Origin of the sequence: Schleiferilactobacillus perolens DSM 12744 (assembly GCF_001435585.1) — a bacterium.
GTDB classification, from domain to species: Bacteria; Bacillota; Bacilli; order Lactobacillales; family Lactobacillaceae; genus Schleiferilactobacillus; species Schleiferilactobacillus perolens.
This window is the reverse complement of record NZ_AZEC01000007.1, coordinates 57,672-115,342: the sequence shown is the minus strand read 5'-3', so window position 1 is coordinate 115,342 and position 57,671 is coordinate 57,672. Positions and strand designations below refer to the sequence as shown.

At 47.1% G+C, this 57,671-nt stretch carries 44 protein-coding genes and 1 pseudogene (2 of these 45 cut by a window edge); 12 read left to right on the top strand and 33 right to left on the bottom strand.

Going from position 1 to position 57,671, the window contains the following annotated elements; genetic code table 11:
- The 13 genes from FD09_RS09325 to FD09_RS09265 form a co-directional block, all read right to left on the bottom strand.
- Window positions 1–1,477, bottom strand: the 5' portion of a protein-coding gene (locus FD09_RS09325) for a hypothetical protein (protein ID WP_057820688.1). It extends 20 nt beyond the left edge of the window; the window shows 1,477 of its 1,497 coding nt (coding positions 1–1,477); the start codon lies at window positions 1,475–1,477; the stop codon falls past the left edge of the window.
- A gap of 25 nt (window positions 1,478–1,502) precedes the next feature.
- On the bottom strand, window positions 1,503–4,529 hold the full coding sequence (locus FD09_RS09320) for a sulfatase-like hydrolase/transferase (RefSeq protein ID WP_057820686.1): 3,027 nt from the start codon (window positions 4,527–4,529) through the stop codon (window positions 1,503–1,505).
- A gap of 156 nt (window positions 4,530–4,685) precedes the next feature.
- A complete protein-coding gene (locus tag FD09_RS09315) occupies window positions 4,686–8,042 on the bottom strand; it encodes an MMPL family transporter (RefSeq protein ID WP_057820684.1) in 3,357 nt (1,118 codons plus the stop codon).
- Window positions 8,029–8,643 carry a TetR/AcrR family transcriptional regulator gene (locus FD09_RS09310; RefSeq protein WP_057820682.1) on the bottom strand — a complete coding sequence of 205 codons (615 nt, stop codon included), beginning with the start codon at window positions 8,641–8,643 and terminating at the stop codon, window positions 8,029–8,031. Before FD09_RS09310 ends, FD09_RS09315 begins: the two co-directional genes overlap by 14 nt.
- Before the next feature lie 240 nt (window positions 8,644–8,883).
- Entirely contained in the window at window positions 8,884–11,820 is a 2,937-nt protein-coding gene (locus FD09_RS09305; protein WP_162261502.1) for a MucBP domain-containing protein, read from the bottom strand.
- 151 nt (window positions 11,821–11,971) lie between these two features.
- Window positions 11,972–12,661: a 2,3-diphosphoglycerate-dependent phosphoglycerate mutase gene (locus FD09_RS09300; RefSeq protein ID WP_057820678.1), complete on the bottom strand. Its 690-nt coding sequence runs from the start codon at window positions 12,659–12,661 to the stop codon at window positions 11,972–11,974.
- A gap of 78 nt (window positions 12,662–12,739) precedes the next feature.
- Window positions 12,740–13,831, bottom strand: coding sequence for a serine hydrolase domain-containing protein (locus FD09_RS09295; RefSeq protein WP_057820676.1), 1,092 nt, complete (start codon window positions 13,829–13,831; stop codon window positions 12,740–12,742).
- An 11-nt stretch (window positions 13,832–13,842) separates the two neighbouring features.
- Entirely contained in the window at window positions 13,843–14,283 is a 441-nt protein-coding gene (locus FD09_RS09290) for a GNAT family N-acetyltransferase (RefSeq protein ID WP_057820674.1), read from the bottom strand.
- Window positions 14,252–15,325 (bottom strand): AI-2E family transporter, encoded by a 1,074-nt coding sequence (locus tag FD09_RS09285; RefSeq protein ID WP_338054173.1) that lies wholly within the window; start codon window positions 15,323–15,325, stop codon window positions 14,252–14,254. The genes FD09_RS09290 and FD09_RS09285 overlap by 32 nt, the downstream gene beginning before the upstream one ends.
- Window positions 15,326–15,441: 116 nt before the next feature.
- Window positions 15,442–16,227 carry an SLAP domain-containing protein gene (locus FD09_RS09280; protein ID WP_057820670.1) on the bottom strand — a complete coding sequence of 262 codons (786 nt, stop codon included), beginning with the start codon at window positions 16,225–16,227 and terminating at the stop codon, window positions 15,442–15,444.
- A gap of 105 nt (window positions 16,228–16,332) precedes the next feature.
- Window positions 16,333–17,772: a hypothetical protein gene (locus FD09_RS09275; RefSeq protein ID WP_057820668.1), complete on the bottom strand. Its 1,440-nt coding sequence runs from the start codon at window positions 17,770–17,772 to the stop codon at window positions 16,333–16,335.
- 106 nt (window positions 17,773–17,878) lie between these two features.
- Window positions 17,879–19,462, bottom strand: a complete 1,584-nt coding sequence (locus tag FD09_RS09270; RefSeq protein ID WP_057820666.1) for a DUF4097 family beta strand repeat-containing protein — start codon at window positions 19,460–19,462, stop codon at window positions 17,879–17,881.
- Entirely contained in the window at window positions 19,455–19,811 is a 357-nt protein-coding gene (locus tag FD09_RS09265; protein WP_057820664.1) for a PadR family transcriptional regulator, read from the bottom strand. Before FD09_RS09265 ends, FD09_RS09270 begins: the two co-directional genes overlap by 8 nt.
- A 208-nt stretch (window positions 19,812–20,019) precedes the next feature.
- Between FD09_RS09265 and FD09_RS09260 the strand changes: the two genes are divergently transcribed.
- Together FD09_RS09260 and FD09_RS16980 are read left to right on the top strand one after the other, a co-directional pair.
- Entirely contained in the window at window positions 20,020–21,387 is a 1,368-nt protein-coding gene (locus FD09_RS09260; protein ID WP_057820662.1) for an LPXTG cell wall anchor domain-containing protein, read from the top strand.
- A 229-nt stretch (window positions 21,388–21,616) separates the two neighbouring features.
- Entirely contained in the window at window positions 21,617–22,396 is a 780-nt protein-coding gene (locus FD09_RS16980; protein ID WP_057820660.1) for a C40 family peptidase, read from the top strand.
- A gap of 90 nt (window positions 22,397–22,486) precedes the next feature.
- Here FD09_RS16980 and FD09_RS09250 read toward each other — a convergent pair whose 3' ends face one another.
- The 4 genes from FD09_RS09250 to FD09_RS09235 form a co-directional block, all read right to left on the bottom strand.
- Window positions 22,487–23,629, bottom strand: a complete 1,143-nt coding sequence (locus tag FD09_RS09250; RefSeq protein WP_057820657.1) for a peptidoglycan recognition protein family protein — start codon at window positions 23,627–23,629, stop codon at window positions 22,487–22,489.
- Window positions 23,630–23,739: 110 nt separating this feature from the next.
- Complete coding sequence (locus FD09_RS09245; protein WP_083487731.1) at window positions 23,740–25,644, bottom strand: SLAP domain-containing protein; 1,905 nt, start codon at window positions 25,642–25,644, stop codon at window positions 23,740–23,742.
- 74 nt (window positions 25,645–25,718) lie between these two features.
- Window positions 25,719–26,255: a sigma-70 RNA polymerase sigma factor region 4 domain-containing protein gene (locus tag FD09_RS09240; protein ID WP_057820653.1), complete on the bottom strand. Its 537-nt coding sequence runs from the start codon at window positions 26,253–26,255 to the stop codon at window positions 25,719–25,721.
- 183 nt (window positions 26,256–26,438) lie between these two features.
- Window positions 26,439–26,708: a hypothetical protein gene (locus FD09_RS09235; protein WP_162261501.1), complete on the bottom strand. Its 270-nt coding sequence runs from the start codon at window positions 26,706–26,708 to the stop codon at window positions 26,439–26,441.
- A 153-nt stretch (window positions 26,709–26,861) separates the two neighbouring features.
- Between FD09_RS09235 and FD09_RS09230 the strand changes: the two genes are divergently transcribed.
- A complete protein-coding gene (locus FD09_RS09230) occupies window positions 26,862–28,358 on the top strand; it encodes a glycoside hydrolase family 73 protein (protein WP_057820651.1) in 1,497 nt (498 codons plus the stop codon).
- Between the two features lie 165 nt (window positions 28,359–28,523).
- Window positions 28,524–29,681 (top strand): glycerophosphodiester phosphodiesterase, encoded by a 1,158-nt coding sequence (locus tag FD09_RS09225; protein ID WP_057820649.1) that lies wholly within the window; start codon window positions 28,524–28,526, stop codon window positions 29,679–29,681.
- Window positions 29,682–30,279: 598 nt separating this feature from the next.
- On the opposite strand, the gene FD09_RS09215 is transcribed toward FD09_RS09225, so the two are convergent.
- Window positions 30,280–30,567, bottom strand: coding sequence for an AAA family ATPase (locus FD09_RS09215; protein ID WP_162261500.1), 288 nt, complete (start codon window positions 30,565–30,567; stop codon window positions 30,280–30,282).
- 152 nt (window positions 30,568–30,719) lie between these two features.
- Here FD09_RS09215 and FD09_RS09210 point away from each other — a divergent pair, with 152 nt between their 5' ends.
- Complete coding sequence (locus FD09_RS09210) at window positions 30,720–31,535, top strand: hypothetical protein (protein WP_057820644.1); 816 nt, start codon at window positions 30,720–30,722, stop codon at window positions 31,533–31,535.
- A gap of 351 nt (window positions 31,536–31,886) precedes the next feature.
- Here the strand turns inward: FD09_RS09210 and FD09_RS16920 are convergent, their stop codons facing one another.
- Entirely contained in the window at window positions 31,887–32,342 is a 456-nt protein-coding gene (locus FD09_RS16920; protein WP_057820642.1) for a transposase, read from the bottom strand.
- Window positions 32,299–33,012: pseudogene (locus FD09_RS16915) on the bottom strand (transposase). The gene FD09_RS16920 and the pseudogene FD09_RS16915 overlap by 44 nt, the downstream one beginning before the upstream one ends.
- 245 nt (window positions 33,013–33,257) lie before the next feature.
- Between FD09_RS16915 and FD09_RS16290 the strand changes: the two are divergent.
- The gene (locus FD09_RS16290; RefSeq protein WP_157053752.1) at window positions 33,258–33,434 is read left to right on the top strand and encodes a hypothetical protein; all 177 of its coding nucleotides are present in this window, start codon (window positions 33,258–33,260) and stop codon (window positions 33,432–33,434) included.
- Here the strand turns inward: FD09_RS16290 and FD09_RS09190 are convergent.
- The 5 genes from FD09_RS09190 to FD09_RS09170 all read right to left on the bottom strand — a co-directional run bounded on the left by FD09_RS09190 (window position 33,431) and on the right by FD09_RS09170 (window position 38,922).
- Window positions 33,431–34,159, bottom strand: coding sequence for a hypothetical protein (locus tag FD09_RS09190; RefSeq protein WP_057820636.1), 729 nt, complete (start codon window positions 34,157–34,159; stop codon window positions 33,431–33,433). The two genes, FD09_RS16290 and FD09_RS09190, sit on opposite strands and share 4 nt — an antisense overlap.
- Window positions 34,160–34,293: 134 nt before the next feature.
- Entirely contained in the window at window positions 34,294–34,758 is a 465-nt protein-coding gene (locus FD09_RS09185; protein WP_057820634.1) for a TIR domain-containing protein, read from the bottom strand.
- A complete protein-coding gene (locus FD09_RS09180; protein WP_157053751.1) occupies window positions 34,742–35,605 on the bottom strand; it encodes a macro domain-containing protein in 864 nt (287 codons plus the stop codon). Before FD09_RS09180 ends, FD09_RS09185 begins: the two co-directional genes overlap by 17 nt.
- A gap of 52 nt (window positions 35,606–35,657) precedes the next feature.
- Entirely contained in the window at window positions 35,658–37,880 is a 2,223-nt protein-coding gene (locus FD09_RS09175; protein ID WP_057820630.1) for a S8 family peptidase, read from the bottom strand.
- Window positions 37,873–38,922 (bottom strand): ATP-binding protein, encoded by a 1,050-nt coding sequence (locus FD09_RS09170; RefSeq protein ID WP_057820628.1) that lies wholly within the window; start codon window positions 38,920–38,922, stop codon window positions 37,873–37,875. Before FD09_RS09170 ends, FD09_RS09175 begins: the two co-directional genes overlap by 8 nt.
- Window positions 38,923–39,457: 535 nt before the next feature.
- On the opposite strand from FD09_RS09170, the gene FD09_RS09165 reads away from it, so the two are divergent.
- Window positions 39,458–39,991 (top strand): hypothetical protein, encoded by a 534-nt coding sequence (locus FD09_RS09165; protein ID WP_057820626.1) that lies wholly within the window; start codon window positions 39,458–39,460, stop codon window positions 39,989–39,991.
- Between the two features lie 3 nt (window positions 39,992–39,994).
- A complete protein-coding gene (locus tag FD09_RS09160; RefSeq protein ID WP_057820625.1) occupies window positions 39,995–40,882 on the top strand; it encodes a Kiwa anti-phage protein KwaB-like domain-containing protein in 888 nt (295 codons plus the stop codon).
- Between the two features lie 171 nt (window positions 40,883–41,053).
- On the opposite strand, the gene FD09_RS09155 is transcribed toward FD09_RS09160, so the two are convergent.
- On the bottom strand, window positions 41,054–42,049 hold the full coding sequence (locus tag FD09_RS09155) for a glucosaminidase domain-containing protein (protein ID WP_057820623.1): 996 nt from the start codon (window positions 42,047–42,049) through the stop codon (window positions 41,054–41,056).
- A gap of 426 nt (window positions 42,050–42,475) precedes the next feature.
- Between FD09_RS09155 and FD09_RS09150 the strand changes: the two genes are divergently transcribed.
- Together FD09_RS09150 and FD09_RS15935 are read left to right on the top strand one after the other, a co-directional pair.
- The gene (locus tag FD09_RS09150; protein WP_057820621.1) at window positions 42,476–42,910 is read left to right on the top strand and encodes a helix-turn-helix domain-containing protein; all 435 of its coding nucleotides are present in this window, start codon (window positions 42,476–42,478) and stop codon (window positions 42,908–42,910) included.
- A gap of 18 nt (window positions 42,911–42,928) precedes the next feature.
- Window positions 42,929–43,378 (top strand): ImmA/IrrE family metallo-endopeptidase, encoded by a 450-nt coding sequence (locus FD09_RS15935; RefSeq protein ID WP_157053750.1) that lies wholly within the window; start codon window positions 42,929–42,931, stop codon window positions 43,376–43,378.
- 148 nt (window positions 43,379–43,526) lie between these two features.
- On the opposite strand, the gene FD09_RS09140 is transcribed toward FD09_RS15935, so the two are convergent.
- The 4 genes from FD09_RS09140 to FD09_RS09125 form a co-directional block, all read right to left on the bottom strand.
- A complete protein-coding gene (locus FD09_RS09140; RefSeq protein WP_057820619.1) occupies window positions 43,527–45,074 on the bottom strand; it encodes a hypothetical protein in 1,548 nt (515 codons plus the stop codon).
- Between the two features lie 315 nt (window positions 45,075–45,389).
- Window positions 45,390–46,253, bottom strand: a complete 864-nt coding sequence (locus FD09_RS09135) for a KilA-N domain-containing protein (RefSeq protein WP_057820617.1) — start codon at window positions 46,251–46,253, stop codon at window positions 45,390–45,392.
- A 271-nt stretch (window positions 46,254–46,524) separates the two neighbouring features.
- On the bottom strand, window positions 46,525–47,205 hold the full coding sequence (locus FD09_RS09130) for a helix-turn-helix domain-containing protein (RefSeq protein WP_057820615.1): 681 nt from the start codon (window positions 47,203–47,205) through the stop codon (window positions 46,525–46,527).
- Between the two features lie 132 nt (window positions 47,206–47,337).
- On the bottom strand, window positions 47,338–49,368 hold the full coding sequence (locus tag FD09_RS09125; RefSeq protein WP_083487724.1) for a GW dipeptide domain-containing protein: 2,031 nt from the start codon (window positions 49,366–49,368) through the stop codon (window positions 47,338–47,340).
- Window positions 49,369–49,759: 391 nt separating this feature from the next.
- Between FD09_RS09125 and FD09_RS09120 the strand changes: the two genes are divergently transcribed.
- Window positions 49,760–50,539, top strand: coding sequence for a hypothetical protein (locus FD09_RS09120; RefSeq protein ID WP_057820612.1), 780 nt, complete (start codon window positions 49,760–49,762; stop codon window positions 50,537–50,539).
- A gap of 158 nt (window positions 50,540–50,697) precedes the next feature.
- Here FD09_RS09120 and FD09_RS09115 read toward each other — a convergent pair whose 3' ends face one another.
- A complete protein-coding gene (locus FD09_RS09115) occupies window positions 50,698–52,341 on the bottom strand; it encodes a glycosyltransferase family protein (RefSeq protein WP_157053749.1) in 1,644 nt (547 codons plus the stop codon).
- Between the two features lie 104 nt (window positions 52,342–52,445).
- The gene (locus tag FD09_RS09110; protein ID WP_057820608.1) at window positions 52,446–54,872 is read right to left on the bottom strand and encodes an SLAP domain-containing protein; all 2,427 of its coding nucleotides are present in this window, start codon (window positions 54,870–54,872) and stop codon (window positions 52,446–52,448) included.
- A gap of 457 nt (window positions 54,873–55,329) precedes the next feature.
- Here FD09_RS09110 and FD09_RS09105 point away from each other — a divergent pair, with 457 nt between their 5' ends.
- A complete protein-coding gene (locus FD09_RS09105; protein WP_057820606.1) occupies window positions 55,330–56,763 on the top strand; it encodes an ArnT family glycosyltransferase in 1,434 nt (477 codons plus the stop codon).
- A 64-nt stretch (window positions 56,764–56,827) separates the two neighbouring features.
- Here the strand turns inward: FD09_RS09105 and FD09_RS09100 are convergent, their stop codons facing one another.
- Window positions 56,828–57,671 carry the 3' portion of a serine hydrolase domain-containing protein gene (locus FD09_RS09100; protein WP_057820605.1) on the bottom strand. The gene runs 407 nt beyond the window's last position, so only the last 844 of its 1,251 coding nucleotides appear in the window; its start codon lies off the right edge, out of view — the gene reads right to left on this strand; its stop codon occupies window positions 56,828–56,830.

Genomic DNA, 57,671 nt, shown 5'->3' with positions numbered 1-57,671 from the left:
CCGCATGGGTCGTATCCCAATTGGCGGACCGAATGATATGGTAGCGCGGATTGATTTGCATCACCTCAGCCACGGCATTGAGATCTGTGATGACATATTTGTACTTGCCTGCCTTGATTGCCTTTTGCTGCGAATCTTCTACGGCTGGCATGGCTGCGTGGGTAATGTTGTACGCCGCAAAATATTTCTCCTGCGGGGCTTGTCCAGTCACCATGAAGTAGCCGGCGTCCATCATCTTATAGAGCATGAAATGGGCACCTTTGTCATACTTAATTGGGTTGGTGATTTGTGTAATCACTGGCTGCCCGCTGGTGAGCCGAGATTCACTGGCCACCCGCGGATTCTGCATCGTCCCTAGGAACAACACCAGTGTACTGAGCATGATCATCCCTAAAGCGGAGACTTGTAACCCTCCGAGCAGTCGATCACCCCAACGCGCTATCATAATCAACCCCGGCACAATCAGCGGCAGCAAAGCCAAATAGTAATGGTTAAACCGAATTGGCGTGATCACCGCGAAATAGTTGGCGACAATCACCAGTAAGAACCACCACCGATGGCTTTGGAGAGAGAAGAAATATCGGGATACCAAGACCACAATTACGCTGAACGCAATCGCGGCAAACAGCCAGGGAATTTGACTGAAATTTTGGGCGGGTAAAATCAGCCATTTACCAATGACACTCCCCAGCATGCCATTGCCATAATGGGCACTGTACAGGAAGAGATTGGTGTAAAAATACTCGTACCACAAAGCACCGAATGCGTGGGTCACAAGAAAATACAGCAACACCGGAATCCAGGCAACGAGAAAGCCGACCAAGGACCACAATATGTTAGCTTTCAGCTCATCATATTGGTGACGTTGGCGCATATACCCCCACCAAATCAGGTACGCTGCCGCGATCGGCACGAGCAGTGAAAATTTAACTAGCAGTACGAATCCGACGCCAAACGACATGATTAACGTTTCGATTCGGCTGGGGGCCTCTTCTCCAAACAGGAACTTAGTTAATAGGTAATAAGCCAACATCAGAAACGGTAAACAAAATTCCTCCGCACTATCCCCCCGTTGATAGTAGATGTAATTGAAGTACAATGCCAAAAATCCCATGGGTGCCAGCAGCGCCGGTTTATGGGATAAATACACCCGGGCCCAGCGATAAACAATCACCAAGTCGGCGAATAAGGCCAACATCTGAAACGGCAGAATGCCCCAATATCGATGGGGCGTCAAAATTAATGCCACCACGTGCAGAAAATATAAGTATGGCCCCTTCTGATCAAAAATCCCGGCATACAGGGTTTTACCGTTCAGCATTCCCCGCGCCACTGTGAAGTAGGCATTGCTGTCTACCCACTCATTGAAATAATACAAAGGCGAATTATGGGAGAAGAAAAGTGTCCCTGCCACTGCCAAGATGAATAAGAGGATAACGGTCCAGCGTTTATCCCGATCACGCCACACTTCACGCATGAATATTGCACAACCCTTCATTAAATCATTTACCGCCCGGGTTCTTCATGAAGGTGTTGCCCTTCAAAGAATATTGTTTGCCGGAGGTAATGTCATATTGAATCATTTGGTAATCCGCCAAGAGCTGTTTTTGTTTCTTGGTCAGCTTATCCACTGTGACTAGCTTACCTTTATTAGTCACCCCTTGCACGACATTTTCAGTATTGCCATCTGCATCGGTCTTGGTACCAGCCGGCATGGATAATGCGGGTAAATCGTGATCCACATCTGTCAGCAAGGCTTCATAAGGCGACACTTTGGCATTCAAATGTTCCAGGACCATGGGGATAAAATCATTGGTCCCGCTGTAATGCGTCTTCTTCAACTTCGTGTTGTGCGCGCGGCTGGCCTTATTAGAATAGATGAAGAAGTCTGTCGCATGCATCCGTACCGGGTCCTTCAAAACGTAGTCATTGTCGATAATTGCTGGATAATGATCGCCGTAGAAAACCAAGGTGATTGGTTTCTTTATTTTGTCGATCTCATCGATGAACTTTTTCACCGCTTTGTCTGTTTCATAGGTGCCATACGTATACGTGGCGTAGCTGGAAGTGATCGCATCGTTGCTCAACGCCGCCCCACTCACGGTATCTTGGAACGGGTTGTCTGGGTAGAAACTAGCATCATAGGGCATGTGATTTTGCATAGTGACCAGGTTCATGAATTGGCCGCCGCCCACCTGATTGATTTGTTGCAGGGCGTTGGCATAAGCGGTGTTGTCAGAAAGGTACGGACTGTTTTGAATTTTGCTTTGATCAATAATCTTATACTGACTGCCCAAATACTTGAACGTCTTGATGCCCATCTTGCGGTATGCTTGCGGTCGGTTATAAAACGACCCGGTGTAAGGGTGGATCGCCGTGCCTGAAGGAAAGTCATCAGCAAAGCCCGGTGCTCGGCCACTGCGCGTCACAACTTGGGTGAAAGGCACCAAATAATGGGTGAACCCGCTCATGATAAAGCCGGAGAACGACTCATATTCCATATTGGCAGTACCACCACCGTAACCCGCACTCATCATGTAACCGCTGGTAGTTTGTTTCATCAATTTCCGCACATTCGGAATCGGGTCCTGTCCATCGATGTGGGTATCTGGAAAACGTTTAGGGTCAACAAAACTTTCACTCAGATTGAAAATGACCGTTTGATCTTTAATATTAGCGGTTCGAGTCTTGTTGATTTGTTTCGCTTGGGCCGCATATTTTTGCACAATAGCCGCCACACGTTCTGCGCTGTAATCATCTGGCTCGTCCATGAGCTGAACATCCAGCGAGTTGGTGAATTGTAATAACGGGCCATGGGTTTGGACACCATTAATTGGCGTCACAAAGTCCGCCGCATTGCCAAAAGCGCGGTTGAAGGCGTTGGCGTACGAGCCTTTTTGGTTCACATGAATCGGACTCGCTAAAATTAAACCAGCCAAAACGATCAGACCGATCCGAGCAGGCCATTTTGCTTGCAATGGTCGGGGCAGGCGTATCTCTAAAAATACAATTGCACCGATCGCAAGCAGAATCGCCAGGATCATCAAAACGATTTTTGCAGTGCCAACCATGGCAAATAATTCCGGTAATGATTTTAATTCGTGCAAATCAGCCGGTAAGACCGACTCGTTACGCAACCCAATCTTCATCCGATTGGCGATTGTCCAAATGCTGTAGGATACTTCCACCAGTAAGAAGCTAACCCAAAAGCGCGTCGTGATGACATGCAGCACGACACACGCTGCAATCAGCATCAATGTGGTGAGGACAATCATCTTTTGGTCTTTAAGAAGTAAGTATGGCAACACCGGCTCACGTTTTGACAACAAACCATCGCCGACCAAGCCGTCCCGCGTCATGCTTAAGAAAGAAACGAATGCCGTCACGTAAAAGACCGCGACTGCCACCAACTGATGCCAATGTTGACTGAAGACCGCCCTGCCCCACGTGTTTAGCCGTGTCGGAATGCGCGCATATTCCGCAACAGTCGTCAAATGCCACTGTTGATCCAACCGACCAGCCACACGCGTCCAGACCGGTTGTGTTCCCCATATAAGTCCCAACAACGCCACTGCCAACACACCGGCAAAAATTGCCGATGTTAATAAGAAATGAAGAAAACCAGGCCACTTGTTTTGAATCGTATCCGAAATGAACGCACTCAAAGTAGGCGCTTGACTGACTAAATTGGCCATCGTCAACGCGACCACGAGCATGCGTCCCTCTGATTGCTGGATCAATCGACCCACAAAGACGGTGACTGCAATGGCGGCCACCACCATTAAGACACTGAATGGCTTGGTAAAAGTATCCATTACATCATAATTGCCATACAGGAAAAACGAAATTTTACCCATGACACCCAAGCTCGCCCACATGGTTAACAATGCTGCGCCGCCAATGGCAACCAATTGCCACAGCGATCGTTTTTGCCACCAGCCGCTGCGGCTCAACAACATTCCAATCATGAATAAGGCCACCATTAAGAGAATGTTGATTGGGTCATTGGCATCTTGACGGAAATGGTTCCAAAACAGACTGACCAACCAAAGACTTCCCAGCACCAGGGTCAGGAATCGGATATTGGTCCTCTGAATCCACCGAACCAATAATGGTTGGGTCACCAAGCACACAATCATGCCGCTGAAGACGGTGCTGACACCGCGGGTCAGGGGGAAAAGGCTCTCTAAAATGGCATTCATGCTTAATGTTTTGAAGCCCACAAATACAATGACGAGGCTCAGCAGCAATAATGACCATCCCCGCAGCCAACTCGCTGCGGCGGTGCCCACAGACACTCGTTTGTTGGCCCAAAAATATCCCGCCAACAAAAATGTGAGCGGAATAGTCATTTGACTGAGAACGCTGCCCATGTGCAGAGCCAGCCACCATTTCACACTATTCCCTGCCGAAAAAGTAAAGAAAGCGTATGAGCGGTTCAATATCAGCATATTTAAGAGAGCGGTTCCGGTCAAAATTAAAATAAATGTCCCACCAAGTACAGTGAGACGAGTTCGCTGTTTTTCCATTAATTATTGCACTCCATTAAAATTCATTCATGTGACCCATTGTACTACACCCTCTCTCGAGCTAAGAATACATTTTGACAACAACCGGTGTCACAGTATTGATCAAAAAAACGGCACTACCCGCAGTGGGTAATGCCGTTTAGAAGAATCTCAGGTTTACTTCTTATTTTTATCAGTGTGATCAGTTACGGTTGGTGTCGTTGGCTTAGCCACCACGGGTGTCGTGGCCTTGGGTGCAGCTGCCTGCACGACTGGCATTGCTTGACTCTTCGCTACCCATTGGACAGTCGCTGATAACATCAGCGGCAGCGTGATCACCAAGATGACCAGACCAATGATCACGGCTAGTGCCACTTGAATCAAAGTCGTGACACCGGACGGAATCAAGGCGGCGAAAGTACCGCTCAGGATGACGGCAGCCGAGATAACGACCGCGCCGATGACGGTCGCAGAATGCAGCATCCGTTTGTCCACGGCTGGCTCTTGCCCCCGCTGATCCCGGAACCGAATCATCAGGAAGATACTGTAATCCACCCCAAGGGCGATCAGCATGATGAAACTGAAGAACGGTGTATTCCAAGTCAGCAAAGGGACACCGAGTAATTTATCGGTAATCAGATGGGTCAAGCTTAATGACGTCACATACGCCATCAGCAAAGTCCCCAGAATCGCCAGGGGTTGAATAATGGACCGGGTGACGACCATCAACGCAATGGCGATCCCGACGACCATAATGACCGCTGTCCGCAGGAAGTCGCCGTTGGCCAGTTCTTCCAAATCGGCCGTTTGCGATGTTTGACCGCCAATAGCGACTTTAGCATCCTTCAACGGACCATGCTTTAACTTCGCCTTGATGTCACTTTGAATCGTACGCAACTTCTTGGCAGAAGCCAAGGTAGCTGGATCACCGTTAAAGACCATCGTCAGCGTCGTGATCTTGTTGCCGTCGGCCATGTAGTTATCCAAGGCCGGTTTGAATGTCTTGGAAGAAATGGTTTCCTTCGGGATATAGAACGCATCACCCATATAGGACTTTTGCAACTCATCCAGGTAGGACTTCATCGTCGCATTGCCCTTTTCCAAAGTCGTCAGACCATCATCGGCACTAGACAGACCCTTTTGCAGTTCGGTGACTTGAACAGCCAGGGCTTTCACCTTCGTATTCAGTTGCTGAACGCCGGCATTGACTTGTTGCGTCCCGGAAGAAACAGAGGTGGCACCGCTATTCAATGTGCCGCTATTGTTGGCCAATTGGTTGGTCCCTTGTGCCAGTTGGTTAACACCGCTGGTCAAGGCCGGAATCTGGCCATTCAATGTTTGCATACCGCTATTGACTTGGGTAGAGCCGCTGGCCAATGAATTGGCGCCGCTCGCCAGCGTACCGCTCTTACCGGCAAGCTGCTGGCTGCCCGCAGACAGTTGGCCGACACCGTTCGTCAATGTCGGTAGCTGACCGTTCAAGCTGCCAAGGCCGCCATTTAATTGACTGGCGCCGGTATTCAGTTGGCCGATGCCGCTGGTCAATTGGTTGAGACCAGCTTGAGCCGGCTCCGTCAGGGCGCCTGCGCCAGGAATCTGGTTAGCCAGTGCAATCAGCTGGTTGGCTAAGCTGGAGACTTGGGCCACCTGGGCGTTCAACTGCTTCATGCCCGTCGCGAGCTGACCGCTGGCACTGGTCAATTGGCTGACCCCATTCGTCAGTGCTGGCGTCTTGCCCTGCATGGAAGCAATACCGCTATTGACTTGGTTTACACCTGCTGTGTATTGGTTGATGCCTTGGGCCAAAGTGGATGCACCACTCTGGAGTTGCTGGGTGGCGCTCGTCAACTGACTCACACCGCTGGCTAAAGTAGGCGTCTTACCTTGCAGCGTATTGACGCCGTTGTTCACCTGGTTCACCCCGGCGGTATAAGTGGTGACACCGCTGGCCAGTTGTCCGGCACCACTTTGCAGTTGTTGACTCCCATTCGCCAATGTTTGCACCTGCTCTGTGGAACCCTTGATATCGGCCTTCGTGAGCTGATCATTGGCACTCTTCAGACCGCTTTGGATTTGTTTCAACCCCTTAGTGGACTGATCCAAACCATTGACCACGGTGCTCAGTTGGTTCTTCAAATACAATTGACCAATCTTTGTGCCACCGGGTTGGGTCACAGAAGCCACGGTTTTGACACCGGACTCTTTTTGTAAATATTGGGTCAAATCATCCACCGTACCCAGTGCTTCCTGGGTATTCAGCGGGGTCTTGCTCTCGATATAAATCGTCGAAGGCGCGGTCATCCCCTTGGAATAATGCTTTTGAATCAAGCGGTAGCCGACCTTAGAGGGGAGGGATTCGGGTAATTCATCCGCATTATTGAAGTTCAAGGTTTGATTCATGGTCAGCGCAAATGGTACCGCCGCAATGACGATGGCCGCGACGACCAGAATGGGTTGGGCCAATCCGGCCTTGCTCAAGGCATGCCATAATTTGCTTTCGGCTTCACCACTGGTGGTCTTGCTCGGCCAAAACAGCTTGTGACCCAATGTCGCCATGAAGAACATGTTCAAGGTCAACAAGACCGGTAAAAGTACTGCGACCCCGACGGCCACTCCGACAGCGGATTGGTAGAAGGAGAACTTCGCCAAGGCCAAAACAGAGAAGCCAATCAGGACGGATAAGCCGGAGTAAAGAATCGTCCGACCGCCGGTGCGCCGGGTTTCCCGTACCGCGTCGGCCACAGCCAGCCCTTCGCCTAGATGACCCTTGAACGTGTTATAGAGCAGAATGTTGTAATCTGTCCCAATCCCAAACAGGACTACCACCATGAAGACTTGGGTGAAGTTAGAAATCGGGAAGTTTTGATATTGGGCCAGGTTCATCACGATGCTCAGGCTGGTGATAAACGCCACCCCGACTGTCGCCAATGACGCCAGCGGGACGATTGGTGATCGGAAGACGATAATCAACACGATCAGGATAAAGACGATGGCAATGACTTCGGTCTTCTGAATCCCTTTTTCAGTAATCGTTGAAAAGTCGTCGTTCAAGACATCGGAACCCGTGATGTACGTCTTTAAACCGCTGCTCTTAATTTGTTTCCGCAGCGCCGCCGACTGATCTTGTACCTTGCCAGAGGCCTTGACCGTGATCATGGCCATCTGAGTCGTCTTGTCCTTGGCGATCAATTGTTTCTTAGTTTCCGCATTGTCATTGGGTGCCGTAATACTTTGCACGGTCATCCCTTTGACGCTGTGAATATTCTTGATGGCCTGATTAATGTCGGCGATCTTGTCGGCAGGCAGTTTTTCATTACCATTATTGAAAACGGCAATGTAAGTCCGTACCGTCTTGTTATTGTTGGCCCGTTTTTCGATTCTGGTCGCCATTTGGCTTTCCACATCGTTAGGCAGCTTGATGGCGCCCTTTTCCCGAGTCAATTGAGTCACGTTGGGCATCAGGAAGATGGCGATAGCCACCACGATAACCCAGAATATGAGGGCGAATGTGTGCTTCTCTCTAAACTTCTTCAACAAAAACCTTCCTCTCCACTGTCAACGCATTCCATAATAAGTTCTTCATTTGGTGGACCAAGCGCGTTTCCGCGGCCGGATCCGAGTACAATTCGTGCTTGATCCATAACTGGGAGGCCATCATCTCAACACTGCCGTACAACAGGACCAGCAGCGTGTCCGGATCGGCCTTCGTGAATACCTCTTGGCGCTGGCCGTTTTTGAGAAAATCGGTGAAGTATGTAATGACTTTCTCCCGAGCTTCCCGACTGGTACTATCCAGCACCTCGTTGAAGGCGTTAAGACTGACAAAATGCAGCTCGGCGGAATAATTGATCAATAGCGTCGCAGAAGCATCGAACAACTGACTGTATTGGTCCTGCACCGAATCGCTGGGCTGGACCCGGATTTCTAACTCATCCAGGAAGTGACGCAGCACCTGCTGGAAGAGGGTGTTGAAAATGCCCTCTTTATTCTTGAAATACCGATACAGCGTCCCAACACCGACGCCAGCCGCTTTGGCAATCGACGGTACATTGGTTTCCGCATACCCTCGGGCGGTGAATAACCGCAGCGCTGCCTGACAAATCTTTTCCGTCTTATCACTGGTTAAAGTCGCCACTGGACTGACCTCCCCCTTTTTGTATTTTCATTCGGAATGAATGTTCATTCCGTATTCTAAAACGATGTTTCCTCCGCGTCAACATGCAGTTATCAATTAATTCGTTTTCACGAATATAGTTTTACAATTGCGAATTCTTTCACAGCTCTGTTCACTTTTTCAGCACACAAAAAGATCCGGCCGACAGATGCATGAGCATGTCGGCCGGATCAATTCGTAGCGTGTGTCTAAATCAAATTGTTAATCGCGTAATTTACGGTAAGAAACAGCCGCAATCCCCAGTAATGTCACACCAAGAATGGTCAGCAGCATGGAAGTTAAACCAGTATCTTCATCGGTTTGCGGTAACCGGGCCTGCCCAGCAGTTTGACTGTCGCCAGTCGGTGTTTCTACCGGACTCGTCGCCGTACCGCCGCCCTGATCGGGTTGACTGGGTTTCGTCGGATTAGTTGGTGTCGTCGGCTGCTCGTCGCCGCCTTGACCGCCGGTACCGGGCGTCTTGCCGCCGTCATCACCGCCGCCAGTATCAATCTTGCTGTAAATATAAGTGACAACCTGGGTATCCTTTTGATACTGCCCAAAGATTGGTGCGCTGTCGCTGGCTAATTGCTTGAAGGTATAGCCCTTAATCGTCAATTGGCTCGTCGCATAGGGATCACCGACTTTACCAGTCGTCACGATTTCATCGTGGATCGGATTACCCTGCTCGTCCACATACCGGGCGATGACTTTACTGAGTTCGGGTACCGGTACCGAATTCTTTGTGTAGACATATGTGACAGTTAATGTGCCATTGACGTACAATCCTGTCACCGCTGCACTGCCCGCGGCCACCTGCTTGAACGTGTAGCCATCGACAGCCAATTGGCTCGTCGCATAGTTGGTTCCCACTGGTCCGCGGGTGGTGATCGTGTCATGAATAGTATGACCTTGATCATCCACATACTGGGCAATCACTGTCCCATATTCGGTGACCGGCGGTGTGTTCTTCTGGTAAATATACGTCACCGTCAAAGTACCGTTAATGTACAGACCAGTCTGAGCCGCACTGCCATCGGCCAGCCGCAGATACGTATAACCATCAATGGTAACCGGTGTGGTCGTATAATTCGTCCCGACCTTGCCGGAACTCACGACCTGATTGTGGATCTCGTTGCCCAGACTATCTTTGAACTGGGTGATCACTTGACCATATTGCTCCACCGGTGTGCTCGCCGCATAGACATATGTCACAGTTTGCGTGCCGTTGGTGTATTGGCCCTTAACAGGCGCACTATCGTCAGCTAATTTCTTGAATTCATACCCCGTGATACCGAGCTGAGTGGTGGTGTAATCTGTGCCCGCCGCACCCGTCGTGGTAATTGGTGCATGAATTTCTTTGCCGCTCTCATCCACATATTTTGCAATGACAGTGCCCTGAGTCACCGGCGGCGTGTTCTTTGTATAAATGTAGGTGACCGTGCCGCCATCCGCCGTCAGAGTACCGGTGGCCGGCAAACCGCCGTTGCTGGTATCCACCTTATCAAAGGTGTAACCGGCAATCGTCTTTTGCTCTGTGGTGTAAGGTTGACCGACAAACTGGCCGTCTGGATATGTGGCTTCCCCAGTGATGGGCTGGCCCGCCGCATCCTTGATGGCATCGCCGTTTTCGTCAACGTATTTCACATTGACGGCTTTGGCGGTTTGATTGTAAATCAGGTCTAAGCCCTTGGAGAGTTGGTCATACGTCAATGTCGTCGGATCAGCGACCGTTTGACCATCCACCTCAGCGTGGGAATATTCATATCCGGCAATTGTCCGTTGGGCGGACTTGAAATCGGCTGCTGATAACTTGTCGGTCGGTACACCGCTGAGTTCGCCGTCTGCTTGGCCAACGATGGGTTTCTTGTTTGCATCAAGATAATGAACAGGCACTTTAATCGCTGCTGGCGTCTTGGTGAATACGTATGTCACCGAGGCACCGTCGGCAGTGAAATTACCCTTCTCGGATCCATTCACTTTTTCAAGATAATAACCCTGGTTCTTAATGGACTGAATCGTATTTTGCACAGTACCATTAGTCGTCAGGTCATAAGGATCATTGAGCGTTCCCGTTAAAATTGTTTGTGGTTCGATATCTTGTCCGCCATCAGTTTGGTAGTTGACAAACAAATTTCCCACAGATTGATCAAACTCATATGGTGTGATGACCGCCCCAGCAAACGTATAATAAGGTGACCAAGTGAAATCGTCATCCCAAAAAGCGGTGAGAAATCCGATGCCGCTGGTTGATACATCTTTTTGTAAATTCGTCCACTTTAGCGTTGTGGGATCAACATTAACGCCATCTGCGGTAGATGTATAATTTCTATAATAGCCACGGTAATTAGCGTTTGTAATTGTCTGATCAGCCTTATAATAGGCCTTCACAGGGACAGACTCATTTTTTAAATTCTTAATAGAATACGAGGGTGTCGTAATTTCCTTAGTGTTTGGATTAAGTACAATTCCTTCACGAACACTCGTCTGAAATCCAATCTCTGTATATTTCGAAATTGGATCATTGGCTAATGGTGAAACATCTGTAATGGCATTGTATGACAAACTGAGGTCGGTTAACTGAGATTTGTTTGCCAATGCTGAAATGTCAGAAATTCGATTGAATTGCAAAGACACACTTTGCAGTTTTGACAAATTTTTCAATGCAGAAATGTCGGCAAGTTTGCCAATTATTATAAATCTCGTGTTGTTTGTCCAATATAAGTTCCAATTTGTATCTGTACAAATCGTCAACTGCGTCAAATTGGTTGCGTATTCCAACCCCTTCAACGTTTTGACATCCTGAATGGCTTGCCAATAAGTCTTATCTGTCCGTTGGGGCATAGCAGTATTAATTGAAGTCAACTGTTGCATGTCTGCTTGGGTGATTTCATTTGTTTCAGTGATGTTAACACCAGCATCTTGTAATGCGCCCAACACAATGTACTGTAAATTCTTATCCGGCATCCATTGATCAACCGATTCATTTGTTCCCATTGCATTTTTTACCGGTGTTGGTAATGTCTTGACCACCGGATTAAACGGATGAACATCACCCGTCGCCGCCTTCGCCGGTGTCGCAAAGGCGACCATCATCAATATCCCAAATAAAGCTGCCGTGCCAGCCACCCACTGGCGCAGTCCTCTCTTATGTCGCATAAGATAACCCCCAATTGGCATTAGCTTCACCTTCACAATATCATTGCCAACACAAATTTTGGATTCAATTTTGCCAAATATAACTTACTGAAAGTGGGATAGAAGGCATGAAAAAAGACGCCCATCAGGACGTCTCTGCAAAACGTGAATATTAGTCGAGCTTGGTCTTGGATTGTACTTCCAAGTGCTTGTTGAAGTCATAAACCACGGGTTCGCCAGTGGCCATTTCCAAGTTCATGATGTCTGCATCAGAGATGTTTTCGATGTACTTGGTCAAGGCCCGCAGGGAATTACCATGCGCAGCAATGATGACGTTCTTGCCAGCAATCAAGTCAGGTGCAATGTGGTCTTCCCAGAAAGGAATAACCCGTTCCAAAGTGACCTTCAAGTTCTCGCCGCCAGGAATGATGCGAGGATCCAAATCAGCATAACGACGGTCCTTAGCTGCAGAACCTTCATCAGTAGCCTTCAACAAAGGAGGCAGGACATCGTAAGAACGACGCCAAATATGAACTTGGTCAGCACCATATTTGTCAGCAGTTTCCTTCTTGTTCAAACCTTGCAGAGCGCCATAGTGACGTTCGTTCAGACGCCAAGTCTTGAATTCAGGAATCCACAGTTGGCCGCAGCCTTCCAGTGCATAGTGCAGGGTCTTGATGGCCCGGGTCAATACAGAGGTGTAAGCCTGGTCGAATTCGATGCCGCTTTGCTTCAGTAATTCACCAGCGTGCTTAGCTTCTTCGACACCTTTTTCAGAAAGGTCAACGTCCACCCAGCCTGTGAATTGGTTGGAAAGATTCCAGGCAGATTGGCCGTGACGGATCAATACAAGTTTTGCCATGGGATAATTAACTCCTTGCTTTATTGAAATTGACACCTTTCATTTTACACGGGAAATGGTAAAAATCATAGGGCGGCACTAAAGAACTCCCATAATTTGCTCGCCCAGGTCCTGAATGTTCATGCCGGTGGACTCATTGGCGAAGATCAAGACACCCGCCGTATTGCGTTGATCTGCTTGAAAGTATGTCTTGAAACTGTTGGGAAAATCGTCATACATGCCGACGACCACGCGATTATTGTTATCGCCGATGAAGAAGCCGCCGCTGTAACTGCTATCCGGTGATGGCCGCTGGGTAAGTTCCACAAATTGCGGCCGGGTTAATAGGCGGCCATCGCTCAAAGCCAATTGAAACGTCGCCATATCGGTGATCGACATGTAGATCGAGCCAGTTCCCAATAAACTGGAAACCAACTTAGGGTCCAATACTTCTGGCACATAATCCTTGTCGGTGAACTGGTACCCTTGGGCAACGACAGAACCATGGGGAATGTGTTGTGCATCGAAAGTATGCGCCATTTTCAACGGATCCAGCACCCGTTGCTTCAACGCCTGGTAAAAGGTTTGGCCAGTGATTTGATCGACGATTCCCGCCAACAATACAAAATTGGCGTTGGTATAACTGAATTGCTTGTCTTTCGTATTGGTCACATTGTGTACAGTGTAGTTGATCGCCGCCGCGTCACTGGTGAGTTCCTGATCCGGCGCAATTTCATCCATAAATAGACCGGATGTATGGTTGAGCAGCTCCCGAATGGTGATGCCGCTGCTGCCGGGCACTGCCGGATAGAACTTGCTTAGGCGTGTATTGTAGTTTAACTTACCCTCACGAATGAGCTGCGCAATAAGCGTCGCCGTCATCGTTTTTTCCATAGAGGCAATGGGAAAAAGCGCATCGGCACTGTTCGGTTCATGGAGCGTGGTGTCTGCTTCCCCATAATGGCGAACAACCGCTACCTTTCCCTGACGAATGGCAATGATCATCCCCTTAAAGTGCGTATTCCCCACCAACCGGTCAATCGTCGGTCCTAATTTCGAACTCCTTTGCACTGGTCCTGCCAATGTCGATAACGGCTGGGACCGGACAGTGTGCCACAATCCAGCCCCCGCACAAACCAACGTGATCGCGCCAATCACCGCCGCCCACCACTTCTTCGTGCGCTTATGCATACTCAACCCCCCTAAATATCCTTGAGGTAATGCACCAACCGATTCACTTCTTGAAATCCTAATGTTTTATGAAAATGCTGAGATACCGTATTCGTTAACGCCACATCGCTGCCCATGGCAGTGATCCCGGTACTTTGCAGCCACTTGGTCGCTGTACCGACCAGCTGGCGGCCGATCCCTTGCTGGCGCAGCGCCGGTGCCACGTAAATTCCTTCTAAATAACCCGTGGGTGTGACCGTGGAGCCTTCGACATAATCCTGCCGCAGCGTCACTTCACAGAACCCCACTGCCTGGCCATTGTCCATCGCCAACCAATAATGGCTGCGTTCTTGGCGCAATGCGGCTTGGTCAGCAACCAGCAGGTCTAGTAATTCATCATCGGGCCAAAGATCGTGTTGCAACGCGGCCAATGCGCGCACGTTAGCTGGGGTCACCTTGGTGATCTGAGTCATCTGTTTTGGCCTCCTTCAGCTTCAACGGTCGATGTTTCTTGGGAATTGCCTTGACCCCAAAAATATCCAATAGAAAGGTAAAAATCGGAATACCGACGATTAATCCCCACGGACCCATGATCTCTGGTGCGAGAATCAGTACAACAAAAGTGAAAAATACTGGCAGCTGTGTGCGACTGGCCATGAACTTGGGGTTCAAGATATAGGCTTCCAATACGTGAATCACCGCAATCATGATCAGAATATAAATGACATCCTGAATACCACCCACACTATACGCCACCAAAGAGAGCGGAATCAACGAAATGATGACCCCGGCCACGGGCACCAGGGAGAAGAAGAACACCATGGCTGTTAAACTAGCCAGATTGGGCATGCGCATGAAGAACAAAGTAATGGCAGTAATCGCCGTATTGACCATCGCGATGAACAACTGGGCTTCCAGCACTACGCCGAATGTGTTAACAAACTTTTGGGCAAAGAAATTGAAGTCCCGGAAGAACCAACCATAATCACTGGTTAAAAAATTCTTGCCAAACTTCTTCAGGTCGTCGAATTCAATAGCGAAGAAGAAACTCAAGATGAAGGAGACGACGATGGCGAACCCGACATGACCGATGCTGGTGATCGTGGCCAGAATGCCGTTAACGCCGTTATGGAGCTGATTGGCGAGACCCAGGCGATCGACCCAGTTGGTCACAAAGGAATACGCCGCATTGGAGTCAAACTGGGGGCTGTTGTAAAAGTTGATCAAACCATTAATCAGGTGGTGACTTTCATGCACGATAATTGGTATGTAGTGGGTCACCACTAAATAAATACCAGCAATCACCAGCAAGTAAACCGGTGCGATCAGCATCCATGGATATTTGATCCGGACATGGCGGCGCACATGCTGCAGCAAGCGCACGGCGAGGAACGCAAAAATAAACGTCAGTAATATTGTCGTCAGCATGCTCCGGGCCAAGAACAATATGACAGCGATCGCCAAAAACACAGTCATTCGCCGTAACCGGACATTTGCCACAAACTTCTCGTACATAAACAGCCTCCCAGACTTTTGTCACCAGTAGTATAACGCGCTCTTTTATCCATAATAAAACAGGATGCCTCAAAGAAACATCCTGCTCGGGTACCATTATTGTAAGATTACGGTAATTACTTGCTCGCCCAGGTCCCATCACCGGCCCAGACCCAGAGATTGGTACCGACTTGATAGTAGGTGCGTCCATCAGCTAGGATTTGCCGGTTCGTGGTCACCCACCGCGTTCCTGCGCTTAGCGTCCGCTCAGCCAGCGTAAGGTCTTGGCGGTAAACACTGATATCACCGGCGACATTCACTGGATTTTGTACCGTGAATACACCATTGATATCCGCACGCACATCTGCCGTCCGGACATACAGTCCTGTACCCACCTCGTAGGCCATCGGATCACCATCTTCGTTCGTCATAATAATCTTGAAACGCCAGGCGGATTTGAACGGCAATTTACGGCTCAGCTGATGACTCAAGTGGGCATCCGTGTAAAGTGTTGCGCCGCCCGGATTCGTGACCGTAGCGATGCCTTTAATGAACTGAGCATTGACGATGTAATCTGGAATCTTGTCCATTGTGCCTTGGCCAGGCAGCCAGAGATTGGTGCCGACTTCGTACGAAAGATCGCCGACCCGGTTATTGCCCACATAAATATGGTTAATCTGTGAATAGCGCCAGCGGGTGCCAAATGCTAAGTAACGATCCACCGGGGTGGTCAAATTGGCATCGGCATATAGTTGGACTGTTTTGCGGCCGACCTGCACAACGCCATGTTCCTCACTCACCTGATAAGTTTGATTCACCGCCGCATTCGGCGTAGCCGCATGGATTTGCGTCGTCGTTAATGCCGTCGTCAAACCGACCCCAAATAGTGCCGCACCGAGTAAAGCAACAGAAATCTTCTTCATTACTGTGCCGTCCTTCCTGTCTTGGAATATACGTCTCTATGATACCGCATTCAAGTGGGAGAAAACAAAAAAGACTGCCACTCGACAGCCTTTCAAGAAAACTAATCATATTCCCGGATTCAAGCGAATTTGCAAGGGTGGCACAGTTAAATCCACATCATTCATGCCGATCCAGGTCACTGTGGCGGAATCCGGATCTGGCTGGTGGAGTAAGTACAGCTTGTTATTGAGCATCCCAAACACCAGCAACGAACCCGATTGGGTATTGATAATGTAAGTAGCCCCTTCCACCACTTTGGCAGGAGATACCACAAACACGTACTGCATCTGCGGCTGCTTGCTGCCATCCTTGGCGATACCTTGGTAATCGGTAGTCTTCACACCCGCGCCATAGCGGTCGCTGAAGTCCACTGCCACCTGACCAACGGCTTGGCGATGGGCATCACTAATGGCGCCCAGCAACTGCATGAAGTCCGCATTGTTTTTCACCGGCGTTTTTTGAATATCCCGGTAAGCATTCAAACTTGTGGTGTAAATATCTTGTACTTGCGGAGTCGTACCCTCCGCCTTGGTCATGGCCAAACCCGTTTGCACTGGGCCCAGTCCCTCTTTAGGCCAAGGCGTGTAATCTTTGGAATAGAAGATCAGATGCTGCCCGGTGTTTTCCACCCGTGCCCGGGCGAGATTAATGTTATTGCCGCCATGACCATTGGTCCACAATGTCACTCGCTGGGGCAAACGCCGCTGAATATTTTGACCATGGACCGTATACGCGACTGTCAGTAAATTACGCGGGTTTAAATACTCTTTGCCATACAAAGCTTCCAATTGACCAGTGACCAGACTGTAAGAAATCATCGACGCCTTGTCAACATCATCGGGATTCGTCGTATTCAGTTCGGTGATCGCGTTTTGGTACGTCCCATTTTCGTTGATAGTAATTTGCCCTAAGCCGACATTTTTACCGATGAACATCCGGAACGTGTAAGTACCAACGAAGGCTTTGTCCTGTAATGGCTCCGCCCCATCATTGACGTTGACGATAGATTTCATCAACTTCGCCGCCAGTTCTGAATCCGCCCCGGTGCCGGAGACGCCGGAGGATTGCGGTGTGGAAGCGCTGCTAGCAGATTGTTTCTTCGGAGTGCGTTTTAACCGGACGAAATGATACGTCTTGTTGTTGTAACGCACATTGTAGCCGACGACATTTTGACCATTGGCGCGGCCGGTGAATTCAGACAGGAAAGTCATGGTAATCGTTTGGTTGGCGTCTACCCGCAAGGTTTCTGCCGCCGTGTCCGCCGTGTACTTGGGATTCGCAAAATTACCGTTGAGTTTATTTTGCCCCGCCGTTTCCCCAACCGCGTCCACGGCTTTCACCACCGCGTCATTTTTATTGAACTGAAACGACAAGGTATCTTTCTTACCGGTCCCAGCATACAAAAACCAGGTGGTGTCCGCCCGTTTCACCGCGGTCGCCACCAGACTGGTTTTTTTGCCACACGCACTGAGTCCCCCGATGCACAGCAACACTGCCAGTGCCAAAAGCCATCTCCATTTTCCCCGCAACTTCGTCAATCCTCCGTATTTGTTAGTCAATACTATTGTAGCCTAACGCGCGGTCGGATTTTGTTCAAAAGCACTAAGAATCTTATCGAATTGTGATGCGGCCATCGACCACACTGCCAGAGACGCTGAATTCAGGGGCGCCACTGCCCACATTACCAATGGCGCGATGCTTACCTTGCTTGGAATATTCTGCTTCAGCGGGTAGCCGCAGACTGCCATCGTCCCGATGCAGATCAAAGGCATACGCCGCGTTGGCTGGAAAAGCCAAGCGAATATTGCCATCGTCGCCTTCGACAGAGACATCCCCCGTGACTTCGGCAAAGTCCAAGCTCAATGTGCCATCTTCTGTGGTGAAATCACCAGAACCGTGGAAGTCGGTCAAAGTAAAATTGCCATCATCTGTCGCAATCGAGACGGGATTAGCCACACTGATTTGTTTCAGACTGCCGCGCCCATCTTCCGTACGGATCCGCAGATCGCCAAACGTGAGATCTTGACCGGAGAAGTTGCCGTCTTCATATTGCATATCCACTTGGGTCGCTTGGACTTCCCGCCAACTGAAGTTGCCGTCGTCGCCCTGCACGGTGAGGGTTTCACTGCGCACATCTTGCAAACTGAGATTGCCGTCATCCATGCGGAATTGCAGGTTCTTGGCTGTGACATTAGCCAAATGGGCATTGCCGTCATCGGAAGAAACGTCGGTGTTCGTGAAATGAATGTCACTCAGACCCAGATTGCCGTCATCACTCTTGGCACTGAGGTTATCCCCCGTGATTTTAGCCACCTGCAAGTTGCCGTCACTCACCCGGAGTGCGACATCGGTTAAGGCGCCCAGATCGTGCACCGCCACATTGCCGTCGTCACCATTGACCGTGATTGCCCCAGTGTAAGTCTTGGGCACTTGCAACACCGCCCGGGCCCGGAAACCCCAGCTGCGGGAATTAATCAGAATGCTGATGCCAAAGTGCGACCGTTTGCCGGCCCGAATCCGCAGTGTATCCCCGGCTTGGTCGGCTGTGGCATACATCGCCGGATCATCCGTGGTCATATATTCTGCAAAGTGGAAGTTGGCGTCATCAGTGGGCTGCAATTCCAAGTCATCGGGGTAATCCACGGTCAGCTTGTGGATACCGTCGCTACTTTGCTCAAACGAATTCACCAGTTGTAACCGTTCGTCGCCATCGTGGCTGCCGACCCATTTTCCGTTGCGGACCACCGTATGGCCGTTGGTAATGATCGTGGCGCCGGGCTTGTTCAGGCTCTCGTTGACTTCCTTGGTCACCCGCTTGGCGACATTATTACCAATTTTGCCTAACTTACCCAGATTCTTTAACGCGCTAAGATCGTTCAGATTGATTTCGATCTTATCATCGTCGTCTTCATCCGCTTTTTCTTCAGCAGACTGGCGGGCCGCTGCTGGCTTCGGTGCCGTCCCATCCTCTGCGTTGACTTCCTGCAAAAGTGCGTCAATGTCGCCGAATTCTTGGAAGGCCGCATCCACAGCCTCTTGGGCTGTTTTGCCGGCGGCCATCTTCTCCGACGCAGAATCACGCAGATTACCAAACAACTCCGCAAATAAATCCTTATTGTCTTTGGTGTCCGGGTATTGGTTAAACGACTTGTTCAGCCGTTGAATGATTAACACATCGCGATCCGAATTATCCATTATGTTGTTCCACCTTTCCAAGAATCAGTTCATCCATGACTTTCTTCGCCGCATTCCAATTTTCCTGGGCGGCCGCTAATTCGGCCATGCCCTGATCGGTGATCCGGTAATATTTGCGCCGGCTGCCCTGGGTCTCGTCACCCCAGTAACCTTCGACACTGCCGTTTTTGGCCAACCGACGAAAAACGGTGTACAGCGTGGCTTCATTAATCTCATAGTCACCACCGCTGAGCTGCGTGACATCCTTGCTGATCTGGTAACCGTAACTGTCACCCTGCGCCAGAATGTTCAACACAATCGTGCCCGTATAGCCCCGAATCATTTCCTTCGAAATATCCGCTTGTGCCATGATCTCGCCTCCTTGTTTCTGACTATCTACATAGTACCACATATTACTATGTGTGCCATAGTATTTTGACAAAAAACTCGTTTTTTGTCCCACGAAGATAATTTTCTTGTTTGTAATCGATAACAACGCTAAAATCAGCCCAAAGCGGTAGTACGTGACCCCGCCGACACGCTATAATGGAAGAAATCGGTGGAACGGAGGCAATTATATGGGAGAAAAGAAGAAGCATCAGGCTTGGTGGCCAGTCACCATCGCAGCCGCTGCGTTACTGGGCGGTGCAGTTGGTACAGTGGCGTTCACCCCACCCGTCCAAGCCGCAACAACCCTCACGCAAACGAGTAATCAATGGGAAAATGATCGGTCTATCGTATTGAGTTCTGCCCTTTTCCAAAACAGCGTTATTCCAATGACGTGGAATACCCCCGTGCTCGTCGAAGTCGACGGCAACTGGGTTGATTCTGCCCAACAAAACTTACAAAGCTTAATCACTGCGGCCCACGATGCTGCGAGTTTCCAACAGGCGTGGGCCCAAATTGGCCAACAAGCCGCCTATCGGCTAGCCCTTACAGTCACTCATTCAGCCAACACCACTGCTGTGCAGAATTTCTTACAGGCTGCCAGCAGCGATCCGCAATGTCGCAATCTCACGAATCAACAAGTTTTCCAGCAATTATTCAGTCACACCAATTTCAGTGACATCATTCAGCACGTTGCGGATTACGATAACCAAGCGGTGTTGGCGCCTGCATTGAAGGCCTTACAACAAGTGGGGACTGCCCAGGGATGGGACCGGATCGGCCAAATTCAGCAGACCAGCGCTGGGCAGTATGCGGTCATCGCCACGCCAGTCAGTGCACTGGTAGCGAGTGCCAGCAGTCCGGCTGATTTGAATCAACGGATTCAACAGGTGTTCCAGCAATTGACCTGGCGCACGGCCCTCGCTATCACCGATGGACTCACCCCGCAAACATTACCGAGTGGTGCGCAGGCGCGGATTGACGCCTTCCTCAACACCACCGATCAAAGTGGTGCGACAATTCAGACAGTATTTTCTAAGAATTCTCAACAAGCTGTTTTTAATACCGCCACACTTTTACCGAATTACAGTCAGTTATTCGCGGACTACACTAAATATCTGACAGACAACAAGCCGGCCCAAGGTGACAACGGTGATCACCATGAAACGAAACCGACGACGCCAGATCAAAACGACGCTGGTCACGGCACTGAAACACCCACTCAGCCGGGGAAACCGGCTTTGGTCGTGAATTCAGGCCCGGACAGTGCAATGCGGACGCCAGCTGTCTCCAATAAGCAAAGCAATACCGCGTTACAGGTGGTGGATCGCACAACAAATGCCAATTCTAGCCAAGTGATTACTTTGAACCAAAAGATCACTTCGATTCAGTATTCCCCGGAAAGCGACAATGATGACGTTCCCGGTGATAACACTGGGCTGCCCCAAACTGGTGAAAATCAGACCGATTCGACGATATTACAGCAGGCCGGTTTTATTCTGTTGACCATAGCCACTCTGAGTGTCATCACTTACAAACGGCGGCGAGATTACGTATAAGCGGTCCATACCAATTATCTAATGCAGTTAAAGAAAGCGATATCTGCGATTTTCCTAAGCAAATACCGCTTTTTTTGTGGCTTTTTTTCAGCGAAGAAGTGACATTTTTGTAACCTTCTCATGGTGGCTCTGTAACACGACTGCAATACCCGTCCGTTAGTATGGACAATGTTGTTAAGTTAATAAGTTCTTAAGAAATCAAAAATCATTCTCGGAGGTCGCTATTTACATGAAGAAGTCAATCGTTACTTTACTCGCATCATCCATGCTCGCAATCGGTGGCGTCGCAGTCACATCTCAAATTAATGGTACTCAACCGCAAACAGTCCAAGCCGCTACTGTCCTCAGTGCTGGCAACGTTGCTACAACTGGTGATACTGATACATTCACTTACTACGCACCGACACTGGCACCCAACTACAAACAGACATTATCTGCTAATACCCGTTGGAAGATTACTGCGACGACTAAAGATGCAAACGGCAATGTCTGGTACCAATTAGGGACCAATTGCTGGGCTAAGGCTTCTGACATGATGACAGATAGCGAATATAGTGCCTTGGTTAAGGCGCAACAAGCAGCAGATGCTGCCGCTGCTGCCCAACAACAAGCTGCTCAAAACCAAGCCAACAATTCGGCTAGTCAAAACAGCACCGTCCAAAACGTGATCAATCTGGCTAAGCAACAAATCGGCAAACCTTATGTATGGGGCGGCAAGGGACCTTCTTCCTTCGATTGCTCCGGTCTGATGTACTACGTTTTTGCGAATGCTGCTGGTAAGAATATCGGCGGCTGGACAGTACCGCAGGAATCTGCTGGTACACAAGTTTCCATTAATAATTTGCAAGCAGGCGACCTGATTTTCTGGGGCAGCCGTGGTTCTACTTACCACGTTGGCCTGTACATTGGTAACAATCAATACATTCACGCTCCCCAACCTGGCCAAAGCGTGACAATCGCTTCGATTTCCAGTTACTTCCGGCCCAGCTTTGGTGTCCGCGTACTGTAATTTCCGTCAACGATCATTCAAGATATTATGTCGCACACAAAAACCCAAGCCGGGTATTGGCGGCTTGGGTTTTTTGTGTGCACCGAATTTTTACTTAAGAGCAGCTAAGCCATCAACATAGTTGGTATAGCGGCCTTCGATCCATTGGTTGGTGGCGACTTGATACCAATATTCACCATTCGCGAAGGCTTGCTTCGTCACTCGCCAGGCACTGCCGTTTTTCAAATACCGGCCACTAAACTGTTGGTCATCGCCATAACCGTTCCAAAGCGCAATGCTGGCGCCATTCTTATACTGTACTTTGACCACCGTGTTCGTACTGGCTGGATTACCGTAGCCATTGGGCCAGTTCGTATCGGTGGCTTCGATCCACTGATTGGCCCCAACTTGATACCAATACGCACCATCCACAACGGTTTGGGCGGTCACTTTCCACCGAGAATTATTGCTTAAAGTGCGACCTGTGGCAGTCTTAGCAGCGCCGTAACCATTCCACAGCGGCACCCCATTACTATTTTTCACTTGGACGACCCCGCTGAGGTGATTTAACTCGGCTAGTTTCTGTTGAACTAATGCAAAGAAATCATCCATGCTGTATCCCCAAGACTGAAAATAACCAGTGGGATCTGTGTGATCCGTATCACCTAACCACTGGGACACGGCATGATGGGACCAAATGGTGCCCTGCCCATCATGATCTGCCAAAACAGCCGGCAGATTGTATTTCTTAAGCAATGTCGCCACATAATACGCATCATTGTTGACGGACTCGGCAAAATCGTAGGCATTGTTTTCTTCCACTAATTCAATGTGGATAAACCGCTGATTGGCATAGTAACCCGCACCCCAGACAGCGTAATCGGTGGGATGAATATTAACCACCTCGCTGTGATCCACAAAAGCATGAACATAGGCCTGCCGTTTTTGCCATTGCGTTTGCATGCGGGTGACCTCTTGATCTAAGGTCACTCCCGGATCTGCGGTTTCATGAATGACAATGCCTTCTGGCTTCCCCACCCCATGACGATAGGCATTCCAATGCGTGAATGTAGTGGGTACCGTCTTGATCGGCGGATTGGCAAAATGCTGGGCGTTAATGTACTGATTATCCACTGTGCCGGCCTGTTCGGCAGCCAAGATGGGCTGTTGCCATTGACCGGCTGAGCCGATCACCGTGGTGCCGCCTAATACCGCTGCACAGAGTAAACTGGTGACAAGATATCGTTTTTTCAAAATCCATTCCTCCCCGATTCGTTCACTTCAATCTTAGCACCATCCACCGACACCACGAAAAAAAGCATCACCGCAAATTTGCGATGATGCCCTTTTTGTCACAACGGATGTTATTGCGCTAAAGAACTACTGGTGGCCGGTAACCAGGTATTGGTGGCCACCCGATAATAGGCTTGACCATTTTGGGTTCGTAACCCGGTCACTTTCCACCGAGAGCCAGCGGCCAACGTATTCCCTGTGGCTTGTCCCGCATCATTTGTGAGTGCTGCGCTGCTGCCGCCCACCGTGGCCACGCCGCCTAAGTTAAAGATGGCGCCCGCGCTCAACGTGGCGTCTTGACCATTGAGCCACTGGTTGGTGCCCACCAGGTACCAAACTTGTCCACTGGGCAGGATAGCCACTTGATTGACCTTCCACCGACTGCTGCCATTCAACCGGCCAGCATCATTGCCTGTCCCCGGTGCCCGCTTCAACGTCGTGCCGCCGCCAGCGGTGACCGTTGCCACCGTATTAACGTTTTGATAGACCGTATCTGCACTGGGCTGACTATTATTATCGTTATTGTCCTGCAGTTGCGCATCACTGGCTAAGATCCACTCCGCCGGTGATACCCGGTACCACGTCTCGCCACTCTTGAACACGGCCTGCTCAAATACCTTCCAAGCCGACCCGGCCCCTAACTTGCGGGCAGTGGCTGAACCCTTGGGTTGCGTATAGATGGTCGTGCCGTTACCGTTGGTGATTCGCACAACGCCGGATAATGCACTGGTTGTCGGTTTTTCGGCAGGCGCCGGCGTGCCATTATCTTTGAAGCTGCCGGCGGTCGCTGCCACCCAATTGTTCGTTCCTACTTGATAGTAGGTTTGGCCATCACTCGTGACCGCTTTGGCATTCACCTTCCAGCTGCTGCCGGTCCCCAAGAAGCGGGCTTGCCAATTCAAGCCGCCTGGCGCTGTCAGTACCGCCGCCCCGCGACCATTTGTGGTGACGGTGAAGACGCCGTTAGCTGAACTTTGAGTCGCGCCAGGTACCGCATGCCAATCACCTAATACGTCCACCTGACTGGCGATGACCCAGAACAAGCCCTTCTTATTCTCATCCGCCATCTCGTACATGGTCACGCCCTTGTTCGTGACTGCACTTTGGCTAATACGGAAGACCTGGCCATCATAAGCCGAACTCATCTTAATATACTTGAAACCTTGGCTGGTGAGGACATAAGTCCCATTAATATTATTGCCATTCACTTGACCATAAGAATTCTCGCCCTGGGAACTGACAACTGTATCCAGCACCTCACTAGAACCGCCGCCCAGTTCGTTGTACTTCTTTTGAACCAACTGGTAAAACTGGTTCATATCGTAACCCCATTGGGCAAAGTAACCCACCGGATCGGTGTGATCCGTGCCGCCGAGGTAATTGGAGACCGCATTATGCGACCAAATCGTGCCGCTGCCGGTATTATCCGCCAAGGTGCACGGTAAATTATACTGACGGAGCAGATAGGCCACATAGTGTGCATCGTTATTCACCGACCGGGCAAAATCATCCAGGCTGTGTTCCCGGACCAACTCAATTTGAATAAACCGCGAATTGGCCGCTGGACCGGCGCCCCAAACCCCATAATCCGTGGGATGAATATTGATGACCCGTGAATGGTCCACAAAGGCATGGACATACGCATAAATATTGGACCATTCCCGCTGCATGTAGGCGATCTCGTTATCGATCGTTGAATTCGGGTTGGCGGTTTCGTGAATCACAATTCCCTCAGGCTGGCCCACGCCATTGCGATAGGCAAAGTCCTGGGTAAAGGTGCTGGCATACGTGGTGATTGCCGGATTGCCAAAGTTCTGGTTGGCAATATAATCGTTAACGTTCGTAGCGGCGTGCACTTGAGTGGTCGAATAATGATTGCCGAAAGCTTGGTGTGTCACTGAACTAATGATTGGTGCCGCGGCCAAACTCAGTGCCATGGCGCAAACCAGTGAATAAGTCGTCTTCCTTCTTTTCATATGCTGATTTCCTCCGATTTTCCTTCAAGGTACTGCATTAATAGTTTATCAATTTCTGGAAACACTCACAACGGTTAGCGCTCCCCTGTAATGGAATTGATATCTTGCGCACTTTTCACAATCCGCTGCTGCAATCGCTGGCGGGTCAAACGCAGCGTCCGTTCGGCATACCCGGTGCGGCGGGCCAAAACAGCCAAACTTTCATCGGCAAACCAGTGCCGGAGCACAATGAGCCGTTCTCGCTCTGTTTGACATAGCCGTAAAGCCTCCTGGCGCAGTGCGCGGCCGATCCCACTCACTGCGATCGGCGCATTGACCAGTGACGCCTCATCAACCCACCGATCCGCCCGCCATTTCTCTCGCCGCTGTAAATCCCGCAAAGCCCAAATAATGTGTTGAAAGACCCGGGGACGAAATTGTTCCCACTCGGCCGGTGTCGTTGGCCGCGTATTCACGTAGTCCGTCGCAAAGACAATCTTGGCTTCCTGCACCAAATCATCGTGATCGAAAATACCAAATTCCCGCCCTACCCGTTTAATCGCGCCGTGGATCAGGCGACTTTCTACCCCCGCATGTTTGAATCCCAACTGCCATCGTTCTTCGTTCGTCATGTGCCATCCACCTCATTCGAATATTCCCAAGCGCTTGAGTGATTTGAGAATACCAGAGGCTGGTTGATTTCACGGTCCCCATAATTTTGAGAAACGCTGTGATATCAACTTTTCTGACGCTTTCAAAAAGGCATGGTGCAATAAACCCGCACCATGCCGCAGTTTTAAAATTGTTCAGGTTAATTAAAGATTGACCGTGCTCACATTCCAGTCCCCGCTGAAGCGGTGATCTGCCCATGGCGTTCCGACGATCAGGGTCGCATAGGTCTTGGGCGCGGCACCAGGCAGTTCGGCCATGGCATGACCGATAAACGGCAGGTCAGTGTCGTCCGCTAAATAATAGGTGACCCGAGTCACCTGATCAATCATTTGTAATTCGTGATTATCCGTATTTTCTAACTGCACCAGTGCCATCATTCTCGCTCGCTTTCCCCAATTAATACTTCCAATCATAGCGAACATTGCCAGGTGGGACAAGCGTTTTCTTCCCTAATCAGTCGCTAGTTAACAATTGTGTGACACCAAGGGTTACGCGTTGCTCCCACCCCGCCACTTTGTTACGCTATTCATGTATGTTCTAGGGAATGTTAGGAGGAAATTGAAGAAATGAAAAATCAGAATCGATGGCGGGCGATTACGCTCACCAGTGTGTTGGCCCTCACAATCGCAGCGCCGGTGTTCAGCACCACCACTGCCCACGCAGCCACCGGTGATCCGACGATCAAAGCCGTCAAGGCCATGGATGCCGTGGCCACACCCCAGCAAGAATCTTTTGTCTCGCTGGCCGCCGCAGCCGCCCACCCGATTGCCACGGAGTACAATCTGTACACCTCAGTGATGATTGCCCAGGCAATCCTGGAAAGCGCGTACGGTACTTCCACTCTGTCGTTGCCGCCGAATAATAATCTGTTCGGTATCAAGGGCACGTACAACGGGCAATATGTTGAAATGCCCACCCAGGAATGGGATGCTGATCAAGGCAAATACGTCACGGTAATGGCGCAATTTCGTAAGTATCCCGATTATTTGAGTTCGTTCAATGATAATGGGCAAAAGTTGCGGTACGGCGTATCTTGGGATGCCAACTACTACAGTGGTGCCTGGGTGGAAAACACCACCTCTTATCAAGACGCCACCAAGGCATTGACTGGGAAATACGCCACGTCACCGACTTATGGCGATTCCTTAAACAGCCTCATTCAACGGTGGGACTTAACCCAATACGATGCCACATTGCAAAATCAACGGCAAACCATCTACGTGACCAATCAGAGTGGTGCCCCAATTTATAACGGCTATAGCGACGAAAGCACCGCCACCGGTGCTACCCTGCCTTATGGTTCCGGCTGGATCACACCACGCCAGGCCGTTCTATTAAATAAGATGGTTTATTATCAAGTGGCCACGAATCAATGGGTTAGCTCAGCGGATGTATCGCTGCAGAATCCCACAACGATCACCAAGCCCGATGACACCACATCCGTTCTTTATATTAACACTGCCGATAATGCGCCAATTTACAATACGTACCTCACCAACCGCACGCCGACTGGCCGGACATTGAAACCAGCCAGCGCCTGGCGGGTCACCCGGATTGCGAAGCTAGCCAACGGTGAAACCATGTACGAAATCGGCACCAACAACTGGCTTAAGAGCAGTGACATTACCTTCTCAATGCCAGGTACAGATACCGCGGCACCCATTGAATCGCCGACCAATGATATTTACACGGTCACCGCAGCCAATGGGGCTACCATTTCTGGCACCAACCGCAAACTGCCTCGCGGATCACGCTGGAAGATCAACAAGATGATTTTCCAAGCCAACGGCACAGCGGTATATCAAGTCGCAACCAATCAGTGGGTCTATGACTATGATGGCCGCTTGGATAGTGGCGAAACCAGCAGCAAGGTCAGCGGCATCATCCGCGCCAACAACAAGAACGGCGCGCCAGTACTCAGCACAAACCTGATGCCGTCGGGACGTATTTTACCCAATGGCTCGCGCTGGCGCTTCACCGCGAAGAAACACACTCGGGGCGTCGATTTGTATCAGGTCAGCCCGAATGAATGGGTGCCCGGATTTTACGTCAATTTGGAATAACAATTAGTCTTTTTTCTTTAGCCTGTGTGTACCGCTTGGTATGCCAGGCTATTTGTGTGTGACAAAACTGTTAGCCTGCCCCAAGGCAAAACATTTCCTGTACACCAGGACCGATGCTAGGATGTGGTTGTAAGGAAGTAATAATCCTGGGGGAGGATGTTTATTATGTTTAAGCACTCATTCATTAAAGGAGTCCTGCTGCTGGCAGCGACGGGGGTATTTGTTTTCAGCAGCGGCTTCATGATTATCGGTCACCGCGGAGAGTATTTCAGCCATCATTACGATACGGTGGAACATACTTACCGGTCTTACGACAACGCCATCCGAGACGGTGCAACCATGCTCGAAATTGACCTGGAACAATCCAGCGATGGTGTCTTGGTCGTCAGCCATGATCCCACCACGACGCGGCTCAGTGGCCAGCGGCACGTGATCAGCGACACCCCTTGGGCCACTTTGCGCCAACTGCCCTACGGCAATGGCGAGAACCTCAAGTCGCTTCAGGAAGTTTTGCTCCACTACCGCGCGCAACCGCAAGTTCAATTCATGATCGAAACACGGTTAGTCAATGGAAAAATGGTGATGGAACATGAACTGGCTAAATTAGTGGCCGGCCTTGGCCTGCAAAATCGAGTCGTCTACGAATCGTTCATTGAAGGTTCATTACTGGAAATGAAAAAATTACAACCCGGTGCCCGCACATTGCTGCTCCTGCACCCTGGCACTTGGCTGACCCCTGCCTACATCGCCGCCCACCGCTGGACCAGCAGTTACGGCGTATGGTGGCCGCAACTCTCCGGCGCCGCCGTCAACAATGTCCACGACGCCGGCCAGGAAGTTTACCCGTGGCCGTTTGAATCCGAGAACGGCAATGAAGCCCCCGATGAATATGCCCTGGGTGTCGATGGGGTGATCACAAACTGGAGCTACCGCTACAAGAAAGATCCCGATGCCACCCGCGTACTGAAGAACATGGCTTTCCACGTCACTGACACAGCGACCCTCTATGCTGGCGCCGGCAGCAATGCCTGGGCACTGCGCAAGCTGCCTAAAGACAGCCGCTGGCGAGCAACCAAGGAAATAACCGTGCGCAATGTGCGGTGGTATCAACTCGGCCGGAATCAGTGGGTGAAGGCGAGTGACGGTATCTTGGCGAGTACGAAGACGCCAACGCGGACCGCGGCGCTGGCCGTGGGGCCGGATCTGATTGCCAACTTTGAATCGCCGTTCTTTATGTTTGAAGCGCGGGATGGTGCTGTTGATAATGTGCTGACATTTATGGCGGCGGAGGTACATGAGATGTTGGCGGTGGAGAAGGTTTGAGAAAGTGAAAAGTGCTCAGGAATGACGACAAATCAAGTCATTCTTGAGCACCTTTTTGTTGTGGCCTGGACAGACAATCATTGGATAACATTCCGCAACCGTTCAAATTGGTTTTTGGTGCATGGCTTTGTCGGTCGATTGATTGGGCTTCGACGATTGTATTTGTGGTTGGTCCGGGGGGCCGAGTAAGTTTTCGACGAATTTAATTAGGCCGTCTTCTCCCCAATAATTGTTCATTTCTTCAAGTAAAGAATCGAAGTTCTTGCTGTACTTTACTATTTGTTTCTCACCACCATATCTGTTGCTAAGTAGTCAACCAATGTTGCCAGCGAAATATTAATCTCCATTGTCTTTTTTCTCCTTATACGCTTCCCGTACTGTTCTGAGGGAAGTATTCAAGACTTTGCTGATTTCTCGTTGAGATACCATGTTTACCCTCAAAAAGTCAATTGCATCATTCAAGTTGTACCCCGACTGACGCTTCTCCAGGAAAATCTCTAACACGAGTCTTGAGTAATTCAATTCCTTCTGGCCGTTTAGTATGGAGTCCTTGGCAGCACTATTGAAAATACTTTTCATGATAGATGGAGAGATTCCATCAAAGATCTTCAACCAGACGATTGACCTTTTTTCTTTCTGATTGAAAATTATTCTGAAACATCTTCATAAAATACTGGAGTAGCTGCTTACGTACACCAACATCTGGAAAGGTCAATTTCAACGTGGCATCAAATCTTCTCCAAATCGCGCTATCTAGTAATTGGGGATGATTGGTCGCTGCAATCAGGATGCTGCTGGGGTCAAACGCATCCATATTCTGAATTAGACTGTTTACCACCCTTTTCAATTCGCCCATTTCATTTTGATCATCACGAACTTTAGCCAAGACGTCAAATTCGACTAAAACAGACCACAAGGTTGTTGTAAACGTTCTCCACATATTGAAAATTTACATTGACTCGAGACTGAGCTATACTCACTTATCGAAGTATATCCCACATCACAAATTGCTGAATCAAGTGGAGGCTGTAAGTAAACATGTCCAAATATAAAACGTTGAAATCAAGGTTGTTTCAACAGATCGAAAATCTTGATAAATGGTTTTCAAATCCCGGAAAACTTAACGGAGCAGTAGGAGGTATCTCCCTTGCATTAAGCATTTTGATTTTTTTTATTGCATTTTTTCAACCTAAATGGGGTGCTCTCCTTCTCCTTGCTTCCCTCACTGCCTTTGCGGTTGCAGAAATTCCCTTAATAAGAATGCTAATATCACGCTCTCATAAATGGAGTGAAGAAAGAGTACACAGACATAATGGTAAGTTGACAACGCCATTGGGATGGATTAATTATGCCAGAAGGGGGGAACCATCAATATTCTTCGAGTCCGTTTTTGCTCACACAAATGAAGGTGAAAGCAATATGACTACTTTTCCTAAGTTAGTTCTGCACGACGATTTCTTTGCTGAATTTAATGTGGAAAATGTGAAAAAAGTCAATAATTACTTTATCCAATTGTTAATGAAGCTTGACTATTATCAGTTGTTGGGTTGGCTATTATATTTCAACTCGGAGACAAATAAGACGCAGAAACCTGCCGACAGAATATTAGATCTCGTTTTTTCCGTTTCAGCGATACAGTCAATTGGAGCAGTCGTGATTAACATATTTTTTGTCAATCTTAAAAGCCAATTTTCAATAATTCCAAAAATTATGTTAGTAATAATAATGTTCATGGGAATTTTGATGCTAATATCGTATCTTACTTGGTCCGTAAAAAGAGATTTACGAACGTCATGGTCGATTTCTGCCATAAACATTGCATTAAAGTTGAAAGAACATCAGGATCACAAGTAGACAATGGTTACACAATGGATCGTCACTTACTTTTAGGACTCACACTCCCGTAATCGTAAATAGTCTGCCCAAATTATTTGTGTGATCTTGTGATCAAGGCGTAGCCCGTCAAAAATCGGATGATTGGTCTAGATTCTCAGCAAATTGCGTCTATCTACCTATAAGTCTCGGTGAATCGCCCACAATTCACTGGCAAATCGCAATTTTGGCCGTACTTCCTCTTCGAACTGTAGTTGTTATTTCACTCTGGTAACTGATGGACTTTCTTTAACACATGCCAGAAGAGCCCAGTCCGGGGCGACCGCTAGTGAGGTTGAGCCAAATACTCTTGGCACGGTGTGTGACACCCAGTTACAACAAATTTGTCCGAATGCTGGTAATCTCTGAGTTTCGAATCCATGTCGGGAACACCCACAAAGCCATCAAGCGCATCAGATTGTAGTCCAAACAAGAGAACATCATGCGCGCTTCGTTCATTAAGAAGTTCGTGCTGTTCATCCGATCGGCATAATAACCGCTCTTGGTTTGCTGGATAAACTTCTCCATCTTTCCGCGCTTCTGATAAAAACTGCCAAGCGTTGCTGTCGCAGTGGGTAGATTAGTGACAAAGAACTGAATAGTGACGGACTTTTTGGACGGTTTGTGCTGAGCCACAATGACCACCCGCCGAGCGTGTTTCCAAGTACTCGCCGGATACCAAAAGACAAAGGCATGCGAATGTCCGTCGTTACCGTTCAAAGTCACAAATGTGTGCCAAACTTTCTTACCCAAGCGTTTCAGCAGCGGATTTGCTTTCAGCTTGATCATACGCATGGCGGGCTTCAGCGAGGTCATAAATCTTCGGTGTGGCAAACCCACTATCGCCCCGCAGGATGACAGACCGATGCGCGCATCGGTCAAGCAGTTGGGCTAGATAGATCTGGGCGCGTGCCGAGGTGTAGACCCGGCCATTGCGTAGTTCCACATCCAGCAATAGCCCGGTCCGACCTTCGTAGATCACCAAGGGATGATAACCCATTTCTTGATAGTGGGCGATAAAGCCAATCCCTTCTTGGTGGCCAAAGGTTTACAAAGGGGTGGAGTCCATATCGAAAACCAACCGGCCGTGCATCTTGGCCAGGTGGCGTTGGGCAAGTTGACACAGTAAGTGATGGAGACCGTTTAGGGGCCGTAAGTCTTCACAGAAGTAGTGGTAGAAACGAGATTCAGTGGCTTGAGCGGGCAAGTCGTCACCCCACAACAGTTGCAGTAACTGATCTTGCCGCAGATAGTTGGCACTGACCTCCATTTTGAAGCTCAGGACACGTTGCGTAATCACGAAATCAGTCATTTGGGCAAAACTATGAATCGGCTTTCGGCGCCAATCAGCGAATTTCACCACTTTTAGCAGCAGCTGATTGAACTTTATGTGGTGGAGAAACTCTCTAAAAGTGGTAAAACCACCAAACGAAGACACTGGATCACCCCGGCCGACCATTTTAACCGAGAGTTGAATTCTAAATCACTGAGTTGAACGGTATTCATGTGAGTCATTCTTTCTAACGATTGGTCTACAAACTTTATCGTAGCACAGAATGACTACGAGGCTTCACCTCAAGGATGGAGCTCTCAATATGGATAATGGGGTGCAACTAAAGAGGCTGCATCACTTTTTATATCAGATCATGAATATTCCAGGACTAACTCTCCTACTGTGGGTGACTCGTTCTTTTAAACGCGTAAATGCGGGGTGACGCCGTTGATAATGTGCTGACGTTTATGACGGCGGAAGTGTATGAGATGTTGCTGGTGAAGAAGTTAAAGGTGCTCAGGAATGACCCAAATCGTGCCATTCTGAGCACCTTTTTAGTTGCGGGAAAAGTTTCAGTGGTGATGATCAAGAACCCTGGAATTATTTAGTTCTTAATTTCATACTTTGGATTCTGTAAAACATCCGCTGCATATTTAGCAACCTCATAAAGTGGTTCTTGAAACTCAAGTGCATAGAGGTACATCGTCAAATATCGTCTGGTTTCTATGTCTTTCCAAGATGATCGGCCAAGCTGAGATGCAAATATCACGATGCTAAAAACAAGCGCGCTGAGGAAAATTAGGAGTACCAGCACCCCGAGTGACTGTGGTTTCTGTAAAACAGCCTTCATAATGGGAGAATTAGTAAGTACTGTAATGAGTGGTGTAACGAGAAGTGTGCCTCCTCCAACATTGATAATCAAATTCACCCTAGTAGTCGTCTGCTGGAGGTCCAGATCGATTCTTGCTAATACTTGTTGTATAACGCTTTGAGCATGATCCACCGATCTTGGCTGTAACAAATTTACTACAATTTCAGTTGCTTCCAATTTCTTAAGCACATTTCTCTTACGTCGAATACCCTTATTCGCCTTAACAGAGCTAATCATGAACCCAATGGTCAAAATTAGCATTGTCAAAAGGGTGTAGTTTGTTGCAAATAACCACCATGCACAATGCGTTAGAATCCCAACACCCAAGAAAGTGAGAGAAAGTAAGCCTAGCAAGATACTCGATATTTGAAAAAATCCCAAAGGACTCAACCAATTCGGACGATCGATTTTTTCGATTTTCGCAATTAATTGTTCCCTGATAAAGTTTTCTTCATCAAACACTTCATTTTCCTTACTAGCGTTCTTAAACGCTGACTTAAACAGAGTATCGTCGATTGCTGCTGATGAAAATCATATAGCCACGGCATTTTTAACGTGAGTATTGGCCTCCAATCATCAGGTTGTGAACAAATACGCTAATTGTTATAAACGTAACCACCCTTGTGACCATCTTGCAAATGTTTGGCGAATGAATCCGGCCAATTAGTCATCGCACGTTCCACTTGCTTTGCTTTAAAAGGAACCTTGATATACAGATAATCGTTCAAATAGGACGGTATCGGGTTCGTTGGTTCGAGCATGACAACTACTATGGGCAATTGGCGTCTGATAGCACTCTGTATTTCCCATTTGACAAATTTAGTCAGATGAGCGGTATTTTCACCAACTAGCAGAACAAATAGTTTTGAGTTCGCCATACGTACCCTAAGCTGCGCCTTAATCGACTCTTCCGAACTGGAATCACGTGCATCATTGAGATCATGCGCATCATAGAAATTGAAATCCGTGTTGTCGCTCTGTTTCCAGGCAGTCATTAGACGGTACGCGATTATGTCTCGATCGCCATCAAATGCAACATAAGTCTTATTGCGATAAACCATTATTCTCAAGCTCCTTTAATTTGTATAAGTTGTATTTTGCAGATTTTTGTTTGTAAACGACAACGTGCAACCTTGCCGGATATGTGAACTTAATCTTGCTAACCTTGAATGTCCACAAAATAATTTGTAGTAGATCCTGGTCGCTCACATTGTCATATCCTCCTCTGAACCGCAGCATTCCCGAACCAAATACCGGTATGCTGACACTGCGACCGTTGTATACGCGATCAACCTCATCCCAAAAGTTCATCAAAAATGAGATGTACTCACTCATCGTCACCACTGCCTTGTTATCACTGGTAAATTTTGAAGCAGCAGTAGCTAAATAGTCATCCGGTAAAACAACTATGGTCCCTAACCTGTACTGTTTTTTCTTCCCCTCTTTTCGATAGAAATTTGTCCCAACTTGAACACCTTTCTCTGCCAAACGCGGTGCATTCTGTAGTTTATCACGAACATCTTCTAATTGTGATGACGATAATGAGCTCAGATATTTACCATTAATGCTGTTCTTAGCAATGATCTTGTCGTCGACCACATCATCAAAATACTCGTTAAAGGACACCACTTTCAAATCATTTTGCTTAAATAAATCTCCGAGTGAAACTTCCACAGTCGTATTTCCAAACTTTAGCACAATTGAACGCTGTAAATTGGCCCGAATGAGCATCGCAATATACAGGATGCCGAGCCCAGCCAAGAAGATCATGCCCAGGTCAAACCTTACTTTTTTTGGTATGTCTATAAAAACCAACGTTAGGGAAAGAATTAACGAGATTCCAGACAAGACCTTAACAAAACTTCTTCGTAACGTTTTGTCAAAAAAACCAACATTCACTGTATTCATCACCCCTCGCTGTAAGTAAGAACAACACGATGATAACATACAGCCATTAGATTCATTCTAGCTCCACATCCGCCTGCGCCTGATTGTAAATATCCACCCGGTTAGTGACATCAATCCGATTAACCAACCACCCTCTCAGACTGGCCTGCTGAATAAAATCATCGATACGATTGACACCGTTCATTTCTTTAAGCGTCACAACAATTCCAAAACGAATATTCTCACCATCGTGATTACTCAAGCGTTCTTTTGTCTTTATACTGATCGCCCAAAGTGCATTCTGATAAGCTTTTCTGGGACGCAAATTGGGTTTAAGAACTTCACCAATATGTTTAACGTTGTCCCACTTTCTGAATTGTTCACGGGCATCAGCTTCTTTTAATCCATGGGGTGTATCCGTACTTTGGACGTTTTCATTGATGCTTTTTATTTTCCCCTTGTCGTCAATTCGACCAAAATACAAATCAAGCTCAGTATTAGTATAATCTACGCCTTGATTACGGGAACATTTGGGGAAATAACAGAGTGTTGCTTTCGCGATGAAGGGTTGTTTATTTGCTACGACTGGCACCGGGAGTTCATAATTGTAAGTATCCCACTGCTCTGCTGATCCCTCCAAAACGAATTTAATCTCGTCATCAGCAGTTCGCAAGACGTTTTGGATGTTGACCGGCACAACACCATTTCCTCTCAATGCAAGCCGTTCATGATCGGTTTCTGGATGCCAACCAATCGCCGAATCCATCAGCAGTGCTTTGGCCACCTCCCGGCTTAATCCCATTACCTCAATTAGATATGCCAATTTCCTGCTGATCCAGGGCGCCGCAAATGACGTTCCACCAACAGCTGCCTCCCCCAGTGGTTCAACGACATGCATGAGATCGTCTCTGACACCACCGTAATAACTCACGTCAGGTTTGGTAAAAAAGGACAAAATCATACCTCTGCGGGTATATGAAGCGGGCCTTTTATTCCTATCTACCGAATTAACTACCACAGAGTTAATCGAATCAGCTGGCGCGCCAATGCGTTTATTGGGCTCATTTTTCGTGTTGTTTGTACCCGCAATGACAAAAATCACGTTATTTTGATACTGAATCTGATCTAAGATTGCTCCTTCAGCTGAGACAAAGTTTTTATTGACTTCTGTTTCGGATCCTAAGGAGAGATTCCAAACGTGGATGTCGGGATTGGCAGCGACGATTTGCTTGATGTCACGGATGATCTCAAACGAACTAAACTGTCGATGCGTGGCTACACCAAAATGACGTACTCTGAAACGACCACACCCGTCGTCAAAATTTGGATTCAAACTTGGCCCATCCACAATGATTGAAGATACTTCTGTGCCATGACGATAATCGATCGGATCGGCACTGATGTTAGGATCAACCATCCGCTCATAAGTCACCCATTTATGAAAATATACTCGTTCATCGAATAATGTATCAATTACCCCCACAACGGGTTCATCACCGGGCATTGGAATTTGGCCTTTCACTGGCATTGGTGAATCATGGAAAGCACTCGGCGGAATTTTGGAGATATCCGTGGTCCCCATTGCCACTAAATATGGTGCTTTCTGCATTAAGATAGACACGGATTCGGCGTTCAATCGAACGGTCGTGTCATCCAACATGTCATAGCTGTACGCGTCGACTCCTAATTCCTTGAGTAACGGGATAATTGGATTCCCTGTGTCGTACAGAGTCACGATGGCATTCTGTGTCTCATCCAAACGTCCAGGTTCGACACCGAAACGTTCAACGTAATATGCATCAACAACATATTGCTGAAATGTTGACTTGAAGGTTCCGTATTTATCAAATGAAATATGTGAATACGTTTTAGGGTCATTAAATACCTCTGCATCGACGTTTCCTTCAAACTCTTCATTCAATACTGCCACCACTTGTCGTGCGACATCAATTGAACGTTTAACAATGGCCAATGAAACAAAGTACGTGATAATATGGGCTGGTCTATCCGAAAACTTAGCGCCAACAATCGCGTCATTTGCTTTTTCTTTTTGGCATGAGAAAAAGCCTTGAATGCGATTGCTTTTGGCGGCCACTTTGATGTAATAAGCACTAATTAAGCACTTTTGCAATAAACTGTTTTTAGACCAAAATGACTGCATCGCCTCCAAGTTTCGAACCAAGTCCATTACCCGACTGGTTGAAACACTTCCACCCTTTGGAAGTGTTGGTGCACCCATCCCTCCTTCCCTTTTCTTATGTTTAAACTGTCCTTTGAGTGTTAAGACATCATTCATGGGAAACACCTCTCAATTCTCTAGCCGCTTGACTCTTGGACACACCGGTCAAGACTTCAATCTCACGCAGTGTGAATCCCTGTTCTTTAAGCGTAGCCAAACTTGGCATCTCAGATATATGTTGAGTCGTACGATATAGTCGTCGCAAGTAATCTTGCGGATCAGCTGGATCGCTGAATGCTAATGAAACTTTGAGAAGATTCTTCAATTCACCAGGATTTGGAATCTGCGAATCACTATTCAAAACTTTACGGACAAGTTTCATGTCCCGAGAGGCATTTTTAAATTTCTTGAGATCATCGTTCAGCATGACGCCTGCAATCTCCAGTAAGTCGTCCCGTGAATAGCGGTCAAAATTAATAACCGTGTCAAAGCGACGAATAAAAGCCTTGTCCAACTGCTTATACAAGTTGGTCGTTGCAATCACAACAACTTCTTCATTAACTTCGTCCAATGCCTTTAAAATACTGGAAGTTGCTCGACCCATTTCTCTGAGGTCATTAGTGTTGACCCGATCAAGCGCAATCGCATCAATCTCATCGAAGAGAATCACGACTCGATCTGGTGCGGGCATCCGATTAATTTCATTAAAAACAGCAGCAATGTTTTTCGCTGTCTGGCCCATTTTACTGTCGATTAAGCTGTTGAAATCCACGATGTAGAGCTTGCGCGATAACAATCGCGCCACTTGCTTGGCAGATTCTGTTTTTCCGGTTCCAGGTGCCCCCTCAAACAAAAACTTGTGTATTCCCACATGGTGATTGACAGCATTGATAATACCCTGGATATCATCGGCAATGGGAGTGGGTAACGGTAATGATGCAGAATCTGTGGTCACTGTCTTGAAGAATGGGCTCTCGAAAATATACTCCTGTGGCACGAACGTGTTAGCGTCCGACAAAAAGCTCATAATGTATTGTGCTAATTGGTGGTCACCACTGGCGTCAAAGTCCCGCGCAATATCATTTGCCGTGCTTCGAAATCCTAGTTCGTCTTTGTCATAATGAAACTTAATCAAGTTAATGATGTCCTTCTTTTTCATGGAATTTCACCTCTGAAACAGTATAACACGTTTTGGGACAGGATTTAATATTTTGGGACAATTTTGAATTTTTTATTTCTCTGTTTCTTTATTTCTTGAAAATCGCATTAACGGTTCGGGTTACGTTAAGAATTACCGTCAAATATGAACATCAGTTGTCAAACCACGTCTTCTACCGATCCAATATCGTCTAAATCAAGCGGAGTAATCCAGTAGCTGGTAACCGGGTAACTGAACTAATCTGCTTTTTTGTTCAAAGCAACCCGGTAACAGTCGGGTATTAATTTGCTGGACAGGATGCCGCAATTAAAGTATCGTGTTTATTAGTAATAAGTCATCGCAGTGAGTCTGCGTGAATTGAAAGCTTTTTTTTGTGTCTTTTTGAAGTGGGGGCAAACGCCCCTACCTTTATTTCTTAAATAAAAATCTTCCTTTTGTTTGTCTCAATTTGTTGACAAATATCGAATCGAAGAATACGATGAATTAGTCGAATGGACAGCATTTACGAAGTCATTTCATGGTCGGAGGCAAAACTATGGCGAATTGGTTGCAGAGAGCCCTTTATATGACTTCAAATTCGGTTCCACTTCTGTTTGTGGCTGCGCTTACCTTGTGGCTGAAAACTGATGAGTGGAAATTGTCAGTGCTGCTGATCTGCATAGCGATAATTCTGACTTACTTATTTAAGCACAGCTTCAGATACGGCATAAGACATCTTCCTAGCAGAGAAATCACAGTTAGCGGAGTTGCATCTCGAGACCCTTGGATAGTTGGCTATGTATTTACATACCTTCTGCCCCTTGTCAATTTACGAGTATCTGGCTTCAGTGTTGTAACTCTAACCATAATTTCCTTTATTTTACTTATCGTGGCCACGTCAGCAGTTGTCGCGTATCCAAACTTTATATTGTACGTCATGGGTTATCATTTCTACAAACTGGCAACTGAATCTTCGGGGATTAGTGACCTGTTGCTTATTTCAAAAAAGAAGCACCTTCGGGATAAGTCTAACGTGACGCAAGTGATCCGCATGTTTGAAAAGACACTTATTGACACTCAGGGGGGATAAGTAATGTTTGAAAAAAGTTCGGTTTTTGCGTTGGTCAATCAAAACGACGGTCCCGGCGTTTATCTGATCAATATGGATGATCCAAGCCAAAAAGAAATTTGTGGAATTTTTTCAAGAAGTGTTTCTCGACTGAACGAGAAGGAAAAGATTCCTTTTGACGGAAAATACAAACCCGATTCAGATGAATCGTTGATAATTGAAGAGTTTGTGATTGAGGATAACATTCTTGATGCGATTCGAAAGCCACTATCGCTCCCCACGCTTAGTCGTTCCGACAATGATTCGCCGGATATTCGTGCAATATTTGTAGGTGACCTACAGGAAAGTAATAATACAGAGTCGTTTACTGTCGCGTTTCAACGGTTCCGACGTGACCAATATCTCTCTACCAGACGAATTAATTTGTTTTTTGATCACGATACCTTTCAAAAAGAATCCCGTTGGGGAATTAGTATCAGCGACACTGTCGATTGCCTATTTGCTGTTAGTGAGCTTCAATTTGAGTCCTATTATTTTACACGTCAAATCTTCGATCTCAGTCAGTATTATCGTGTCGCAACGGATAGTGAAGTTGAGCAGTTTAGCCAGTCTGATGTGCTAGATGTGCCCGACAAGAAGACTTTTATTGAACAATCCGACGATTGGATGAGAAGAAAAATTGCGTCCATCAACGACTCAGAGGTCCTTGCTGATTTTAGCGCCAAAAAAATTCAGTCAATGGCAAAAGCGGCTGGTCTAAAAATTAAAGTCAAAAGCAAAAAAATTCAAATCCCAACCGAGAAGAAACCGTTAAAAGAAGTGCTGCGCTTTCTTGACGAAGAAGTTTATAAAGGCGCTTTTTCCAAGGAAACTTTCATTGCTAACTCGAAGCGTAAAGCAAACAATAGTTAGTACTTCCTTTTAGTGGTGTCCTTTCACAGCGGATTAATTCACTCATCGTTTACTGTCAATTGATGCCATCTTCTTTTTCACTTTCATAAAAGAGAAAAATTTACCCAGAGACTAGAGAACACAAAAGGCCCCCAGAGCACTCTCCAGGGGCCAAACCACTACTCGAAAACTTTACAGCCGAATACCAACCTTAGTCGCAGAAATCCAAACGCCCTGCCCAATCTCGAAGAACAGTTCATCGCCATCCTTGTTTTGATTAGTCACAATCCATTCAGAGTTCTTATCTAAATGCCGTTCGCCGACTTGGTTCTTCTTCGGTACCTTCTGAGTCCAGGCGTTGTCCACCGTGACCGCGATGGTGACTTGGCGGAAGTCGTTACGGGTCATGCCCGGGTTACGACGCAGGTACACGTCGTACACGGGGATGTGATCGTTGCTGCCGACAAGCAAGAATCCATCTGTCTCGCCGCCAACTAACCATGCACTGCCAAAGGGTAACTTCTTACCGGTCGGGCTGGCAAAATTTGTTTGACTATAAATTTGGGAACCTGCCTGATTTGTCACATAAGCGACACCATACGTGTAAAGCGGCCGAACCGCTGTTAATTTATTGAAATCCATATCGTCGTCTTCTCCTTCTCCTTGATCCAATTGTTTCACTTTATCGCCATTTTGCTGCAGAATTGCGTTGTATGTCGGAATCAGTAAGTTCCGATAGCTTTCGTAACCGGCTTCAGCGTAATTATAAGTGGCTCCGCCAACTTGGAATAACCCTCTGCAAAAAGCGTCGATGGTTGTCGTACCAGCCACTTTATAGATACCGTTACGTGTAGAAAGCAAGTATGCGTATGCTTTGAAATAGTCCTCAAGTGAATTGAAGTGCACGTAATATCCGCCTTCAGCCCGTCGCGTACCTTGCCACATTGTGACGCCGAGGTCGCCAGGTACGCTGAATGGTTCAGAAATGCCGCTCCAGTTATTATCCGAGACACCGACAACGGAAGTATCCGGTGCGCCCCAGTGACTTTCCACATACATTTGCGCCACCATGAAGCTGGGTACGATGTTGTTGGCTTTTGCATATTTCTTGATCAAGCTTAAATTGGCTTGACTAATCCGGTAGCCGGCATTGACCATGTCGCCGCCAGTATAATTTTGATTTGCCATGTTAAAATCTCCTTTTTATTGAGTAATGAACCAGATAACTTCGACTGACTTGGTTGGGGAACGGATAGCCTTCATTCCTCTCACCTCCCTTCTATGTTTTCTCGCTCCGGTTTCTACAAATACTCACAATCGTCTGATCGTTGATGCTTTTCCTTGCCTCAACGAAACTGACACATCATCACCGCCTCTCGTTTTCACACTGTTGACTTTGATCCCGACAATTATGTGTGGTGCTTAATATATCGCATGCGTTAGTCGACTATCCGTTTACTCCTGGCTTTTAAAAGACTGAAGAATTGCCGTTAATCAACTTTACGTAAACTATATTATCCCACTGTCGACTAATTGTCAACCGAAAAGTCAACTATTTTTAAACTTGTTGAGTTTACTATCTGTATACAGTAGAATGTTCAGTGAGGTGATGACATGAGTTTCGGAGAACGTCTCAGGGCATTGCGCACTGAGAAACACATGACCCAATCCGATTTGGGCAAACTAATGGATGTGTCCAAGGCATCCGTTTCTCTATATGAAAAGAACCAACGGACTCCTGACCAGGAAACGCTAAAGAAAGTGGCCCAGTTTTTTGACGTGTCCATTGATTACTTGCTGGGTGTATCAGACAAACGCCACTACTATGCGTTGACCAAGAAGGATAAAAGGGACATCGAAACGGAATTGGAAGATGTGCTGGCGGGTGTCACCAATAAGTCAGGAATCAACTTCTTTAAAAATGGTGCCGAACTTTCTGATGAAGATCGGGCTTTATTGGAGGCTTCTTTACGGCAGACAATCACACTGTCCAAAGAATTGGCCAAGAAAAAATTCACTCCCAACAAGTTTCGTGGGAGTGAACAATAAGGGGGAGGTGCCTTTGCTATGGGGAGCGCAAATGACGCAATTGATGCGGCTGCCAAACTAATTGACCAATATCACACACACGATCCGTTCAAAATTGCCAAAGATATTGGCGTTGCAGTTCGGTGGCAATATTTGGGCGACACAATTATGGGGTACAGCTTGCATTCCCACCGTATCCCCAACATTGTACTCAATAAACAGAATAGTGATCTGACCAATATTGCCGTCTGCGGTCACGAGCTGGGACACTGCGTTTTACATAAAGGGTTTAATACCAACTTCTTTAGCCGCATTGGGGCGGAGCCGATGGTTGGGGACACCGAATATCAAGCTAACTGCTTTATGTTTGAACTTATTTTTGGGGATAAAAAGGTGTCGCCGATGAATTATAATGCGGTTCTCGATCACTACGATCTGCCGCATTGGATGTGGCAGTATTTTGCATTGGTGGCTCCTGCTCAACCCTGACGTGGTTAGAAATGTCTTTAGCCGATTGGTTGCTTTGACTTCATGGACGTCATTCACACGCAACACTCGAATGTTGCCGCGACTAACGTAAAAAAGCACACCACTCCTGCAAGATAACGATAGTGTGCTTAACGATTGAAGAAATTTTTCATTTGTTGGAGGAAAGAAAAAGGTTGTAATACTGATCACAGAGAGCTGCACCCTCTGTAATCTGTTTCAGAACCTCCTGCTTAGTATTTTGTTTGAAGTGTTCTTCTCGGGGAGCATGTGAATATTTATTTCGTACCAGATTGTAATAAGTATAAAGATCCTCTACGAATTTAACTTTGGCTTCTTCCGCATCATTTCCGATACTTGCTTTAGCCGTGGTCTGCAATTGGTAATGCACTATCTCCCCATCCTGAATGCGTGAGAACATATCAAAACTGTACACAGGTATTCGCTGACGCTTCTTTGGATCCTTAGAAGCTTTATGCATTCTAGGGTAGGTAATTCCAATTTTGTTTAAAGCTCGACCCAATATTGCCTCAATCAGCCAGTACGTAGATTGTGCAAAGTGTGTGAAATCCCACTTAGGGGTGATATTCGTTTCACTCAGTTCAATGTAGCTGCTGGCCACATTTAACATTAAATTGCGAATGACGTCATCTACTTCAGTATTAAATCCCAAAGGAAACGACGAATATGCCCATTCTGATGAAGCAGAAGAAATTGACAAAGGTCGATTGAAGACAATATCGTATGCCAGTGGTAATACCGAAGAAACGCCATGCGTCAGATATTGTGTGACTTCTTTGATCTTTGTATAATCTGAACCTTTCACAACCGCAAACGATTCCCCGAACCCACTCGAATTACTAACTAACTTCAAAGTCACTCCAGTGTATGGATCGGAAAGCGGATAGGAACCGTCTGACCCGTCGATTGGCTTTGCGAGAAAATGATGATTGGTAAGTAAATCTTTTACAGAGTCCAAATGTCTCCCAGATACTGTAAACAAAAAGTCCTCAGACTTCGAATCTCTTGATCCTTTCGCAGCTTCTTGAGCTAACGCCTGACATTCTTGCATATAAGATGAATGTTTGCTGTTGCTCACACTGATCCAATCTAATTTCAGATTTTCTTGGATATTTGCCAACTGGGCTGACCAATATCGTGTATTCGTTGCACCTGGGGAAAAAGTTTTTTCTGCCACCTTGATGAACAGTTCCGCATTGGAAATGATTGTGGCTTTTTTAATACGCATTTGAATTGCATTATTTAAAGCCTCTATCAGTGCAATCATTTGATAATACTGACTTCCTGCAGAATAATCTACACTGGCGATTTGGCCAATTGAAATCGTCTGTTGGACTTCGGTGTGATGTATGAACCCTTCTTCGTCCTTCTTAAATATCCAATAGCCATAACCGGCCTTATTTGTATTTGCAGCCCCGTTCGCGATAATCACGCCCTCTTTTTTTTCAGAAGATAGACTTCTAATCAGCTCTGTGATTGCCCCATCAATTTCAGCCTTAGTTGACTGAGAAAATCTGAAGGGTTTGGTGCCATGCAATAAAATATATTCTACGCCCTCTTTTTCAGACTCCACTCGCTTGATTAAAGACCCCGAAGTTCCCCGGGCAATATCCTGTGCTTCAGTAAAAGTGGCAACTATCTTGGTGTGTGCTGGATCCGCAATAACAACATATGGCATAATAATCTCCTCATTTCCTTGATCAAGTTCATTTTATCACTTTAAGCGATTTTTTCATTCCTATTGAATTCGCAAAATAAACAGTCTGTAACTCTCAAGATCTAGTGAACCATTTTCGGTCATTAATGTTGAACCAATTATGACCTTTGCGCACCGGTATGATTATCACTTGGGTGTTTTTAAGACCATCTGAGGTGAGGTGTTTAATACCGAACAATGTGTATTATCAAAGATTGGTTTTCGATAGATCACTGGTTCCAGTATTTTTGTTGCGTTTTCATCAATAAAAAAAGCCCCCGAGGGGGCAAAAAAACACTATTTATTTCCACCTTCCAGGCGTTTCAATTGCTTTGACGTCACTTCAGACTGAAGCGAAGTCATTTGTCGCAGAGCAATCTCATTCAATTTCAGAGTGCGTTTAGCAGGATCCATACCCTGCGTAATAAATTCAGCATTCATACTTTCGAGATTGGATAATACCAAAAGCTGTTCAACCGTAGCATAATCTCGAATGTTTCCCTTTAAATTTGGATGCTCATCTTTCCACTTTCGAGCAGTTGTTCCAAATAGTGCCATGTAAATTCGATCTGCTTCACTGGCATACATATAACCAGCTTCCCTTTTCGATAACGTCGGGGGAACTAGGTGATCCTTAATCGCATCTGTTTGAATACGATTATTGATTTTTGAAAGCAACCGTTTGGCATTCCACTCAAGTTGCTCGGGATCTTGTTGCTTTTTCTTGAGCGCTTGGTAATCCTGAATAATAAATAATTTGAATTCTGGTGATACCCAAGACGCGAACTCAAATGCAATGTCCGTGCGGGCATACGTTCCGCCCATTCGTCCCTGACTTGACACAATTCCCTTAGCATTCGTTTCTGAGATCCACTTTGACGGTGACATAACGAAAGCATTTGATCCTGCTTTTCCAAGAATCGATTCATATGCACTAACGTTGAAGTCTGGATTATTCAACGTTTCCCAAACACCAAGAAATTCCAAGCTGTTACGGTTGCGCATCCAATTCTTGACAATGTCTTTTGGTGCATCCGGATTTTGATAGCGGGCAATATCAGAGAGACTGATAAAATCATTCTGATTGTCGTCTTCCTGGTCACTGAAAAGGTTAATGCTCATGCCTTTTGCTTCAATCTCATCGTATTTCTTTCGCATCATTACGGGCTCCCTTTTAAAGGGGTCGAAATCGACCCCTTTAAGTAATCCTTAAGTTTTTTAATTTGTGTTGCAATTAATTCTGGATACAAATCCACTTTTGGGTAAAACGTTCCAATTACAGAGTTCGTAAAAAGTCCTAACGAATTACTTATTTGATGGTTTGACCAATTGTCCAGTCGTTGAGAACATAGCAGTTATTGTCGGAATAACACTGCTGGGAGTATTATCCACCGATCATTTCAAATCAAGCATCCCGCCAATTGGTTCGCCTCTAAATTGGATAATCTGTTGAATAGATGTATTCTCCGAGAATTCGAAAATTCTGGTCACTATCCTTACGATAAATATATGACCGAAATCCCGATAGCCATGAATCCGGCATGAAAATGATGGCCTGTGAAGTCTTTTCAAAAACTCGCACCACAGCGTCTGCATCACCAATGTGTACTGCTACAATTGACCCATTTTTTATCTCGTGATTACGACTAAAAACCGCCACGTGTCCATTTGGTATGCGTCTATCCACACTTTCACCCTTAACTGTGATGGCAAACAGATGGTCACGTCCATATTTCTTTACCAACTCAGGTGGTACTGCTAGTTCTCCAATGATATCTTCATCTGTCCATGCCGGATTTCCCGTATGGATAGTTTCGTAAACTCGAACCATTTCAGTATTGATTGCCGAGTGCCCGTTCACAACAGGAGCGAGTGTATCTATACGTTTAGAGTTGTATGGACTCATCCCTTCTGCTAAGGACGCAGTAATCAATCTTCCGCCGTTATCCCGAAGAGCAACCGAAAGTTTCTGAATAGTTTCAACCGTAGGGGAATTTTGAAGTTGATTTTCAATCCGGGAGATTTGCGATGCGCTAACGCCTGACCTTGAGGCCAATTGGTTGACGCCAATGCCCATCTCCTCACGCATTTCCTTCAGAACACTACCGATCATAAGACGCCTCCAGATATTATTGTACTGCATACATACAATACCTGCAATTATATTTGCATGCAAACAACAGCAAAATTTGTCAACAGATGATTCAACCACGCCAGAATTATGGATTTTGTGTCTGCCTGCTTCTTAAGCAGAGAGGAGCCCGCTCTTATCCATCCAATACGTCTTACCCGCAATGCTAACACACACCCACGTCACATTTTGAATAACGACCTCTTTGCTGACTGTAACCACTTGACGGTCAAACGAACTGGCATATTCACCCGCACCAACGAATTGCGAGCCAATTCCTGGTGCTGGCACGCTGCTGTACAAACCATCATGGCGGTTAGCCTGGTTGATCTGCATCTTATAATTCACATTCTGGACAATACCATAACCACCAACCAGGCCCTTCTTGTCGATCCAATAGGACTTGCCGGCGTTCGTCGTGAAATAGACCCACGTCTCACCGTTGATGACCACCTCTTTAGTCACGGCGACGACTTGTTGATCAATTGTCTGAGCAGCGGCTGCACCGACAAATTGCAAGCCGATGCTGGGCGCGGGAACACTGGTGTACAGACCATCATGCCGGCTGGTTTGATCGATTTTCATGGCGTAATTGACGTTTTTGACGATGCCAAAGCCGCCAACCAAACCCTTTTGATCCATCCAGTAGGCTTTACCGTTAATGGTGAAATAGACCCACGTCGTATCACCAATCACGGCTTCTTTGGTAATTGCCACCACCTGTTGATCAAATGTCTGGGCATATTCGTCAGCCCCAACGAATTGGGGGCCGCTCCCTGCGGCAGGGACACTGCGATATAAGCCATCATGTCGGTTGGATTGGTTGATCTGCATTGCATAGTTGACGTTTTTCACAATACCAAATTGGCCGACAATCAGACCATTTTTGTCCATCCAATACGATTTATCGCCGATCGTGATATACACCCAGGTCGTGTTGTTGATCACGGTCTCTTTGGATATGGCGACCACCTGATGGTCAAAGGAGGATGCATACCCCGCACCGACGAATTGTGCGCCAATCCCTGCGGCGGGAACTTGACTGTATAGGCCATCGTGTCGACTGCTTTGATTGATTTGCATGGCGTAATGCACATCTTTAACAATCCCGAAGTTGCCAGAACGGAGGCCATTCCTATCCATCCAGCAAGACTTCCCGCCCACGGTGAAGTTCACCCAAGTCACACCATTAAGCACAACTTCTTTACTCACTGCCACCACTTGTTGGTCAAAGGAAGCCGCGTACCCCGCACCGACGAATTGAGAACCAATTCCCGTTGCTGGGATACTGCTGTATAGGCCATCGTGCCGATTAGTCTGGTTAATTTGCATCGCATAACTGACATTCTTCACGACGCCAGAAAATGCCTCTGTATCCCATTCCTGCAAGTTGTTGCTTTGAATGACGCTGATCAACGCATTGCTATAATTGGGATCCGTCGCATAACCGTCTTGTTGAAGTAAAGACGCAAATGTCCGGTAATCGCGGACACCGAGCAAATTACGATATCTAGAGTTCTGGTTTAAAAAGTCTGCGTGATCCACGATCGAATCAGAACGATTGGGATACTTGCGAAACTGGGCAGATTGTACCACACTCTGTCCGTTAATTACTTCGCGGGTATTCATCCAGATGGACTGGCCGTTGTACACCCCTTTAATACCGAACAGATTATTCGCTTGAATCGCCAACTGGGAGGTGCCCCAGCCACTCTCCACGATCGCTTGGGCTACAGTCACTGAAGGCAGCACACCCTTTTGCCAACTTGCCAAAGCACCAGGCTTGATATCCATCAGGAATTGATCGTTATTAGAAAACAGCGCTGGCGCCATCAACTGATTTTGCGGAATCGAGTTTTCCGCCTGGTCATCATAATATCCGGGACCCAATAACGAATTCTGCACAAGCGGCGTGGTTTGCAGCTGGTTGTGTGCCCCTGAATCAGTACCAGCAAGTACATTAGGCGTGGCAACTACCCCAATGCCAACCAGCACGCTGATAATCCCGATCAGCGTCCACTTCTTCACATGAATCGACATACCATTCTCCTCTTTCCCACGATCTGACTCTTCCCACCAGCCATAATATAGCACCCTATTGGAAAATTTCGTAGCAATGACCATCGCAATTTTTAGCTTAGACAAATTACCGGCCTCACAAAAATACAGATTACTTTAGTTCTCTCGTGGAGGTTGCGAAATCAATCTGGCTATTTGATAAAAAGCTGTCTAATAAAGCGTCTGAACCACAGTCACTGTCTTTAGGCGAGAAAACTAACATAGGTGTCTATTTCCGAACGAATAATTTTATCTGTATATTAATTGTTCTTCTCCTTTAACGCGGATTTCTGATATTTTTTTGATTAAACGCCTTAATATCAGCCCTGTCACCGTCTTTTTTTGTCTATTTTGAACTCTTGGCGAACAATTTATGGTTGGCAACCGGTTTACCATAAGGTATTGTATCCTTTTGGAGGGGAACAGGGATCATGCTCGCAAAATAATCATTCGCAAATTGCGAAAAGGAGTGCCTTACTTGAAAACAACCGATGGCTCAGGTTTCCCATTATCTGGAAAGCAAATTCGTATCCATGCGCACGCCGCTGGATCGCCATTACCCACTTGTCCTCTCACCCCGGACATCTGCGCCATCTTATACATCGCCGACTATTGTCCAGAACGGGTTGGCAGCTTGGTTTGGTACAAAGACGGACATTGTAGTGCCTGTATCTTGACGCCCAAGCGCATCATCATGGACGCGATTCATCGTACCCATATACTCACGTTGATTTTGCCGCGGCTTCTGCTATTGGAGAAACACAGGCCACACAGCCGACTGCCACTGCCCACCGTGTTCGGCCGGAAAATCTTTCTGCCGCTCAGCGGTACTCGAAATGGCACGCCAAGTTTTGTGGCGTTACACCACCTAGCGAGAACTCATCAGCATACATCTACATGTGATTTTTATTTTGGTCGTGATTGTCATGCACTTTCGTTACCCTATTATCACCGGGACATTAACGAACACATCGATGTGGCATTAGCTATCGGTCAGGAAATTTGGACATTCATCCAGTCCATGGCCAGTCAAAGTGGTTTGATTCATCCACGCATTCCTTTGAGTCCAGTTATGAAGCAATGGGTCGCGCGCAATCCTGACGCAAAACCGAATCAAGCGCGCCTACTCGAATTACGGGACTATCCACTCCTGGCACTGCAGGAATCTCTCGCCGATTCTGTGTTTTTTGGGCCGGATAAAAACCAAGAGGACTTGGCCGATATGAGACATCTGTTAAGGCGTTTGCACGGTTACTAGCTGTGTGTCGTCTGCCTCGCGTGACACATGGTTGATTCTCGATCAGTCATCGTTCATCATACGTAAAGAAAAGCAGGTCAATATGCCAAGAACTGACAATTGACCTGCTTACAACAGACCACCGTGATCCATTAAATTGTCCATGTGCAAAACAGAGATCACGCTCGGTGCTTGCGCATAAACAACATCGTTCCCAGCAATCCAGCAGTGATCACCGACATCAATATGGAAAACTTGGCGAACCAAGTATACGACCCAGCGACCACGATACGATGAGCACCCTTCGTCACCGCGATTTGGGCGGTTCCGCGCGGCGAAGCAGAGGATGAACGCAGTTCGCCATCCACCCATGTCCGAGTGCCCTTAAAACGCAAGACAGGGAGATCCAGTCGACCATCCTCTCTCAGGTGCACTTGCCACGACGCTGCCGTCTGCGAATAATGCAATGGTGCGTTGATCACTTGATCATTCAACAACGTTTCATGGGCCTCAATGGATTGCGCATACTTCACGGCCCGGACCGGATAATAATCCCTTTGATTGAAAGCTCTGAGCCGAGCCGGGGCGTTATCATTGGTGATCCAGGCCATGTTGACTGGAATAATCGTATTCGTGTGCCAAAGTGCGCGTGCTGAGCCAACAAACAGTCCTACCGCAATTGCACCGATACTGATGGTAGTCACAGCCTGAATCGGCACGTGCCATGTCTGCCAGTGAGTCTCCAGCATGTAAACCAGATATAGGACACCCCAAAACATAACCATCCCCAAAAAACGCCCGGGATATTGAATGATATTCACTGGCGTATTTTGCAGCAGTCCCCAAGGAAATGTCGTCGATGATAGTACCAACATGACAAGGGCCATTAGCCCCATGGTGCGCCCGACCCAATCAGTAAACCAGATGGTGAGCACTACCCCCACCAAGACAACCAAGAGAAACACACCAAGTGCATAAGAACGCACATCAAGTCGCAATGAACTATTTAGTAACTGAGGTAATGATTGACCAGCATGGACCATGTTAAAGACAGCGGGCCGATTCAGTGGCTGATACAATTGCTGTTCAACCATCGGCCCCCAATAAGCCATGGTCAATAACAATGTGGTCAGTCCAAACTGAACAGCGCGAAGAAACAATTGTCGCCAATATGACCAGGCCCCCCACCGAACAACCAATGCCGTCAGAAATAAAACCAGCAAGTTGATGCCAATGATCACGACAGACAAAACATGGGAATAGATAATGAGCGAGAACCACAACGCCGCATACGGCCATGACGCCCAATGACCCTTGAGCACCGCGTAGAAGGCCAGAAAAAGCGGTGGTATAAAGATCATCGCCATAAACTCACCCACACCCCAGCGGTATAGGACGTTAGACGCTCTGACAAAGGAAAATGTGTAAACCAAAGCAAAAAGAATAGCTGGCCATTCGGTGTGACGAAACTTGCTGTAACTCACATATGCCGCCAGCAACGTAGCATATGTCACTAACCCCATAAATACCAAATAGCCGTGGACCACACCAAAGAAGTGAAATAGTGGGTAGCCAATTGCCACCGTTAACCATGGGTAAAACAAAGACGTCGCGTTGCCCACATGGTTCCATTCAAAAAAATTAATGGGTGATTGCCACACCCCATTAAGCGCCTGAATACGTGTTAAATGAAAATAAGCATCCAAACTGTCCCGCGGAGTTAATACGCCTCTAGGCGCCAACATAAATACGTACAGCATGCTAAGTGCAATAAACAGTAACTGGACGGGCACTTGCCGCCGTAACAAATTTTTTCCCCTCAAAATTATCTTTCCTCGCCAATGTGATTAAATCTAGTTTCGCATAAACGAGGGTACAAAAAAAGCCCGATCTTTCGATCGGACTTTTTAAACTAGCTACTTGCTAATTACTTAGCGTAAGAACCGTAATCGGCACGTACATATAAGTCAGTAGCAATCCGATAGTAAGGTTGGCCGTTAATATTCTTAACGCCGGTAACCTTCCAAGCGGAACGAGCCTTCAAAGTCTTGCCCTTAACAACAGAGCCAGAACCATTGAATGTCGGAGCTACATCAGAACCAACAGTGAACACGCCAGAAGCGGATTGAACACGTTCAACCACGTCAGAAGCAGGAATCCATTGATTGTCAGCGACCAGATAAGCACGAGAGCCATCTGGGTTAACAGCAACAGCGAAGAACTTCCAAGCAGTATCAGGCTTGATGCTTTGTACAGCGCCGGAATCCTTAGTTGTATTAGCGTAAGTCTTAGTACCGTTGTCGGTATTAACAGTTACAACACCAAACTGAGGAGTAACCTTAGCAGTCGTTACGTCAGTTGCCTTAACATAACCATTAGCACTTACACGGTAGTAAACATCACCATTCGTAGTAGTAGCCTTTTGGTTATACTTCCAAGCAGAAGCTAACTTCAATTGAGTATAGCTGTCAGCAACCTTGAAGCTGTCAGAAGCTGAATCGTAAGTGTACTGAGGGGCCTTTGAAGTCTGAATAGAAATTACACCATTGGTGTTTTCAAAAACAGATTTGTCAGAAGCAGTTACAGTAACAGTACGCTTCAATTGAGCAGTCTTACCAGTCGTAGGATTGGTAATCGTATAAGTTAAGTTGTAAATGCCAGCTTTACTTGTATCAACAGAACCATCGATCTTCCAGTCTACTGGATCAATAGCCGTATTCAGTTTGCTATCAGTCCAAGCAGAGATACCTTCTGTTGCTTTAAACTGTTGACCAACTTGAACAGTCGGATTTTGTACCCAACCCTGTGCAAATGTGAATACCGGAGCACCCTGAGTCGTAGCATCAAGAGTAACAGGAATCTTGACAGTAGTCTTCAAATTGGCAGCATTCGTAAAGGTAACAGGGATCAACACAGAAGCAGACTTATCAAACTGATTTGAGCTACTGCCAATATTGACACCAGCAGCAGCAGCAGCAGCCTTAACTTCCTTTACTAAATCAGCAAGAGAAGTTACAGAACCTTTACCATCTGCGGTAGGAATAGGATCATCAGATGTAGATGACTGTTTAGCAGTTAAGTTCTTGCCAACAGCAACTGCACGAACGGCAGCGGCAACCAAATCAGGAGTCAAAAGTGCACCGGACTTGTTCAAAGCGGCATCATCATCAGTGGTCAAATAAACTGTCGAGCCATCCCAATATTGAACTGGTTTAGCAGGCGTAGCTTGATACTGATAAAATACAGTCGGCAAAGCCTGGTTATAATCAGAATCAGTAATTGTAACCGGACGAACCAGGAACAGATTGCCTGCCCCATCGGACCATAAGTCTCCACCAAGAAGAGCAGGTTTAGTGTTCTTCAAGGAATCCTTTAAACTGACAATAGCCTGATTATTTGAAGCTAATTGAGCAACCTGATAGGCAACCCCATTACCAGTCCAAGAACCGGTTTCTTTATTAATGTAATTGCCAAGCACATCAATGCCATTCTTCATGGCAAGAGTTACAGTACCAATATCAGCAGGTTGTGATTGAGCATAGCCAAGTTTCTCAACATCTTGTGCAACGTTAATAGCAACAGGCTTACCATTGACAGTCAATGTGATATCACCAGCAGCACTTGTTGTATCAGCGAACACACCAGGGAACTTATCCCCAGCCTTAATGTTTACTGGCTTAAATGTACCAGAAGCAACTGTGGCTTGTGCAGGGCTAGTCCCTTGGATAGTAACACTGTAAGACTTTTGTACTGTTGCACCAGTTGAATCCTTTAACGGTTGTTGCGTACGAACATCGTATGCAGTAACCGTAATATTATAAGTGGAATCATCCTGAGCAATAGATGCTAATTGCAAGTTCGTTGCAATCTGTTGTGTTTGTGAGCTAGCGGACAATTGGTTCCCATAACCACCAGAAACCGTATAGCTTAAACCAACGTTAGCCTTTGAATTATCTGCATTTTTCGGTGAATAGATATCAGCACCAGTCGTTGCAGTCTTAACAAACGGGTTCCCTGAAGTTGCGGTATTGAAAGCAGTTCCCAACCAATCTTTTGCATTAGGCATATTGGATGTAGAAGTGTTGTTTTGGGCATTTGCATTCACCCAAGACTGCCACGCTGCCACGTTTTTAGTAGCTTGATCATGACTAATCACGAAACTCGACGCATCATTGTTTAACTGGGTCTTCACATTATCAGCTTGGCCATAAGTTAAAGCAACGTCTGCTGCATCAGCAGCCTGTGTAATAGCAGGTGAAGCAATCTGGCTAACTACAGGAGCTGCAATCGGAGCTACTGCCAACAGAGCAGCGGCTACAGCACCAAAGTACTTAACCTTTGAAGAATTCTTCATTTGGTATTCCTCCTAAAATCTCATAATTTAATTGATACCATGAGTTAGTATAACACACTGTCGGAAATGGGAACAACAGAAACTTCAAAAATGTTCATGTTTTCGACTCGGTGAGTCTTACTCTAGTACAAAGTCGATTATACCTGATTAGGACAGACATGTTAACTGTTTAGTTTATCAATTTCGTAACAAAGCCATCCCACTTGAAGAAAGCTTCCATAAATGAAGTCTTTGGCAAGAAAATTTTTCAATCTATCTTCCCTTTTCCGTTGGTCTCGGTTATACTTAACTTTGGTATTCGGTACTGACGCTCATAATTTGATCGTTGGCGGTGTGCTTGCGCGCATCGCTATTTTTTTGCCCTAAAGCCCTTAAGTACCGTGTGTTACCTTCCACTAAGTAGCCTTAACAGGTATACTTTTTGTGAGAGTAAATTTGGATGAGCGAGGTTTCTGCTATGTATATTAAGCCTGAGCCAGTGTCTGCACCGCGCTTTAATGTCGCAGGTCGATGGCTGCATATTATTTTTTGGATCGTGTTTGGCCTGTTATCTGCCTTTACACTGCTTGGCAGCAGTTTACTGATTCCCAGTTATTGGCCGTTCTTTCTATTAATGGTACCTGTATTCGCGGTATTGGCATTTACGGCCAATCGCTATCATGGTAATCATTTTCTCTGGTGGCTATTGGCGATTGCCTTGATTGCGCGAATCGTGGGGTTGATTATTTTTCACCCTGCACCAGAATCAGACTTCTTAGTCCAGTATAACGCCGCCCAGGATATTCTGAAGGGCAACCTAGCCTTTAACAAAGGGTACTACTTCGCCAGTTTTCCTTATCAGGTTGGCTTCTCTTTCTATGAAGCGGTGTTGTTACGGATTTTCAACTCCATTTGGACATTGCGCATCGTCAATCTTCTATTAAGTACCGGCAGTGTATGGTTGGTTTACTTGCTGGCCCATCGTTTCTCCACAAAACAGTTTGTCGCGCAATTCGCTGGGTTGGCCTATGCCTTGTTTGCCACTCCGATCGCTTATAACGGTGTGTTGACGAACAATATTGCCAGTACCTTCTTCACCTTACTTAGTTTATACTTCGTGACGTTGGCTGAAGATCGAGATCATGGTTGGTTGTGGGTGGCATTAGCGGGCTTCGTGCTGAGCGTTGGTAACTTCTTACGGCCGGATGGCTTGGCGTTGATCGTAGCTGTGGGTGCCTACTTCTTCTTTGGTTTATTCACTCCCCAATGGCGTAAACGGCTGCTTAACCTCGTGGTCATTGCGGTGGCCTTCTTCGGGTTCAATGCGGTTTTCTCGGCCGGTGTATCGGCTAGCGGCTTGGCTCCGGCTGGCATGAAGGTGCTGGATCCTTACTGGAAGTTTGCGACTGGGATCGAGTTATCCAGCAATGGGCAATATAGCAATCGGGTGTTAGCCCGGACGAAAGTGATCAAGGCTGAGAAACACCTTTCCCAACATGACGCCAGCAAAGCGATGCTGATGGAAAACATCCAAAACCTGCGCAAAGCTGGGATCAAATCCGCGGCGCGCCTGGCCGTCACCAAGCAAAACGTCTTTTGGTTTGGGAAAGGCGGCCTGATCTTCCCGACCATTGAGTTACAAAAGACCCATCCCCGTCTTGTCCGCTGGTATGACGGCGTGAAGACGATGTGGATGCTGGGGATCTTCATTCTGGCCCTCTTCAGTTTGTGGCCCATGCTGCATAAGGGTTACGATCGGCAATTGCTGATGGTGTTCTTCATCTTCACCTTTGCTGTCGTGAATCTCGTCACTGAAACCCAATATCGTTATTCCTTCTCCGTTCAGCCCATGTGGTTCATCATGGCCGGACTTGGACTAGAGTGGTGGCTGTCTAAGGTTCAGGACCGCTAGCCTGGAATATAAAAATGCGCTGCACCAAACGATTAATCGTCTGACCAGCGCATTTTTTGTTGTCTCATTGTTGAACTTGGGCATTCTCTAGAAAATCCCAGTACCATTGACTGCGGGGACGGGCATTGTCGTAATCATAGGCCCGATTAGACATAAAAATCACCGCATCGTTACCATCACTACCAATGGTCATGATCAGCTCCTGCCAGTCCTTCACACCATGGGAGTAAATGTAGCTGCCATAATTGTACACACCGCCGCCGTATGCCCCATTGCTTGAATTGCGCAATTGAGCCAGTTGATCAGTCGTAATGTACTTTCCCTGAATGATCGCCCGTTGCACCTGATACAGCGTATAGGGGGTGGTGTAAATATTGCCGGTGCCTAATTCACTGTGCATATCCGCTGTGGTTTCCACGGCAATTTTGTCGTAGGTATCAAACTGCGGGCCGGACACATAACTAATCGTGTGGTTGCTTTGATTAGCAAAGTCCCACATAAAGCCAGCTTGGCTATTCGTGATATTCAGTGGCGCAAATAGCCTGGTTTTAACAGCCTGCTCATAACTCATGCCGGTGAGTTTTTCTACCACCCCGGCCAAGATGACATAGTTGACTGCCTGATACACCTGTTTGCCCTGATTCGCTGCTGAATAGTGCATGTTGGCAATGGCCCGGGCGATGACTTGGGCATCGGTCATCACTGCGGTCGGGGTTTTAGCCTCCAGACCAAGACCCGATTGCATGTCCAGCATTTGCCGAATCGTGATGTGGTAACTTGCGGGAATCTCACTGTAATACTGATTGATGTTGTCTGTGTAATGCAGTTTGCCCTGGGCAATTAGCTGTGCCACTAAAATTGCGGTCAGCGACTTTTGGGTCGATCCAATTTGGAACAGTGAGTTGACG

Coding starts and splice junctions, on each gene's coding strand:
- FD09_RS15935 (WP_157053750.1), top strand. CDS start 42,929: ATGGGGAGCGCAAATGACGCAATTGATGCGGCTGCCAAACTAATTGAC.
- FD09_RS09170 (WP_057820628.1), bottom strand. CDS start 38,922: ATGAAAAAGAAGGACATCATTAACTTGATTAAGTTTCATTATGACAAA.
- FD09_RS09260 (WP_057820662.1), top strand. CDS start 20,020: ATGGGAGAAAAGAAGAAGCATCAGGCTTGGTGGCCAGTCACCATCGCA.
- FD09_RS09265 (WP_057820664.1), bottom strand. CDS start 19,811: ATGGCACAAGCGGATATTTCGAAGGAAATGATTCGGGGCTATACGGGC.
- FD09_RS09235 (WP_162261501.1), bottom strand. CDS start 26,708: ATGATTGGAAGTATTAATTGGGGAAAGCGAGCGAGAATGATGGCACTG.
- FD09_RS09270 (WP_057820666.1), bottom strand. CDS start 19,462: ATGGATAATTCGGATCGCGATGTGTTAATCATTCAACGGCTGAACAAG.
- FD09_RS09150 (WP_057820621.1), top strand. CDS start 42,476: ATGAGTTTCGGAGAACGTCTCAGGGCATTGCGCACTGAGAAACACATG.
- FD09_RS16920 (WP_057820642.1), bottom strand. CDS start 32,342: ATGATCAAGCTGAAAGCAAATCCGCTGCTGAAACGCTTGGGTAAGAAA.
- FD09_RS09165 (WP_057820626.1), top strand. CDS start 39,458: ATGGCGAATTGGTTGCAGAGAGCCCTTTATATGACTTCAAATTCGGTT.
- FD09_RS16980 (WP_057820660.1), top strand. CDS start 21,617: ATGAAGAAGTCAATCGTTACTTTACTCGCATCATCCATGCTCGCAATC.
- FD09_RS09225 (WP_057820649.1), top strand. CDS start 28,524: ATGTTTAAGCACTCATTCATTAAAGGAGTCCTGCTGCTGGCAGCGACG.
- FD09_RS09140 (WP_057820619.1), bottom strand. CDS start 45,074: ATGCCATATGTTGTTATTGCGGATCCAGCACACACCAAGATAGTTGCC.
- FD09_RS09155 (WP_057820623.1), bottom strand. CDS start 42,049: ATGGCAAATCAAAATTATACTGGCGGCGACATGGTCAATGCCGGCTAC.
- FD09_RS09185 (WP_057820634.1), bottom strand. CDS start 34,758: ATGGTTTATCGCAATAAGACTTATGTTGCATTTGATGGCGATCGAGAC.
- FD09_RS09180 (WP_157053751.1), bottom strand. CDS start 35,605: ATGAATACAGTGAATGTTGGTTTTTTTGACAAAACGTTACGAAGAAGT.
- FD09_RS09300 (WP_057820678.1), bottom strand. CDS start 12,661: ATGGCAAAACTTGTATTGATCCGTCACGGCCAATCTGCCTGGAATCTT.
- FD09_RS09230 (WP_057820651.1), top strand. CDS start 26,862: ATGAAAAATCAGAATCGATGGCGGGCGATTACGCTCACCAGTGTGTTG.
- FD09_RS09175 (WP_057820630.1), bottom strand. CDS start 37,880: ATGAATGATGTCTTAACACTCAAAGGACAGTTTAAACATAAGAAAAGG.
- FD09_RS09285 (WP_338054173.1), bottom strand. CDS start 15,325: ATGTACGAGAAGTTTGTGGCAAATGTCCGGTTACGGCGAATGACTGTG.
- FD09_RS09280 (WP_057820670.1), bottom strand. CDS start 16,227: ATGAAGAAGATTTCTGTTGCTTTACTCGGTGCGGCACTATTTGGGGTC.
- FD09_RS09245 (WP_083487731.1), bottom strand. CDS start 25,644: ATGAAAAGAAGGAAGACGACTTATTCACTGGTTTGCGCCATGGCACTG.
- FD09_RS09105 (WP_057820606.1), top strand. CDS start 55,330: ATGTATATTAAGCCTGAGCCAGTGTCTGCACCGCGCTTTAATGTCGCA.
- FD09_RS09135 (WP_057820617.1), bottom strand. CDS start 46,253: ATGATGCGAAAGAAATACGATGAGATTGAAGCAAAAGGCATGAGCATT.
- FD09_RS09110 (WP_057820608.1), bottom strand. CDS start 54,872: ATGAAGAATTCTTCAAAGGTTAAGTACTTTGGTGCTGTAGCCGCTGCT.
- FD09_RS09305 (WP_162261502.1), bottom strand. CDS start 11,820: ATGCGACATAAGAGAGGACTGCGCCAGTGGGTGGCTGGCACGGCAGCT.
- FD09_RS09320 (WP_057820686.1), bottom strand. CDS start 4,529: ATGGAAAAACAGCGAACTCGTCTCACTGTACTTGGTGGGACATTTATT.
- FD09_RS09130 (WP_057820615.1), bottom strand. CDS start 47,205: ATGATCGGTAGTGTTCTGAAGGAAATGCGTGAGGAGATGGGCATTGGC.
- FD09_RS09295 (WP_057820676.1), bottom strand. CDS start 13,831: ATGCATAAGCGCACGAAGAAGTGGTGGGCGGCGGTGATTGGCGCGATC.
- FD09_RS09160 (WP_057820625.1), top strand. CDS start 39,995: ATGTTTGAAAAAAGTTCGGTTTTTGCGTTGGTCAATCAAAACGACGGT.
- FD09_RS09290 (WP_057820674.1), bottom strand. CDS start 14,283: ATGACTCAGATCACCAAGGTGACCCCAGCTAACGTGCGCGCATTGGCC.
- FD09_RS16290 (WP_157053752.1), top strand. CDS start 33,258: ATGCGGGGTGACGCCGTTGATAATGTGCTGACGTTTATGACGGCGGAA.
- FD09_RS09210 (WP_057820644.1), top strand. CDS start 30,720: ATGTCCAAATATAAAACGTTGAAATCAAGGTTGTTTCAACAGATCGAA.
- FD09_RS09240 (WP_057820653.1), bottom strand. CDS start 26,255: ATGACGAACGAAGAACGATGGCAGTTGGGATTCAAACATGCGGGGGTA.